Source organism: Kordiimonas sp., from assembly GCF_048260245.1.
GTDB lineage: Bacteria > Pseudomonadota > Alphaproteobacteria > Sphingomonadales > Kordiimonadaceae > Kordiimonas.
On sequence record NZ_JBLXGZ010000032.1, the window covers coordinates 1 to 45,469 of the forward strand.

At 54.0% G+C, this 45,469-nt stretch carries 36 protein-coding genes; 20 read left to right on the plus strand and 16 right to left on the minus strand.

Going from position 1 to position 45,469, the window contains the following annotated elements; genetic code table 11:
• The 3 genes from ACN0VM_RS14220 to ACN0VM_RS14230 form a co-directional block, all read right to left on the minus strand.
• Window positions 1-224: TRAP transporter large permease subunit (locus ACN0VM_RS14220; protein WP_417451558.1), on the minus strand; the 224-nt coding region annotated here is incomplete at its 3' end.
• Window positions 224-754: a TRAP transporter small permease gene (locus ACN0VM_RS14225; RefSeq protein WP_417451559.1), complete on the minus strand. Its 531-nt coding sequence runs from the start codon at window positions 752-754 to the stop codon at window positions 224-226. The genes ACN0VM_RS14225 and ACN0VM_RS14220, both read right to left, overlap by 1 nt.
• Window positions 751-1,752, minus strand: coding sequence for a TRAP transporter substrate-binding protein (locus tag ACN0VM_RS14230; protein ID WP_417451593.1), 1,002 nt, complete (start codon window positions 1,750-1,752; stop codon window positions 751-753). Before ACN0VM_RS14230 ends, ACN0VM_RS14225 begins: the two co-directional genes overlap by 4 nt.
• Before the next feature lie 444 nt (window positions 1,753-2,196).
• Between ACN0VM_RS14230 and ACN0VM_RS14235 the strand changes: the two genes are divergently transcribed.
• From ACN0VM_RS14235 to ACN0VM_RS14270, 8 genes are all read left to right on the plus strand, one after another.
• Complete coding sequence (locus ACN0VM_RS14235; protein ID WP_417451560.1) at window positions 2,197-3,237, plus strand: LacI family DNA-binding transcriptional regulator; 1,041 nt, start codon at window positions 2,197-2,199, stop codon at window positions 3,235-3,237.
• Window positions 3,238-3,415: 178 nt separating this feature from the next.
• Entirely contained in the window at window positions 3,416-4,837 is a 1,422-nt protein-coding gene (gene uxaC / locus ACN0VM_RS14240; protein WP_417451561.1) for a glucuronate isomerase, read from the plus strand.
• Window positions 4,834-6,357, plus strand: a complete 1,524-nt coding sequence (locus ACN0VM_RS14245) for a mannitol dehydrogenase family protein (protein WP_417451562.1) — start codon at window positions 4,834-4,836, stop codon at window positions 6,355-6,357. The genes uxaC and ACN0VM_RS14245 overlap by 4 nt, the downstream gene beginning before the upstream one ends.
• Window positions 6,354-7,289 (plus strand): sugar kinase, encoded by a 936-nt coding sequence (locus tag ACN0VM_RS14250; RefSeq protein ID WP_417451563.1) that lies wholly within the window; start codon window positions 6,354-6,356, stop codon window positions 7,287-7,289. Before ACN0VM_RS14245 ends, ACN0VM_RS14250 begins: the two co-directional genes overlap by 4 nt.
• A gap of 298 nt (window positions 7,290-7,587) precedes the next feature.
• Entirely contained in the window at window positions 7,588-8,796 is a 1,209-nt protein-coding gene (manD, locus tag ACN0VM_RS14255) for a D-mannonate dehydratase ManD (RefSeq protein ID WP_417451564.1), read from the plus strand.
• A 29-nt stretch (window positions 8,797-8,825) separates the two neighbouring features.
• Window positions 8,826-9,971, plus strand: a complete 1,146-nt coding sequence (locus tag ACN0VM_RS14260; protein WP_417451565.1) for a mandelate racemase/muconate lactonizing enzyme family protein — start codon at window positions 8,826-8,828, stop codon at window positions 9,969-9,971.
• An 8-nt stretch (window positions 9,972-9,979) separates the two neighbouring features.
• Complete coding sequence (locus tag ACN0VM_RS14265) at window positions 9,980-10,849, plus strand: RidA family protein (RefSeq protein WP_417451566.1); 870 nt, start codon at window positions 9,980-9,982, stop codon at window positions 10,847-10,849.
• Window positions 10,846-11,622 (plus strand): creatininase family protein, encoded by a 777-nt coding sequence (locus tag ACN0VM_RS14270; protein ID WP_417451567.1) that lies wholly within the window; start codon window positions 10,846-10,848, stop codon window positions 11,620-11,622. The genes ACN0VM_RS14265 and ACN0VM_RS14270 overlap by 4 nt, the downstream gene beginning before the upstream one ends.
• 166 nt (window positions 11,623-11,788) lie before the next feature.
• Here the strand turns inward: ACN0VM_RS14270 and ACN0VM_RS14275 are convergent, their stop codons facing one another.
• From ACN0VM_RS14275 to ACN0VM_RS14290, 4 genes are all read right to left on the minus strand, one after another.
• Entirely contained in the window at window positions 11,789-12,694 is a 906-nt protein-coding gene (locus ACN0VM_RS14275; protein ID WP_417451568.1) for a sugar phosphate isomerase/epimerase family protein, read from the minus strand.
• Between the two features lie 3 nt (window positions 12,695-12,697).
• Complete coding sequence (locus ACN0VM_RS14280; RefSeq protein WP_417451569.1) at window positions 12,698-13,945, minus strand: Nramp family divalent metal transporter; 1,248 nt, start codon at window positions 13,943-13,945, stop codon at window positions 12,698-12,700.
• A gap of 187 nt (window positions 13,946-14,132) precedes the next feature.
• Complete coding sequence (locus ACN0VM_RS14285; protein ID WP_417451570.1) at window positions 14,133-14,897, minus strand: FadR/GntR family transcriptional regulator; 765 nt, start codon at window positions 14,895-14,897, stop codon at window positions 14,133-14,135.
• Between the two features lie 51 nt (window positions 14,898-14,948).
• On the minus strand, window positions 14,949-16,823 hold the full coding sequence (locus tag ACN0VM_RS14290; RefSeq protein ID WP_417451571.1) for a glycoside hydrolase family 88/105 protein: 1,875 nt from the start codon (window positions 16,821-16,823) through the stop codon (window positions 14,949-14,951).
• Window positions 16,824-17,069: 246 nt separating this feature from the next.
• Here ACN0VM_RS14290 and uidA point away from each other — a divergent pair, with 246 nt between their 5' ends.
• From uidA to ACN0VM_RS14330, 8 genes are all read left to right on the plus strand, one after another.
• Entirely contained in the window at window positions 17,070-18,869 is a 1,800-nt protein-coding gene (uidA, locus tag ACN0VM_RS14295; RefSeq protein WP_417451572.1) for a beta-glucuronidase, read from the plus strand.
• 4 nt (window positions 18,870-18,873) lie between these two features.
• Window positions 18,874-20,574, plus strand: coding sequence for a sodium:solute symporter family protein (locus tag ACN0VM_RS14300; RefSeq protein WP_417451573.1), 1,701 nt, complete (start codon window positions 18,874-18,876; stop codon window positions 20,572-20,574).
• Window positions 20,575-20,588: 14 nt separating this feature from the next.
• Window positions 20,589-23,159 carry a glycoside hydrolase family 20 zincin-like fold domain-containing protein gene (locus tag ACN0VM_RS14305; protein ID WP_417451574.1) on the plus strand — a complete coding sequence of 857 codons (2,571 nt, stop codon included), beginning with the start codon at window positions 20,589-20,591 and terminating at the stop codon, window positions 23,157-23,159.
• Between the two features lie 105 nt (window positions 23,160-23,264).
• Window positions 23,265-24,044: an SDR family NAD(P)-dependent oxidoreductase gene (locus ACN0VM_RS14310; RefSeq protein ID WP_417451575.1), complete on the plus strand. Its 780-nt coding sequence runs from the start codon at window positions 23,265-23,267 to the stop codon at window positions 24,042-24,044.
• 13 nt (window positions 24,045-24,057) lie between these two features.
• Window positions 24,058-24,846: an SDR family oxidoreductase gene (locus tag ACN0VM_RS14315; protein WP_417451576.1), complete on the plus strand. Its 789-nt coding sequence runs from the start codon at window positions 24,058-24,060 to the stop codon at window positions 24,844-24,846.
• 11 nt (window positions 24,847-24,857) lie between these two features.
• Entirely contained in the window at window positions 24,858-25,709 is an 852-nt protein-coding gene (locus tag ACN0VM_RS14320; RefSeq protein WP_417451577.1) for a fumarylacetoacetate hydrolase family protein, read from the plus strand.
• Window positions 25,706-27,013 (plus strand): phosphopyruvate hydratase, encoded by a 1,308-nt coding sequence (gene eno / locus ACN0VM_RS14325; RefSeq protein WP_417451578.1) that lies wholly within the window; start codon window positions 25,706-25,708, stop codon window positions 27,011-27,013. The genes ACN0VM_RS14320 and eno overlap by 4 nt, the downstream gene beginning before the upstream one ends.
• 21 nt (window positions 27,014-27,034) lie before the next feature.
• Window positions 27,035-28,081: a phosphotransferase family protein gene (locus ACN0VM_RS14330; protein ID WP_417451579.1), complete on the plus strand. Its 1,047-nt coding sequence runs from the start codon at window positions 27,035-27,037 to the stop codon at window positions 28,079-28,081.
• 75 nt (window positions 28,082-28,156) lie between these two features.
• Here ACN0VM_RS14330 and ACN0VM_RS14335 read toward each other — a convergent pair whose 3' ends face one another.
• Window positions 28,157-30,763 (minus strand): hypothetical protein, encoded by a 2,607-nt coding sequence (locus ACN0VM_RS14335; protein ID WP_417451580.1) that lies wholly within the window; start codon window positions 30,761-30,763, stop codon window positions 28,157-28,159.
• Window positions 30,764-31,023: 260 nt separating this feature from the next.
• Between ACN0VM_RS14335 and ACN0VM_RS14340 the strand changes: the two genes are divergently transcribed.
• A complete protein-coding gene (locus ACN0VM_RS14340) occupies window positions 31,024-31,773 on the plus strand; it encodes a glucosamine-6-phosphate deaminase (RefSeq protein ID WP_417451581.1) in 750 nt (249 codons plus the stop codon).
• Window positions 31,774-31,939: 166 nt separating this feature from the next.
• Complete coding sequence (locus ACN0VM_RS14345) at window positions 31,940-34,654, plus strand: TonB-dependent receptor (RefSeq protein ID WP_417451582.1); 2,715 nt, start codon at window positions 31,940-31,942, stop codon at window positions 34,652-34,654.
• A 167-nt stretch (window positions 34,655-34,821) separates the two neighbouring features.
• Here ACN0VM_RS14345 and ACN0VM_RS14350 read toward each other — a convergent pair whose 3' ends face one another.
• From ACN0VM_RS14350 to ACN0VM_RS14375, 6 genes are all read right to left on the minus strand, one after another.
• The gene (locus tag ACN0VM_RS14350) at window positions 34,822-35,286 is read right to left on the minus strand and encodes a DUF1348 family protein (protein WP_417451583.1); all 465 of its coding nucleotides are present in this window, start codon (window positions 35,284-35,286) and stop codon (window positions 34,822-34,824) included.
• Window positions 35,286-35,774 (minus strand): DoxX family protein, encoded by a 489-nt coding sequence (locus ACN0VM_RS14355; RefSeq protein ID WP_417451584.1) that lies wholly within the window; start codon window positions 35,772-35,774, stop codon window positions 35,286-35,288. Before ACN0VM_RS14355 ends, ACN0VM_RS14350 begins: the two co-directional genes overlap by 1 nt.
• Window positions 35,758-36,507: a putative DNA-binding domain-containing protein gene (locus ACN0VM_RS14360; RefSeq protein ID WP_417451585.1), complete on the minus strand. Its 750-nt coding sequence runs from the start codon at window positions 36,505-36,507 to the stop codon at window positions 35,758-35,760. The genes ACN0VM_RS14355 and ACN0VM_RS14360 overlap by 17 nt, the downstream gene beginning before the upstream one ends.
• Window positions 36,504-37,397, minus strand: a complete 894-nt coding sequence (locus tag ACN0VM_RS14365; RefSeq protein ID WP_417451586.1) for a DUF692 domain-containing protein — start codon at window positions 37,395-37,397, stop codon at window positions 36,504-36,506. Before ACN0VM_RS14365 ends, ACN0VM_RS14360 begins: the two co-directional genes overlap by 4 nt.
• Before the next feature lie 2 nt (window positions 37,398-37,399).
• Window positions 37,400-37,696, minus strand: coding sequence for a DUF2282 domain-containing protein (locus tag ACN0VM_RS14370; protein WP_417451587.1), 297 nt, complete (start codon window positions 37,694-37,696; stop codon window positions 37,400-37,402).
• Between the two features lie 80 nt (window positions 37,697-37,776).
• The gene (locus ACN0VM_RS14375; protein WP_417451588.1) at window positions 37,777-38,280 is read right to left on the minus strand and encodes a YHS domain-containing (seleno)protein; all 504 of its coding nucleotides are present in this window, start codon (window positions 38,278-38,280) and stop codon (window positions 37,777-37,779) included.
• A gap of 368 nt (window positions 38,281-38,648) precedes the next feature.
• Between ACN0VM_RS14375 and ACN0VM_RS14380 the strand changes: the two genes are divergently transcribed.
• Entirely contained in the window at window positions 38,649-39,218 is a 570-nt protein-coding gene (locus ACN0VM_RS14380) for a TetR/AcrR family transcriptional regulator (RefSeq protein ID WP_417451589.1), read from the plus strand.
• 384 nt (window positions 39,219-39,602) lie between these two features.
• Here ACN0VM_RS14380 and ACN0VM_RS14385 read toward each other — a convergent pair whose 3' ends face one another.
• Window positions 39,603-42,083 carry an ABC transporter permease gene (locus ACN0VM_RS14385; protein ID WP_417451590.1) on the minus strand — a complete coding sequence of 827 codons (2,481 nt, stop codon included), beginning with the start codon at window positions 42,081-42,083 and terminating at the stop codon, window positions 39,603-39,605.
• 137 nt (window positions 42,084-42,220) lie between these two features.
• On the minus strand, window positions 42,221-44,209 hold the full coding sequence (locus ACN0VM_RS14390) for a serine hydrolase domain-containing protein (protein WP_417451591.1): 1,989 nt from the start codon (window positions 44,207-44,209) through the stop codon (window positions 42,221-42,223).
• 92 nt (window positions 44,210-44,301) lie between these two features.
• Between ACN0VM_RS14390 and ACN0VM_RS14395 the strand changes: the two genes are divergently transcribed.
• On the plus strand, window positions 44,302-44,910 hold the full coding sequence (locus tag ACN0VM_RS14395) for a TetR/AcrR family transcriptional regulator C-terminal domain-containing protein (RefSeq protein WP_417451592.1): 609 nt from the start codon (window positions 44,302-44,304) through the stop codon (window positions 44,908-44,910).
• Window positions 44,911-45,469: the final 559 nt, after the last annotated feature.

Here is a 45,469-nt window from a genome sequence, read left to right on the forward strand (position 1 = left end):
CCTCCTTGCCCCATCAGGTGTCCAGACAGAATGAAAAGCGGCACAGCAAGCAGGGAAAAGCTGTCGAGCCCGCCAGCCATGCGCTGGGCGACCGTAGTAAGCGCGGGAATGAAGTCGATTGTCACAACCATGGTGAACAGGGTTGAAAGCCCGATAGCAAAGGCGATCGGTAACCCGAGAATGAGAAATACCGCGAAAGTGACAATCAGGATAAATATGGTCATTACACAACTCCGCCGATTGTGGGGTGGTCGCCAGAATTGTCCTGCTTTGCATTGACAGGGTTTGACCGTGCGTTGATGAAAATATCCTCAAGGCTGAACATCAGGATAAACAGGCCGCTCAGGGGCAGCGCGGCATATACAAAAGCCATCGGGAGAGCCATCGCCGCTGAGGTTTGCCTAAGCTCCCACGTCAGTTGCACCAGTGACGCCCCTCCGCCGATCAAGACAAAGAGCGCAAAGAGCGCAGCCAGCGCGTCACAGGCAATAATCATGCGGTGCCTGCCCGCGGGGCTTGCCTTCTCCTGAAAGATATCAAGCCCCAGATGCCCTCGTTCCCGGTAGAGCAGCGCGGCGCCAAACAGGCCGACCCATATAAGAAGGTAGCGCGCCAATTCTTCGGTCCAGCTGCTGGGGCTACCCAGAAAGTAGCGAGACAGAATTTGCCAAAGCACGACGAGAACCATGATGCCAAGAAGCGTGGTTGTCAGCAGGGCGAGGAATTTACCAATGATGGTATTCAGCCGTGTCATAGCGGTGTGCCTCCCTCGTCGGTTGCGGGCCGTGTTGCCGGGCCAGCGTTTGGCTGCCCGATAGCATCTATGGCATTGAGGAGGTCACCGATGTCTGTGCCCTGATAGGCAGCTTTCATATCTTTTACGGCGGCTGCGAAGGGCGCTTTATCGGGCGTGATGATTTCAACGCCTGCGGCAGCGACAGCGGTTAGTGCCTCTTCCGTGGCCTGACGCCAGAGTTCGCGCTGAAACGCGATACTGTCTTGCATGGCGGCATTGAGCCAGGCTTGCTGCTCTTCGCTCAGCGTGCTCCAGATATGCTCGCTCATGAGCAGTATGTCGGGCACGGAACTGTGCTCATCCAGCACAAAATATTTGCTGATCTCATAGTGGCGGGAACGAAAGAAGGTCGGTGGATTATTTTCGGCTCCGTCGACCACGCCTTGTTGAAGGGCGGTATATAGCTCGCCCCAGCTGATGGGGGTGGCGGCCGCACCCAGCGAGTTGACAAGGTCAACGGCCGTCTGGCTCTTCATTACCCGAATCTTGAGGCCCTTCAGGTCATCGGGCGAGAGGGCGGGCCGGTCATTGGTGTAAAAACTCCGGCTGCCGGCATCATAATAACCCAGGCCCCGCAGCCGGGCGTGCTTGGGTGAGGTGAGAAGCTTCTGGCCAATTTCGCTGTTCAGGACCTGCCAGTAATGCTCATTGTCACGAAAGACATAAGGTAAACTGAAGATCTTCATTTCCGGGACAAAGCTCTCAAGTGGGCTGGCGGATACCTTGGTCATGGCAAGGCTGCCAATTTGCAACAGTTCTACCAGCTCCCGCTCGGTCCCCAATTGGGCATTGGGGTAAAGCTCCAGCCGCATGGTGCCATCTGAATAGTGTTCCAGCCGCTCGGACATATATTGCATCGATTTGTGGACCGCATGCTCTGTATCCAGCGTATGGCCAAGCTTCAAAACGGTGGTCTGCTCAGAGTAATCCTTGCAGTTGCTCAAACATATTGCCATCGGTAGCAATATAAGTTTAAGCAGGTTTTGCTTGCGATAGAACACGAGAGACTTCCCAGATTTATGTATTATATACATGGCCTTAGAATGATATCGCTTGCTTAGTGGCGAGATTCTCATTCACGGGGCTCACTTCCCTTAATGATGGACGGTATCAGCGAAGCAACACGGTGGCAAGACCCTTCACGGTGAGTTGTCTGATGTATTATCATGACCGGGCAGGACGGTTTTCCGCCCATACCATTCCAGTAAGCAATTAAAATCTTTTGATATTAAAGCATTATAGGGAAAGCGGCCAAGACGGTGAGCCAAGAGGGCGTGAAGATTTTTGGTCACGCCTGCGGCCACATATTATGAAGGCTGGACACCCAAGTTTGCCACCAGTAGCATAAAGGCGTCGGAGCCCTTAAGTTGGGCACTGCCTCCATTTTAGGAAAGCTGTTGATGATTGACCAGAATAAAAAGCCAACAATCTCGGATGTTGCGCGTTTGGCAGGTACCTCAAAACGTACGGTGTCCCGTGTATTGAACGGTTCTGCGCTGGTGAACGAAGAAACGCGGGAAAAGGTTCAGGCGGTCATTCAGGAACTGCATTACGAGCCCAATCGTTACGCGAGGGGGCTTGCTGCAAAGCGCTCGTATCTGGTGGGTCTCGTCTATGATAACCCCGACCCGCTTTTTATCGATCAGGTGTTGCGGGGTTTGCTGTCAAAGCTCGGTGAGGCAGGCTTCGAACTTGTGGTGCACCCCTGCACCTACGGTAGCAGCGATCTCGTGCAGGATGTCATGCAGTTTATTCAGCGCGTACAGCTTGACGGTGTTGTCATTATGCCGCCGGTGTCTGAATTGAATTATCTGGCCGGTGCGCTGAAAGATGTCGGTTGTCCTTACGTGCGCATCGAATCCGTTGAACAGGACCGGGCAGAGAATACTGTGGTCTCTGATGACCGCAGCGCTATCCGCGAACTCACGGCTTCGCTGGCGGCTCAGGGGCACCAGCGCATTGGTTTTGTGCCTGGGCCGACACAGTATCTCTCGGCTCGTGAACGTCTGGCTGGTTATGAGGCCGGACTTCGTGACTCCGGCCTGAACCTTGTCGCGCGTTATGTTGCGCAGCAGGGCGACTACAGCTTTGAAAGCGGCATGAAGGCGGCAGAATACCTGCTGAAGCAATCGCCCGCGCCGACAGCGATTATTGCAAGTAACGATCATATGGCAGTGGGTGTCATGAACCAGGCGTCCCTTATGGGCTTTAAGGTGCCAGACGATCTTTCGGTGACAGGGTTTGATGACAGTATTCTGGCTGCGCGGGTTCTGCCGGCGCTCACCACTGTGCGGCGCCCCATTCGGCAGATGGCGGCGTTGGCGGCGGGCAAGCTTTTGGCCCTGATAAGTGGCGATGAAGCGGCTAGCCGCAGGGTACAGACTCATGTCCAGCCAGAGATTGTCGTGCGTTCCTCCAGTGCAAGCCCCGGCCAGCAATAGAGCGACAGCATCATGGTTGCGCGGGTTAAAATTCTATAAGTATATGTTATTAAACAGATAATTAATTTATTTCTTTCGGTGTTGTGATTATATGCCACCGATGGCAATACTTTTAAGACAAAGCGAGACGGGCCTGTGCATGGTGGCAGGTGTTTAGTTTATTGATGGGATTGATAACGTGACGAGCGATTTGGCAGCTTATTTACACCCGGACCGGCTATTTCCGGCTGACAAAGGTATCCGTGATAAAGCGCGGCGCCTCTATGAGCAGGTGAAGGATCTGCCGATCCTTAGCCCACATGGGCACGCTGACCCCAGTTGGTTCGCGGAAAACCGGCCTTTTGATAATGCCACCAATCTGTTTGTCACGCCGGATCATTACCTGATCAGGATGCTGTACAGCCAGGGTATTCCACTTGAAGACATAGGCATCCCGCGTCTGGATGGGAAACCTGTTGAAACCGACATGCGCAAGATCTGGCGTATGTTTGCCGCACATTATCATCTGTTCCTTGGCACACCGACGGCTTTTTGGCTATCCCATGTGTTTTTCGATATCTTTGGATTTGATCGTCCGCTGACTCCAGAAAGTGCGGATTATTATTACGATACGATAGAGGGTAAGCTGCGGAGCGAGGCTTTCCGGCCTCGGGCGCTGATGGACAAGTTCAATATTGAAGTGATTGCCACCACCGAAGGCGCGACGGATACGCTTGAGCACCACGCGGCGCTTCAGGGAACGGCTTGGGCCAAACGGGTGATCACGACGTTCCGACCTGACGATGTTGTTGACCCTGACCGGCCGGGATTCCAACAAAACCTGCTCAAATTTGCCGAGATCAGCGGGCGGGATGTGAGAACGTGGCCAGAGTATCTTGCGGCCCTCCGGGAGCGACGGCAGGTTTTCCGTGATCATGGCGCTACTGCAAGTGATCATGGCGTACCTTCAGCCATGACGGCCGACCTGTCACAAGCGGACGCTGAGGCTCTCTTTGCCCGAATCGTCTCTGATGAATTCACACCCGCTGATGCAGAACTGTTCCGGGCACAAATGCTTACTGAATTTGCTGGCATGGCCATAGAGGATGGTCTGGTCATGCAGTTGCATGCAGGACCGCGCCGAAACTACAACCGGCCGCTTCTGGACCGGTTCGGCTTTGATGTCGGGGCGGATTTGCCATCAGCCACCAACTACATTGATGGCCTTGAGGCGCTGCTCAATAAATACGGCAATGAAACGGCCTTGAGGCTGATCGTATTTACGCTGGATGAAAGCACCTACTCGCGCGAGTTAGCGCCGCTTGCCGGGCATTTTCCCTGTATGAAGCTAGGTCCGCCGTGGTGGTTTCACGACAGTGTGGAAGGTATGGTTCGTTTCCGTCAGCAAGTGACCGAAACAGCGGGCTTTTATAATACTGTCGGTTTTAACGATGATACGCGCGCTTTTCTATCGTTGCCGGCCCGCCATGATGTGGCACGCCGGATGGACTGCCGTTTCCTGGCCACACTGGTAAGTGAACACCGTATGCACATGGATGACGCGGAAACCTTGATACAAGACCTAAGCTACAGGTTGGCGAAGGAGGCCTATAAATTATGATGCGTCTTAACAAACACACACTTGCTGAATTGCCTCGGGATGTCGCGCGCCCGGCGTATGACATAGAGGCTCATGCCGTCGGTATTGTACATCTGGGAATCGGCGCGTTCCACCGGGGTCATCAGGCAGTTTTTTTCGACGATATATTGGCCCGGCATGGCGGCGACTGCCGGGCCGTCGGGGTGTCGCTGCGTAGCCCGGCGGTGCGCGAGCAGCTATCCCCGCAGGACGGACTTTATACACTTGCCGTCATGACGGATAACCGTGTGCAATACCGTGTGGTGGGCAGCGTGGCGGGGGTTTTGACCGCGCCAGAGGATCCCGAGGCTGTTTTGTCGCTTATGGCGGATGAAAGCATCGGCCTGATTACTATGACAGTGACGGAAAAGGGCTACTGTCATGACCCGGCGACCGGAACCCTTCAGGAGAAAAGTGAGGCGGTCCAGCACGATCTCGCGCATCCCGGTGCGCCTACCACTGCAATAGGCTATCTTGTTTGGGCTTTAAAACGTCGGTATGAGGCGCAGCGTGAGGCCGTAACGGTCATGTCGTGTGACAACCTTCCCCATAACGGCCAGCTGGCGCGTGCAGTTGTCCTGCAATTCGCCGGGTTGGTAGACGCCGGGCTCAGGGACTGGATCGCAAAGGCCGTGGCTTTTCCGTGTACAATGGTGGACCGAATCGTGCCGGCAACCACAGACGCTGACCGGGAAGCTTTTGCGTCCTCTACCGGGGTTGAAGACCGGGGGCTGGTGAAATCTGAACCATTTTCACAGTGGGTGATCGAGGATAACTTTGCCTCCGCTGTGCCACCGTTCGAGGTGGCTGGCGCCATGCTGGTTCCCGACGTGGCACCCTATGAAGATGCGAAGCTCAGGATGCTTAACGGTAGTCATTCTGCGCTCGCCTATACAGGTTTTCTTGGCGGATATACATACATCCATGAAGTGGTGGGGAACCCGCATTTTTACGCGTTTGCTGAAAGGCTGATGCAGGATGAGGCAGCCCCATCGCTGAGCTCTGCCGTTAACTTTGATATGGATGTGTATAGAGAGACGGTGCTTGGCCGCTATTGTAACCGGGCGCTCAATCACAGTACCTACCAGATAGCGATGGATGGTTCGCAAAAGTTGCCGCAGCGTATACTGGCACCTTTACGGGCGAACCTGAAAGCTGGGAGACCGCTTGACGCTTATGCGCTCACGATTGCGGCCTGGATCCGTTTCGTGATGGGGTATGACGAGAGCGGAAAGCGTTACGAGGTTCAGGACCCGCTTGCGCCCCGTTTGAAACAGATTGCGGTTGATGCCGGTGAGGATCCTGAAGCCCTGACACGGGCGTTCCTCTCGGTTAAAGAAATCTTTGCGACAGACCTGATTCAAAACGATAGGGTGCGGACGTGTGTAAACAATTGGCTGCATTCTTTTCTTACGCACGGAGTGCATGCGACGCTTGAGGCTTTCGCTGACGCCGGTGATGGACACGAATCTCCCACATATGCGGCCGGGAGGCTGGTGTGACCAAGGCGGTCTTCATAGGCGAATGTATGGTTGAATTTAGCCCGGTTGCGGATGCCACCTATCGCCGCAGCTTTGCCGGGGACACGTATAACGCGGCTGTCTACATGAAACGGTGCCTGCAAGGGCAAGCGCATATCAGCTATATGACCGCAGTGGGGGATGATACAGTCTCCGACGCCATGATCAGCAGTTTCATGAGTGAAGGGCTGGACTGCGGAGACGTATATCGGCTGACAAGGGGCACCCCTGGTGCTTATATGATCAGCACGGACAATGAAGGCGAGCGTTCCTTTTCCTATTGGCGGCGAGATGCTGCGGCGAAAGAAATGGTGCGCCTGATGCGAGCGCAAAACCGGTCGTTGTCGAAATCTGGTGCTGATCTCATTTTCTTCTCTGGCATTAGCCTTGCCATCTTGGACGATGACAGTCGGGCTGGGTTGCTTGATGACATCGCCGAGGCACGCGATGGTGGCGCAACGATTGCTTTTGACCCTAATTACCGTCCTCGTTTATGGGAGTCTGCCGATGAAGCACGCCATTGGCTGGACCGCGCCTACCGGCTTACGGATATCGCCTTTCCCGGTATGGAAGAAGAAGGTGCGTTATATAGCACTGCTGATCCCTACGACGCGCTTGAGCGCATGCAGGTCTATGGGTGCAAGGAAATCGTCCTCAAAGCCGGCGACGCCGGTATGTTTGTGCGCGATGACAGCATGACAGTTCACTTGCCGTTTACCCCTGCGCGCCAAGTTGTGGATACAACCGCTGCAGGCGATTCGTTCGATGGCGCCTACCTGGCCGCATGGCTGGAGGGAGCCGATGCTGGTGCGGCTTTGCGCCAGGCTGCGGAAATCGCGGCGGTTGTTGTCGGCCTTCCGGGGGCAATTGCGCCCCGCGCGGAATTTGATCAGGCGCGCGACAATTTAACATAGGCGTCCCTCTCGCCACCCCCCATTTTCAGCAGAAAACCCTGAAAAGCGTCTTCGGGCGAAAAAAAGGGTCGACTGTTGTTCTATTCTAAATATAATACATCATACAACATACTTGATTACATCTGATTTGATGTGTTCAGGCGTCGTCGTTGTTGGCGCCTCGAGGGATTGAAAAGCCGCAACTTATTAGCTGGCTGGGGTGGATTTACTGCGGGTGAATATGCGCGCCGAGGGAAGTTCAGGACGCACAGCAAAAAAACCGGCTTGGTACCAAACTGTTTTAGGGGTTTAGAGCGCTATGAAGATTGTTGACGCAAAAGTCATTGTAACCTGTCCGGGACGTAACTTTGTCACGATCAAGATTATAACTGAAGATGGCATATATGGGATTGGTGATGCGACCCTGAACGGTCGCGAACTGGCGGTTGCCTCGTATCTTGCCGACCATTTGATCCCTTGTCTGATTGGCCGTGATGCGGGTCAGATCGAAGATATCTGGCAATTCTTTTATCGGGGCGCATACTGGCGTGGTGGCCCTGTGGGTATGACGGCGCTTGCGGCAATTGACGTGGCGCTTTGGGACATCAAAGCCAAAGCCGCGAACATGCCACTTTATCAGTTGCTGGGTGGTCGCAGCCGCAGTGGCGTCATGGTTTATGGCCATGCCAACGGCAACACGGTTGAAGAAACCGTGGAGGAAGTCGGCCGTTATATTGACATGGGCTATAAGGCCATTCGGGCGCAAACAGGCGTGCCTGGCCTCGCGTCAACCTATGGGGTTTCCAAGGACAAGTTGTTCTACGAGCCAGCTGACGCTGATCTGCCGACCGAGAACGAGTGGGACACAGCGCGGTATCTGGAGCACGTACCAACACTATTTCGCACGCTGCGAGACACTTATGGCTATGACCGCCATCTGCTTCACGACGTGCATCACCGTTTGACGCCGATCGAAGCTGGCAGGCTTGGCAAAGACCTTGAGCCTTTCCGTCTGTTCTGGCTGGAAGACGCGGTGTCGGCCGAACTTCAGGAAGGTTTCCGCCTGATCCGGCAGCACACGACAACGCCTCTTGCCGTGGGCGAGGTGTTTGCCAGCATCCATAACTGTCATCAACTCATCACTGAACAGTTGATTGATTATATCCGCACCACGATTGTGCATGGCGGTGGCATTTCGCACATCCGCCGGATCGCACATCTGGCCGAATTATATCATGTAAGAACCGGTTTCCACGGGGCCACGGACCTGAGCCCAATCACTATGGGCGCGGCTCTGCATTTTGATACTTGGGTGCCAAACTTCGGCATTCAGGAGTATATGCGGCACACACCTGAAACCGACGAAGTCTTTCCGCACGATTACACGTTCGAGGACGGCTACCTCATTGTTGGCGACACGCCAGGCCACGGTGTGGACATCAACGAAGAGCTGGCCGCCAAATATGAATATGAACGCGCCTACTTACCGGTAAACCGCCTATCGGACGGCACGATGTTTAATTGGTAATCGCTGAAATCCACGGGAAGACATGAGCAATGAGTACGGCTGTCACTATTCGGCGTTTCCACTTTAGCGAGGTTATTGTCCCTGCCAAGGAAGGGGTGATTGATTCAGCCGAAGTGCGTAAACCGCTCCACATGCTGCCTGTGGGCGGCAAGCGTGAATGGAGCACGCAATTTGACGAACTGCCGAAACTTATTCTGCGGCTTGAACTGAGTGACGGCACCGTTGGGATTGGTGAATTCTACCGGGACCACAACTGGCAACTGGTCAAGGAAGTGTCGGAAAGCCTTATAGGGCAGGACATTCACCGTATTTGCCTGCAGGATCTGCCGATCCCGCTTTGCCGGGAATATGACGGCTTTGAGTGCGCGATCTGGGATGCCTACGCCAAGCTGCTTGGCGTGCCGCTTTATATGTTGTTGGGCGGTGCAGTGCGCGACCGTGTTTATGTCGGTGCATGGTCCAGCCACCGCACGGTCGATGAAGCCGGCCTTGTGGCGAAAAAATATGCGGAGCAGGGGTACGACTGTATCAAGTTCAAGTGTGATCTTGAGGACGATATCGTCTCCTGGTGTGAGCAGATCAAAAAGCATGCTCCTGACATGAAGGTCATTTTTGACCCAAATCAGCGGTGGGAAAACGCTGGCCAGGCACGCCGCCGGCTCAAGGGGCTTGAAGAGGTAGGCAACGTGCTGCTTCTGGAAGACCCCATCTGCAAGTGGATGCTCAAGGATTACGCCGAACTGCGGACGTTTACCTCCATCCCGATCGTGCAACATGTCTCGCTGCCATACGTATATCAGGGCCAGCGGGTGCATGATGCTATCAATGTGATCGAGCACAATGCGGTTGACGGCTTTAACTTCAACGCGGGTCTGGCAAAATTCCGCCAGCTTGACGGTATCGCATCGGCCGCACGGAAATATTGCTGGCATGGCTCGGAAGTTGATCTGGGTGTGCTTGAGGCGATGTATCTGCACCAGTCGATCGCAGCAAAAAGTTGTGTCTGGCCCGGTGATGTTTTTGGCCGGATGTTGCGGTCTCATTGTTTGCTCAAACAACCCATCCGGTTTGAACCGCCATACGCCTTTGTGCCCGACCGGGGGCCTGGTCTTGGTATTGAGCTTGATGAAGAAGCGCTTGCGATGCACCAGGTGTCGGCGGCTACGGTAGAATAGGAAAGACAATGAGTGTTTTTGATAATCCGTTCGTAAGAGATACAGACCGTGCGGAAATATGGGAAATACTGGTACACCGCGACCTCGAAGCGTTCCTGAGGGTCGATTGGGATGCCACCAAGGATGATTTCATTGAAGACGGCTTCTTCGGCATCGATGGTAAGGGCAGAGACAATCCCGATGATTGGGCGATGACGTTTCCCGATCTCGCATCCTATAAATTTCTGTGGCTTGAAGCCGCGCAGCAGAACGCAGACGAGACTGATCTGGAAGCGGTGCGGGAACCCATGTATGCGGCTTCCCGCCTGACATCCATTGACATCAACGGTACAACAGCAATTGCACACAAGGAAATCAAGGGCGCGATACCGAAGCGTGACGGTAGCAAGGAAATCCTCGACTGGCAGAGCCTGTATGTTATGCGCAAGGTTGGCAAGAGCTGGAAAATCAGCTCCTTTGTTGGCTATCTGCCGTCGGTCATGGGCGGCGTTGGCAAGAGCCCGATCACGGCACCGCCCGCCGAGCAACATGTTACAGCCGGGCCATACTCGCCGGTTCTGAGCGTGAAAACTGACGAGATTGTCGTGATTTCAGGCCAGGTGGCGGTTGATCTGGCAGGCGATATCACGAGTGAAAATCTTGAAGAACAGTCCCGCCAGACGCTTGAAAACTGTAAGCGACAATTGGCGAATGCAGGCTGTGACCTCTCAGATGTGTTCAAGGCGAACATATATCTGACAGATCTGGATGGGTGGGACCGGTTTAACAAGGTTTATCGGCAAGTCATGCCGGAGCCCTACCCGGCACGTACCGCGATACAGGCGGTATTGCTACCGGGCCTGCTGGTTGAAATAGAGATGTGGGCAGCAAAGAAATGAGGTGGGAAAACCTCACCAGTCCAGCGCTTGACGCCTTTGACCGCAATACGCCGGTTGTGCTCAATATAGGGGCCATAGAACAACATGGTGCGCATCTGCCGCTTGTGACTGACGCGCTTATCGGGCGTCATTTTACCGGTCTGGTAGATGATGTGTTGGGCGATGATCTTCTTATTCTGCCCCAGGTCTCGGTCTGCTGTTCCGAGCATCATATGAGCTTTGCGGGTAGCCTGACACTTACGCATGAAACCATGTTGGCGTATGTGTCTGATGTTCTGTCGTCTGTTATCGCGCACGGCTTTACCAACATCATACTGTTTAACAGCCATGGCGGAAACCTGGCCATTGGGCAAGTGATCATGGAAAAACTGGGGCACAGGTATCCGGATGTAGACTTTTTCATGCTGACCTGGTGGAAGCTGGCGCCGGAAGCGCTCAAGGCGTTGCAGGAAAGCGAATTTGGTGGCGTTGGCCACGCTTGCGAGTTTGAGACCTCCATGCTTTTGCATATTGCTCCTGAGCTTGTTGACCTTGACGCCGCGCGAGACACACCCTTGCAGACCAGTTTCACTTGGTCGGACGCAGATCTGCTGACCGGCAGCAGGGGCTCACACCAGCGCTCCATGGCAGAACTGACGGCCCACACCGGTGTTTTTGGTGCGCCGAGTTATGCCACAGCCGATAAGGGTAAGAAGATCATCGATATCGTGACGGACGAGTTTGTTATGATGCTGCGAGAAATTTTCGCACGCAAAACCCACCCCCAAGGTTGATCGCGACGGGTTTATTTACCCGACCTGTCCTGGTTCCCACCAATCAACCTGAAAAGGCAACCCCCCGTCCGGAAGGGCGGGGGGTTGTTTAATGGGCCAGGGAAGATAACGGGGGGAGGCCTGGCCCGGGAAGACTGTTCCTTGTGAATTTTGTGCTGCGCTCGTGCTAGTCGAGATAGTCCCGTTCAAGCCATTCAGCGGCATCCCTGTAGGCGCGGTCCAGATCTGGCACGGCTGACTCGTCGCCGCCTATATCAAGCCCAAGATGGCCTTTAAAGTCGACGCGCTGGAGTGTTTCAAGGAAGATGTCCCAACGGATTTTACCGTCTCCGACCGCAAGGTGTTCAAATTTTTTGCCACCATTGTCAGAAATGTGAATGTAGTCGACATGGTCTTTCAGTCGTATCATGGAAAGCGCCAGGTTATCATGCACGGCAAACTGGTTGGCGGTATCGAGCGTGAAACGCAGGTTGTCCCGCTTCATTGCATCGTGAAAATAGAGGTAGGCATCGGTGTTGGACGCGAGCAAGCCTTCCGCCGGATGCATATGATAGGTTAGCCCGTAGCGCGCGGCGATATCACAGGCGATTCTGTATGTTTCAATCAGTGTCGACCAAACGTGGTCCCAGCTTACGTCATGTGGCAGAAAGGCTGATGCAATGACATCTTCGCCATAATGCCTGACAACGGGAATGTCGGCGGGGAACTGATAAGGAGGCAGGGGTGCATTATCAAGCACGCCCTTTGCTCCATACAGTTTGGCTATTTCGCAACCCTTTTCAAACAGGGCAAGTTGTTTTTCGCGCTCTTGGTCGTCAAGGCTGGAAAGTCCGGGTAGTACGACGCAGAAATACGGGACGCTAAGTTCCAGAGACTTCAGTTTCTCGGCAAATGTGTGGCGGTTCTCATAAACCGCCATCAGATGCTCTTCGCGGATGCCTTCCAGTTCCACCGATGTAAACCCAAGGGCTTTCATTTCCTCAAGGTGTTTTGTGGTCATCTCGGCTTGTGGCGGGTAGCCATATTTTGAGATGATATAGAGAAAGGCACAGACAATTCTTTGATCAAACATAAGCTATCCTTTAAAAACATCCAGGATTCCGAGGGTACCAATCACAGCCATAAAGATGGTGAACAGGGTGATGGTCACGAGCAGGAGGTTGGCGGCGGGTGTTGCTTTTTTCTCGCCCATGATCGCTTTTCTGTTTTGCAGGATGGTCATGAGTATGAGGATAAGCGGCGTAACGAACAGTGCGAAAACCTGCGTTATGATCATCACCATGACCGGGCGGCCGCCAAATATCGGCACCACAAGACCCAAGGCCGCGTAGAAAATGATGATGGCCTTGCTCTCAAGTGATTTCAGGTTCATTTGTTGGCCGCGATAATCAGCCAGAAGAAGCGGCACCAGCATATAATGTGGGAAGAGCGACGACAGACCTGCACAAACGATGCCCGCGACAAAAATGGAGATCGCAAACCGGCCAGCCAACGGCTCAAGCAGCTTGATCATGTCTATCGCATTTTCAACGTGCAGGCCCTTGGGGTGCAAGGTGCCAGCCGCAGCGGCCATGATGGAGAGGCTGAGGAAAAACATCAGGAATGAAGAAACGAACGCGTCCCTTTTCTCCAGCTTCAGGTCTGTGGCGGTCCATTTTTTCTCCCGCACGGTGATGGAGCGAGCCACGTAAAGCACACCGCCCATGGTGGTGCCGATCATGCCAGCAACAATCAGGCCTGCGTTGGCCTCTGCCGGAATGCTGGGCACCAGGCCGCGAATGACCAGCGATGCATCGGGAATTACCATGACTGCGGTCATCAGGAAGCTCAGGCCCATAAGCGCCACAAACAGCGCGAGCAGTTTCTCGATGAAGCCGTATTTACCGTTAAACAGCAGAAAGACCAGCATGGCCCCGAACAGGATGGCCAGAATGATGGTGCTGAAGCCCTCGCCATCGGCAGTCAGAGGTTTCGACCATTCGTTCACCACATCCGTGACAATCGCCATAACCCCGATGCTTGAGATCATCTCGGTGAAGACAAGGATCAGCAATACCGTCATTGCTATGGGTTTGCCAAAATGCTTGCGAAAGGTCTGCAGCGCACTTTCACCGGTGATTAGGGTGTAGCGGCCAAAAAAAACGATGAGAAAATACGTACATATACATGACAGCAGCACGGCCCAGGAAAGGATCATGCCGTGTGAAGCCCCGGCTGATGCCATGGTTGTTATGCTGCCGGTACCGATATTGTAGCCGACCAGAAAAAGCCCCGGCCCGATTGTCGATAGAAAGAGAGCAGCTCTTTTCCAGAGTGATGTCACGGTTTGTCTCCCCCCGCTGTCACATATTTCGACCAAAGGTATATAGATGTCTGACATATGACAAGTTATATTTCATGTCTATGCAGATGGCACCCCATAGGCGCGGGGACAGCGGCAGGCAGTCGCGCAAAAGCCAAACACACACGGCCCATGCGGGCGGCGTGTTTTCATAAAAAGGTCTTTTGGTTCAGTCTGTTACGGCTTGTCGCATGTCGTAAGCGGCGCGGTGGCGTTCGATGCTGTTCGCGAGATGCCGACGTGTAGCCTCCCGCGCTGCCGTGGCATCCTGCTTCTCGATAGCTTCAACCATGGCCCGGTGCTCAGACTGCATTTGGTTCAGGCGCTTGAGATGAGGCGCTGGCTCGTCTTTACCAGCCATGGCGAAGTCGTGTTTCATCAGCAGGTCGTGCGGCGGGATCAGATGCGTACCCAGAAAGTTCAGAAAACGCACAAACTGCGGGTTGCTGGCGGCAAGCGCGATGGCATTGTGCAGGTCGTAATCTGATTCAGAGGCGTCTACATCATTTCTGATATTGGCTTCTATCTTTTCAAGCGCCTCGTACATCTTGTCAATTTGTTCAGGCTTCCGCCTGAGCGCGGCGGCACCAGCCATTTCGATTTCGACAGCCATGCGTAGTTCAAGGACATTCATGACCTCCTCAAGGGTGGCCATTTCCTCCGGGCGTATGCGAAATGTTTCGGTGCCTGCTTTTTCGGCAACAAAAGCACCAACGCCCTGCCGGGTAATAACAAGGCCATCAGCTTTCAGTGCGGCTACCGCTTCGCGTACGACAGTACGGCTGACCCCGCCAGAGTTGACCAGGGCCTGTTCGGTTGGAAGCCGTGCACCCGGCGCAAGCTTGCCACTGAGAATTTGAGACCGAAGCTGTTCGATCAACTCAGCGGTCAAGGACATGCGCTTACCCAGAGGTTTGATTAAATTGTCAGCCATATGCTTGACTTTCGCTATTCTTGTTCGTTTTCAAAGGTGGTTGCGTTAACTCTACTCAGTCGTTTCGTTTGCTTCAACAAGTTCTATATATTTTAGTAGCTTATGCATCGAGCTTGTCATGTAAAGGAATGCGCCCAACCCGCGTGGGTCGTTGAGGCGGGTCGGCTGATCCTCATACTGCTGATCGTTGAAGAAGATGGGCGTACCCTTGACGATACCGTGGACGCGGCCATTGTCGTCCACCTGAGCGGCGACGCTTCTCCACCCTTTTAGGGTGGCGTCCAGAAAACTGTCTCTGTCCAGCCAGCCATTGCGGATACCTTCAGCGAAAGCGCGCACAAACATGCTGCTGGCTGATGTTTCCAGATAGGTGTCCGGGTTGTCCAGAACCTGATGCCAACGCCCCTCGTCGCTTTGTAATTTCAGCAGGCCGTTTGCATGTTTCCGAAAAGCAGTGAGCAGTTGGTTATAGTCTGGGTGCGATGGGTCGAGCGCCAGCAGCGCATCAGTTTTTGCCATGATGGTCCAGCCGTTGGCGCGCCCCCACTTGCTTGAGGAGTGTTCGTTGCTGTGCCCAAAATATCCGTGCCAATAGACGCCTGTCGTATCATCGGACAGATACTGGTCAATTTGCAGAATCTGTTTAATAGCCTCTGCCTCATAGCGCGGTGACGCTTCCGCCCGGGCCATTCGCATTAGAATGCCTGCGCCCATGAACATGTCATCCGCCCAGATGGTCAGGGGCACAGGGTTTACCCGTCCGATGGTGCCGTCATCCAGCCGAGGGATATCATTCATAATGTGCTCGGCTGCGCGCTTAGCCAGACGATAGTCCTCACTATCCAGCCCCTTGCCGCTGCCAGCACCATAGGTGCGGATATAACGCTCAGCAAAAGGCAAGGATGTTACGCCTGTATCGTCAAGCAGCGCATAGCGGAAAAAGTGCCCGAAAGGACTGTGCAACAGGCCGCGTTCCTGCCGTTCGCGCGCGATGAGTTCACGCTTTTCGATAAAGAAGTCCATGTGTTGGTTGATGAAAGGCCTGTAGTCAAGTTTTTCGATCGTATCGCTGACCGTATAAAGAGAATCAAGGATCGTACCGGTGAAATAGCGCCAATCGGCATATTCAAGTTTATCGCTGTGTTTGCGCTGTAGATGGATACGCGGCAGGTCCCAGCGAACTGCCTTTCCTTCTGCGCCGTCATAATCGCGGGTGAAATCGAGCGGGCCGGTTTCAAGGTCGCTGCGTTCGGAAAAGGGGTAGCTCTCGGTGGCCAGCGGACCGGCAATGAGGAAATGCATATAGTCCGGTGCGTCTTTAACGCGGGGCGGGCTCAGGGCTATCCGGTGGCCAAGCGACGCGCCGCTCTGAGAGAAAAAGCCAAGCCAGACACGGGCCTCTCCACCCTCTTCCGGGCGCATTTTTACCGAAAGCTTATGCTTGCTGCCCGGCTCCAGTGATACTTTGACGTAAGAAGCGGCGACGTAGCGATCATAATCTATACCCTTTGGTATATGGGCCTCAGTCGTAGCTTCGTCATAAATCACTTCACCGTCGAGCAAAACAGTCACTGCCCCCGCAGAATGGGAGATGCCGAAGCTGGCGGTGGCAAGAGCATCAAGTGGCAATACGTGATCTGGCACGTTGGTGTTGACGGTAACATCGGCGCGCGCCACATAAACGCCGCCCGCGACAGCGCTCAGGGAATCATGAAAATCCAGATACTGGTACCCCTCATCACGTGCCGTGGGCAGCGTGGGTTTGAAGGCAAAGGTGGTATCCTTTACCAGCCGGTCGGCAACTTTTTGTGCGACGGCCTCAGGTTGGGGAAGAGTGCCCTCGGCATAGGCTGTTTGAACGATACCTTGAGCGCCAAGGCTGATAACAGCGCAGACTGCAAATGTCGCTTTGGTCCAGTTTTTCACGTAACTCCCCCTCTTCTTGGAACACATAACTCATTGCTGTGCATGAATTTTTCCACGTTCTTGGTGAATGATTTTTTACACATGCAATGGGAATAGAGCGGCAAACTTACCCTGTTATAATATGTATGACAAGAAGCTAGTTTCGGGCTTGTGCGGCGAATATTTGTATGTCATCCTACAACATGAATGCCAGATATCAGGTCGCTGGTGTACAAGGTTCTGGTTATATTTTCTAAGGGGGAAGGTTTGTTGTATCCGCAGAGTAACGCGTTCAGGGAGGTTGTTGATTGTTCCGGTATCTGGGGTTTCAGGCCAGACGCCGAAGGCACCGGTTTCCGAGAGAACTGGGCTGCAGGATTTACCCCTACCCATGAGTGCGCCGTTCCGGGAAGCTGGAACGAACAGCTTCAGGAATATGGCCTGATGAACTACGTGGGGGGTGCGTGGTATCAGCGAGATGTCCATGTGCCGAACCACTTTGGCGGCAAAAACATATTTGTGCGTGTCGGCTCGGCTGATTTTGAAAGCAAGCTGTGGGTTAATGGCCATCTTGTGGCTGAAAATGATATTCTATGCCTGCCCTATGATGGTATGGCGACGGATTTCCTAAAGCCCGGGGCGAAGGCGCGAATCGTGCTGTGGGTCAGCAACGAGCAGCGCTATGACGCGATTACGCCCGGGGTAGCGATCGAGGATTATGCCAGAGAAGAACGTATCCGCGAGGAACAGTATCCCGCGACGCGGCCAGACTTTTTCCCCTATGGCGGAATACAGCGACCAGTCCTTCTTTGCGCAGTACCTAAGCACCACATCACCGACACCACGGTGACGACACATCTTGATAGTGATGCTGGCCTTGTTAGGGTTTCGGCATGCGTGGATGCGCCCGATGGTCATCAGGTGACATTTACGGTCGCGGGCGCCGGTGGTGAAGACCGTGTTTTAAACGTTGCGATCAACGACGGTGTTGCTGAGGGTGAAATCCGCATCGAGGATTGCCGCTTTTGGTCAACAACGGACCCGTACCTGCACTCGCTTTCTGTTGTGTTGCTGGCAGACGGTGAAGCAGTGGACAGTTACGAGATATCTGTGGGTGTGCGTGAAGTTAAGGTTCGGGGCAACCGATTGTACCTTAATGGCGAGGCTATCTTTCTTCGAGGTTTTGGCAAGCATGAAGACTTTCCGGTGCATGGCCGCGGTCTGAACTTGCCCCTTATGGTCAAAGATTTTGGCCTTATGCGTTGGATTGGCGCCAATTCGTTTCGAACCTCGCACTATCCGTATGCGGAAGAGATACTCGATTATGCAGACAGCAAAGGTGTGTTGGTGATCAGCGAGCTAGCCTCGGTTAATCTTGACTTTCGACTGGTCGGTGATCAGACGCTCGCAAACCATAAACGCACGCTTGAACGGCAAATTGCGCGGGACAAGAACCACCCCAGTGTCATCATGTGGTCTGTTGCCAACGAGCCGGGCTATCAAGGTGAGGCAGAATACAAAAGCCAGGCATGTTATGACTATTGGGAAGAGGTTTGTGGCTACACAAGAAAGCTGGACGCCACCCGCCCGTTGACAGTGGCCAATGTCGGACGAGTTGGTGTTGATGATCCATGCTTTCATCATGTGGATATCATTTCCATCAACCGATACTACGGTTGGTATGACATGCCAGCGCAATTGGACAGGGCTGCGATCCGGCTTCAGGAAGAGCTGGACGAAATTGCACGTCGGCATAACAAGCCTTTGTTGGTTCTGGAGTTTGGGGCGGACACCATTGCAGGCGCGCACAGCACGACCGACCAACTGTTTACCGAGGAATACCAGGCCAAATTCCTCGAGGTCTATTGTGATATCATTGAAAATCATCCCAATGCCATTGGCACCCACGTCTGGAACTTCGCAGACTTTCGTACAGCGCAAAACCATCGCCGCGTGATTCTCAACCTAAAGGGGGTCTTTACACGAACGCGCGAACCAAAGCGAGCGGCCTTCACGCTTAAGGACCGTTGGTCAAAACCATTCACCTATAAAAACCAGACGGGGTAGCGCGATGTTTGGACTCAGTTATCTGGACCTTGGGGTCATTGTTATCTATTTCCTCGGGCTGACATGGATCGGGCTTAGAACTTATAGTTCTATTAAAAACACCGGTGATTATTTCATGGGAGGGCGCCGTTTCAACAAGCTCCTTATGATTGGTCATGCCATGGGTACAGGGACCCATACCGATCAGCCCGTTGCTGTTGCGGGCGCCTGCTACCAGCACGGCCTTGCGGGCATTTGGTATCAGTGGATGTGGATGTTCAGCACACCCTTTTACTGGTTGTTGTCGCCCGTGTATCGTCGGCTTCGTTATATCACGACGGGTGATTTCTTCGAGCGCCGGTACGGCAAGACCTTGGGTGCATGGTATGCCGCAATGGGGCTTTTGTACTTCACCACCAATTGCGGGCTTATGCTCAAAGGAACCGCAACAACGATCGATGTGATCACAGACGGGCAAGTGCCTAGCAACTATGCCGTTGTGATCATGACTATATTGTTTGTGAGTTACAGCATGGTCGGGGGCCTTGTGGCCGCCGTTATCACAGATTTCATTCAGGGAATCTTTATCCTTGTGCTGTCCTTTCTGCTTATCCCGTTTGCACTGAATGCGGCTGGGGGTATCGGCGCTATTCATGACGGTTTGCCCGCCGACATGTTCAGTTTTATCGCACCGGGAGAAATTACCCTCTTTTTCATCGTTGCCGTGATCATAAACGGGCTGGTGAGCATCGTGGTACAGCCACACCACATGGCCGTTGGCGGCGCTGGCAAGGAAGAAATTTCATGCCGGGTTGGCTGGACATACGGCAGCTTCGTCAAGAGGTTCATGACCCTGGGTTGGGCGTTCATTGGCGTGTTTGCCGCGTTCCTCTATCCGGGTCTGGGAGAAGAGAACCGGGAGATGGCGTTTGGTCTCGCCGTCAACAATCTTTTGCCCGCAGGGCTTGTCGGTTTGATGCTGGCTTCGATGGCTGCGGCGGTGATGTCGACATGCGACAGCTTTATGGTTGGTGGTTCGGCTCTCTTCACGCGGAACTTTTATGCGAAATATTTTAATCGCGATGCTTCTGAAAAACATTACCTCGGTGTCGCACGCTTAGCGTCGCTGGTCGTTGTTGTCGGGGGCGTGGCCTACGCCTTCTGGCTCGACAGCGTTATACAGGGTGTGCTTCTTCTGTGGAAATTTACCGCTTTCTTCGGTGTAGCGTTCTGGATGGCATTGATATGGCGCAGGGCAAATCGCTTTGGTGTTTTTGCCAGCGTAATTTCAATGATCATATGCGTTGTGCTGACCAGTGATCTCACCAGCTTTGGCGCAAATTGGGATATCGAATATCAGATCGCCCTGTATTTGCCGGTTGGTATCCTTACTTTTGTTGTTGCAAGCCTGCTGACGCAGCCAGAAGACGACAAACAGCTGGATGACTTTTACGCGCTGTTGAACACGCCTGTTGGTGAAGAAGCCAAGCTGAAGGCAGCAGGGGTCGACATCATGCTTGAGGGCGATAACATCGAACCGCGTAAAGCGGGGGCAGAATCGCTTCTCGAGCGCGGACACAGCCTCGTGCTGGTGGACCTTTTGTCGCTGCATAAAAAATTCAGCTTCAAGCGCTACCGGATTGACCTTCTGGGGTTTGTTGCCGCTTGCCTTGCGGTGGCGGGGATCATTCTGATTGGTATTCTTTTGGCCGGTATCGGTAGCTAACGGGGAGTAATAAAGTGTTTTCGATCAAAAAAAGAGCTCGTCGGCTACGGTGTTTTTTCGCTGCATTTTGTTTGATGTGGGCTGCAGGCCCCGCAGCGACAGCGCAAGACAATGTTATTGTGCCCGCACCCATGGAAATAGGATTTTCCGAGGGCGTCTTTCCGATCAGTGGCTCTGTCCTTGGTTTTGCGGTTGACGGTGTTTCTGAAGAATCCCTTATGCTGGAAAAGGGGCAGATTGCCAAAGAGTGGCAACGTGCCGGCGGTGCGGTTGCATCTGCCGGATCCAGCGCCACGCATACAATCAAGCTCACCTTGGACAAAAGTTTTTCAGTGCCTGGTAATGAAGCGCCTGATGACGAAGCCTACGAGCTGCGTGTTGGCAAAAGCCATGTCAGCATTCGCGCAGGGACTGAGGCAGGGCTGTTTTATGGTGTGCAAAGCTTGAAGCAACTCATTCGGGCGTACGGAAATTCCGGTGCAATTCCATCTCAGGAAATCAAGGACTGGCCCGATCTGGCCTTTCGCGGTGTGCTGGATGACATAAGTCGGGGCCCGGTGCCCACGGTGGCGTTTGTTCGCCACCAGATCGACCGTTTGTCCGAATTGAAGTTCAACCGGCTCTCCTACTATTCCGAGCATATCATCCAGACAGAAAGTCATCCTGAAATAGCACCACCGGCCGGGTCTATCAGTATCCCTGAGTGGAGAGCGCTTGGCGCCTACGCGCGAGAACGCCACGTAATGCTGGTTGGTAACTTCCAGTCATTCGGGCATTTTGAGAAGTCTTTGGCGCACCCGGGCGTTCGTGCCCTTGGTGAGGCGGACAGGATGATCTCCCCGGTGTTGCCGGAAGCGCAGGATTTTCTTGCCGATATCCTTGATGAGGTCATACCGGCCTTTGATGCCCCTTATTTTTGTATCAATAGCGACGAAACCTTTGATCTGGGCAAGGGCTACTCCAAGCTTGCCGTGGATGAAAAAGGGTTGGGCAATGTCTATGCCGACCACATCAACTGGCTGCATGAGCAGACCACCCGCCACGGTGTGCGCATGATGCTCTGGGCAGACATTGTTGCCAAGCACCCGGAAATAGCCCATCGCATACCGCAAGATACGATCATGATGCCTTGGGACTATAGCGCCGAGCAGGACTTTAAGGGCATGATCGCACCCTTGAAGGACGCGGGCTACGATGTCATCGCCACTGCCGGAATTCTGAATTCCTACCGTATCATCCCCAACTTCGAGGAGGTGCGGCACAACCTGCGCAACTTTATTGGTGCCGCAGTGGAAACAGACATCATGGGCTCGTGGACGACGGTTTGGGACGATGGGGGCATGGCGCTCTTTACCCATGACTGGTACGGGCTGGCCTATGCGGCAGAACAAAACTGGCATTCGACTGAAACGATCGAAAAACAGGACTTTGAGCGCCGGCTGGGCGCAGGGGTCTACGGTGCCTCGGGTGATGGTTTTGTTCGTGCACTGGATACGCTGTATGAGCTCAATGATTTGAAGCCTACACAGGGCTTTAAAGACCGAATTTTGTGGCGCAGTGCCATACCTTCCCGTGGTGAGACGAGCCGTATCGATGCCGCAGGGTGGGACGATGTGCTGCAGCGCGCGGTGAGCGCCCGGGCCTTGCTGGAAGATGCACAGCTCGGGGTCTATCCCGAGGACGCCGACGTTTTCGCCTTCTCGTCACTGTTGTTCGAGACATTGGCCAAGACACGGCTGAACGCACTTGATGCGGCGGCCCAATATTCGCTGGCGTCCCGCAACCAGTTCCAGGACCCGGTTCTGGCGCGCGGCCATCTGTTGCAAACGCTTGACTTGCTGAGTGAGGTCGCGGGTTCATGGCGCCAATTGCATGACAGGTACGAAAGTCTGTGGCTGTACGAAAACCATTCCTATTGGCTGGACCATGTACTTGAAAAATATCAAGGCCATATAGCGGCGTGGTCAGATGCCCATGCGCGGGTCAGGGTTAGCCTGCGTGACCTTGACATGGGGCGTGCTATTGCAGCGCCCATGAATGTGCGTTTGTCGGTTGAGCCACTCTCCGGTCAATATTTCATGGGCTGGCTTGAACTGGATGCCTTTCCTGTTGGCGACACCGCCTCTGCGCTGGATACGGACTATCTGACAGACAGTGGTGGTGAGTTGGCCTCCCGACCGAAGGTGACGGAAACGATTGTCTTTGGTGGGCGCAAGTATCGCTGGCACCGCGTACTGGCCAACGCGCCAGATATTGTAGACCTGATTGACCTGAACCCCAGCGCACCGGATGAAACCGTTATCTATGAATTCGCTGAATTGACCAGCCCAGATGAACGCATCGCAAAGGCTGCTGTCGGGTCAAGTGGCGCGATGGAGATTTTCGTCAATGGTGTGAGTGTGTACCGGCATGATGATGAGCGGTCGCTGGTCATCGATGAGGACACAATCCGGCTGCCCCTGAAGGCGGGGAAAAACTATGTGATGGTGAAGCTGGTGCGGCACGGTGGAGATATGAAGTTCTCCTTTAATTTGCCAGACAACAAAATCTCCGCACACAAGAACAGATATCGCATCCTCGATTGACCTGCGTGAACAGGGGCAGGGCTCTGCATGGCTGTGCCCGTACATGCGGCAGGCGCATTAAACGATGTGTTTTGAAGGTTTAGTTCAGGAAAGGGCGTTAGCCTGATGGAACGATTTAGAGACAAAGCAGTTGTCATTACTGGTGGCTCCAAGGGAATCGGTAAAGCCATTGCTGAGCGGTTTCTGTGCGAGAAAGCCAGGGTGGGCATCATCGATATGGATGAGGCCGCCGGCGAGGAAGCGGTACAGGCGTTCAGTGATATGGGGCACACCGTTTCTTTTGCGGAGGCCGACATCAGTGACTGCTCAGCGGTTTCGAGCGCCGTCAAGCATGTAGCCGAGAAGCTGGGAGAGTTCAGCATCCTGATCAATTGCGCCGGGGCTGTCCGGGGTGAAAGCCTTGATGACACCGATGACAGTATCTGGCGTTGGAACATCGATGTGAACCTAAACGGAACATTCTCGGTGACAAAGGCGGCACTGCCGCACCTTTTGAAACATTCAAATAGCGCTGTCGTGAATGTTTCCTCAGTCAATGCGCTTATGACAATCGGTGTGCCTGCCTACAGTGCCGCCAAGGCTGGCATGATGGCTATGACCCGAAGTTTTGCGACCGAGTATGCGTCACACGGGCTGCGGTCCAACGCCGTTCTGCCGGGTACTATCCGTACATCGGCGTGGGATGACCGTGCCGCAAAGTACCCGGACGTTATGGACAAGGTTAAATCCTGGTATCCAGGCGGTGAGGTTGGGACTCCTGACGATGTCGCGGCCGCGGTCGCGTTTCTTGCGTCTGACGACGCGCGTTTCATTAACGGTGCCGGGCTGGTGGTGGATGGCGGTTTGACCATTGGCCATCACCGCATGATCAACGATTTCGTATGAGCAACAGAGTTCTATGCAAACACTACATATAGAAAACCAAAGCCAACCATCCGAAGGCTCAGTACAACAAAAACTGTCAGGTAAAACAGCTGTGGTGACGGGTGCCGGACAGGGTATCGGCAAGGCGATTGCGACCAGATTTGGTCTGGAAGGAGCGACGGTTGTCGCTGTTGATCGTAATGAAGAGACCCTCGCGGGGCTTGATGGATTGCCAGGTATTGTCCCGCATTGCATGGATGTGAGTAAGCCACAGGATATTGCACAGTGCGGGGACCTTTACCCGGACGCTGATATTTTGGTGAATTGCGTGGGTGTTGTGCATCATGGCCCACTACTTGATTGCAGCCCGGAAGATTTCAGCCAGGCCATGCGGATCAATGTGGAATCCATCTTTCACATGACCCGGACCTATATGCCGGGAATGCTTGAACGTGAAGATGGTCTGATCGTCAATATTGCTTCGGCTGCCGCCGCGTCAAAAAGTGCGGAGAATCGCTTTGCTTATGCGACCAGCAAGGGCGCTGTCGTGGCGCTCACCAAGTCAATAGCGATTGACTATATCGGACGCGGTGTTCGCTGCAATTCCATCAGCCCGGGAACGATTTATACGCCGTCGTTGCAGGAACGCATTGCCGCTGCAGGCAATAGTGAACAGGCTTACCGGGATTTTGTTGCGAGGCAACCCATGGGGCGCTTGGGGCAACCTGAAGAAGTTGCGGCCGTGGCACTGATGATGGCATCGGGCGAAGCCAATTTTATGTCGGGTTCGGACGTCGTAATTGACGGCGGGTTCAGTTTGTAAGGGAGTAGAATATGAAGCTGGTAAGATTTGGAGAAGTCGGGCAGGAAAAACCGGGCCTGATAGACGACGATGGTAATTTGCGCGATATTTCATCTTTCGTAAGCGACATCACGCCCGAATTTCTAGCTGGGGATCTTTTTGATCAACTGAAGGACGCGAGCGCGACGACCTTTCCTGCAGTCGAGGGTACGCCGCCCATGGCGGTACCGGTGTCGCATGTGGGTAAGTTTGTTTGTGTGGGGCTCAATTATGCTGATCACGCCCGCGAGGCTGGCCTGCCTGTACCGGAAGAGCCAATTCTGTTTATGAAAGCGACGTCGGCGGTGCAGGGCGCAAATGATGTCGTCAAGTTGCCGATTGGCCATAGTAAAGCGGATTGGGAAGTCGAGCTGGGTATTATCATCGGTAAACCGGCTAAAAACGTTGCTGTTGGTGAAAGCCATCACCATATCGCAGGGCTTTGTGTGATCAATGACCTGTCGGAACGGGCGTTTCAGATGGAACGCGGCGGCCAGTGGGTGAAAGGCAAGAGCTGCGATACATTCGGCCCGGTCGGCCCGTGGCTTGTGACCATGGATGAAATTGGCGACCCGCACGACCTGGACATATGGCTGGAACTGAATGGGGAACGGGTTCAGAACAGCAATACAGACCAGATGATCTTCAAAATCGAAGAATTGGTATCTTATATCAGCCAGTTTATGTCGCTGCAGCCGGGCGATATCATCTCGACAGGCACACCACCTGGCGTGGCGGCCGGCATGGAAACGCCGCGATGGCTGCAAAATGGTGATGAAATGCGCTTGGGCATTGAAAAGCTGGGCGTTCAGCATCAGCGCGTTGAAGAAGAATCAGGCGCATGACGGATAGTAACATCCGGGCCATAGTGGGGCGCCAGGTTTGGGATAGCCGGGGGCGCCCGACGGTGGAGGCAGAAGTCCATCTGGCGGGTGGAGCACTGGGTCGGGCTATTGCACCAGCCGGCGCTTCGACCGGCGGCGGCGAGGCGCTTGACCTAAGGGACGGCGGTAACGCATTTGGCGGTTGGGGCGTATCGAAAGCTGTCGCCAATATCAATGAGAGTATCGCGAGCGCGTTATCCGGTTTGGACGCTGCTGATCAGGAACTGGTCGACCAACGTTTGTGCGATCTTGACGGCACGAACACCTGCAGCACCTTGGGCGGTAACGCGATGGTGGCAGTGTCGATGGCAACGGCGCATGCCGCGGCGCAGGCGCGTGGTCTTCCCCTTTGGCGCCATCTGGCGGGCGACAAAGTGAATATGATTCCGTTGCCCGAGGTACAGATTTTTGGTGGCGGTGCGCATGCGCGGGGCTCAATGGATCTGCAAGATTTCATGGCCGTCCCCTTTGGCGCCAGAAGTTTCGCCGAGGCGATGGAATGGATAGCTGAAATATATAGGGAAGCGGGTCATTTCATGGCGCGCGCGGGCAAAAGCGCTGGTGTGGCAGATGAAGGCGGTTACTGGCCCTTGTTCGCGGACAACGAAGCGGCCATTGTGGCACTCAAGGAAGTCATAGAGGCTGCTGGGTTCGATACCGAAACACAGGTGGGAATTTCGCTCGATATTGCTGCCAATCAGGTTCACGATGGAGCGGGCTATTACCTGAAAGCCGAAAAACGACACCTGACCGACATCGAGTGGTTTGACATAATGCTCCGTTGGGTGAGCCAGTATCCAATTGTTTCCATCGAAGACCCCTTCATCGAGACGGACCTTGAAAGCCATAAGGCATTTACTGCTTTGGTCGGCGACCGTGTGCAGGTAATTGGCGACGACCTTTTGGTCACCAACGCGTCGCGCGTGCGAGAGGCAGCGGACAAGCAAGCGTGCAATACCTTGTTGTGCAAACCAAATCAGGCTGGCACCTTAAGCGCTGCTCGTCGTGCGCTTGAGGCAGCCCATGAAGAAGGTTGGAATGTAGTCGTCTCCGCCCGGTCTGGCGAGACGGAAGATACGACCATCGTTGATCTTGCATATGGTTGGGGTGCGTCTCAGTTCAAAGTCGGGTCATTCGCCCGATCCGAACGTATGGCGAAGTGGAATGCGATGATCAGGCTTGAAGAGAGCCTTGGCTCTGCCGCTCGTTATGCCGGGGCATTGCCTTTGCCGGGCAAAGCCATGTACCACCAAACCACACCTTGAGAAATGTGCGACCAGATTATCATGCCAAAAAACAGTAGCGATATTTCATCCGTGAGCGTGCCCGGTTTTATCAGTCAGGGGCTTGTCAATATGGGTCTGTCCCGTGAGGGAGAGGCGCTGGCAGCACACCCCCTTACGGGCGGGGTCTCTTCTGACATCTGGAAGGTAACGGTTGGTGAAGACATTGGTCGTACCTACTGTATAAAACGAGCCTTGGCACAGTTGAAGGTGGCTGAAAACTGGGAGGCCCCAGTCGAGCGGGTGAAGGCGGAAATCGACTGGCTTAAGACAGCCCACAGTATTACGCCCGGCAATATTCTGAAGGTCGTTGGCGAGGATGACGCTGAGGGCTGCTTCGCCATGGAGTATCTGTCGCAGACGGCCTATGAGAGCTGGAAACAGGCTTTGGCGGCGGGCAAGGTGGATATTGGCGTCGCCCGGTCGGTTGCCCGTGCCATTGTGGCCGTCCACCGGTCGACAGCCGGTGACAGTGATGTCGCTGAAGTCTTCGCGAATGACAGCCAGTTCATGGCCTTGCGACCAGACCCCTATTTCATCACGGCAGGGCGAAAAAACCCTGATGTAGCGGATATTATCAACAGGTTGACCGCAGACCTGATGGCCACGAAAAAGGTGCTGGTGCACGGTGACCTGAGCCCGAAGAATATCCTGATAGGGCCAAAAGGCCCGTATATTGTCGATGCAGAAACCGCATGGTACGGCGATCCGGCGTTTGACTTGGCTTTTTGCTTGAACCACCTCTTACTTAAATGCGTGTGGCATCCGGGTGTGGCAAGTTTATACCTCACGGCCTACTCGGCGTTTACCGAGACCTACATGATTGGTGTCGACTGGGAGCCGCATGATGAACTGGAGCGCCGGGCGATCACCTTGCTGTATGCGATGCTGTTGGCGCGGGTGGATGGAAAGTCGCCTGCGGAATATATCACGACAGCGCATCAAAAATCGGTGGTGCGGGATTTTGCGAAAGCTGGTTTGAAATCGCCTGCGGGCTCACTTGGTAATATTGCCCGTCAGTGGCGAACTGAACTGCAAACCACCTTCTAAATTTTAGCAACAGCAATCAATTTAGCTTAGGGGAGCAGGTGGCCAGCAAGGCCACCTGCTTTTACTGTTCTGCCGTTACCGGGCGGCTTTGCGTGAAATGCTGATCTTATACAAGCCCTCTGCTTCAGCAGGGATGGAGACCAACTGTCCCGCAGTTTCAATGGAGAGTGGAAGGGTGACAGTGCCGCCGCTGCCCTCTTGAACATGCACGTCATAGAGGCCAGTATCCAGTTGCCACAGGCGGAAATTCAGGCTGCCATTCGCAGTGGCTGACAGATAGGCGTCCACCACCAGCCGGTCCTTGCCGTTATCCCTGACAAGAGCAGAAAAGCCTGCCGGCGTGTTTTGCCAGGTAATGGCCGCATAAGGAGCGGAAGTTCTAAGGCTACCAGTCAGCATGCCCAGAATTTCCGGTGTGGCATTTGTTTTGCTGATATAGACCCGGTCGGTAAAGAGCGCTTCGTCAGTACGCATCGGGAAATTATATCGTATTTCGTCCAGAATGGGAGTGGCGGCCTCTGCGAGATGTTTTTCATCGCCGGTAAGGCGGAACTTGATATAGGCACCGCCATGCGATTTCAGCAAATCGTCATATCGCGGTTTATCGTATAACAGGCGCCACTGTGACAATACGCTCCAGAAACCACCGGCTTTGGCCAGATGGCTCGCGGCCCATGCTTCCGAGCCGGGTGCGGGTGTCTGCGATGAGTTTCCGCTTTGCTTCAGGTGTTTTTCCACAAGGTCTGCGCTGGCATAAAGCGGTGCCAGCAGTGTCTCATCTCCGGTTAGCTGCGCCGCAAAAAGCAGCAAGTCATATATTTGCTGCCCGGATTCATGGGACCAGTTGAAATACTCCCAGAACATATTGGCGTCATACCAATTCGGTTCGTCGCCGTTTATGCTTTGGTCAGACGCGCGCAGACTTGCGGGGACGACGCCTTTCGGCTTGCCCTTGTCGGTGCTCATGGCGGCGTCTGCCCAAGCGCGCGCCCATTCGTGCAGTGCAGTGTGCAGTGCGGGGTCGTCGACGTTCCAGGCGTAAAATTTGACCGCTTTGGCTGCCCGCCCATTCATTGGCACATCGCGGTTCCTTGGAGGGCGTTCGTCGATGGTGTGGGCACCAAACCATGCGGAGCGGAAATACCGTTTTCCGTCTGGTGTGCGTACGGTCCAGCGCTCGAGGAAGTGCCGTGCAGAATTGGAAAGCCGGGCGGTATATTCTGGTTCGTTCAAATAACTCAGAAGTGGTGCGGTGTCCGATATGGGTTCGGCAGCGTGTTCGACATCGCTGGCATTTTTATAGTAGCCGTCTTCAAGACGGTCGCTGCTCCAGACACCCGTTGCCAGCGTCTTCCAGCCGAGGGAGGTAACCGCGTCACCAGCCAGAAAAGGAATGGACCACCAGCGTAGCATTTCCACATCATCACCGTATTTTCCACCAAGCTCTCCGTTCGGGTTTTGACGTTCGGTGACCCACCAATTGCTCAACAGTTTGGTGCGGCACAATACCTCGCTTTGCCCAAGGCTCCAGTTCGGCGCTGTCTCCGGCGCTATGACAAAATCGCATGCATCCGGAGTGTCAATCTTGGCGCCCGTATACATGGCAAGCAGGTTGTCGTTGGGGTGGCGTTGCGCAAGATAACGGAGGTCTTCGGGCAGCCATCCGTCGTAATGTTGACCATGGCCCTCCCGGTCCAGCCAGTAAAGTATCCTGCCGCGCTGGTACCGGACGCGCTCATAAAGCAGGTGGTTGCTGTCAGCGCTGGCAAGCAAACCATCAAGGAGCATTATGGCCTGATTATAGCGGCCAAACATGCTGAGGCCTGTTTTTTTGCGCGCCCACTCCCACCCACGCAGGCCTTCAAAATACTCTTCCGCGCGGGCGAGAGTTTCAACCTGTGGCAACCAATAGGCTGCGACCAGGTTGTTGGGGTCTGTTGCCAGTGTTTTTTCAAGATCGCGGACGATAGCGTCCAGTGAAACCGTGCTGTTGTAGCGGCCCGCTTCCTTCACGCGCAGCAGTATCTGGATTTTGGTATCTTTGATATCGGCCAGATCCACCTCACTTTCAGGCGCCGGGATAAATTGCAGGCCGTTTAGCCGGACCTTATCCTTGCCGCCTTGCCAGTTGAGGACGAGGCCATCATTCCCGACCTTCACCACTTTCTGGTACAATCTATACCCGCGGCGCAACTGGGTGGATGGTTCTGACGGTTCGGCAAACTCATACCAGTTCAGGGGGTGTTCGATACCGTTGGCCTTGAAGGTTGCTGTGTTTATATACTCAAGTCCTGCCTCTGCCCAGAAGCGAACCAGCCAGTCGCCCACGGGAAGGTCAATACGGAAATCCAGTGATGATGCTTCGATGCTATCGATCGTAAAAGCGTCGCGGCTGCGTTCCATGCCGTCACGGGTTACAAAAACCCTCTCTTTGTCCGGATCAAGCCAGCCGTAGCCGCGTTCTGCCGAGTAAATGGTGGTTGTTTCAAGCGGCAGACCGTCTTTCGTCAGCGTGTCAGGAGGGCCTGCATCCAACACAATATTCTGTGCCGTAGCGTCTAAGAAGGGGGGACTTGCGGCATGAATACCACCTGATGCCGAGATAAGGGCTGTGCATGACAGAAGTGCAGCAATTCCTGCTCTTAGCGTGCGTTTCTTAACCTTTTTTCTACATGAAAGCATGCTCACTTATCCCCTCTTTCTATAAACGATGCGCGTGCTCAATTGTCTGGCAAGCGAATTTCACGTGGTGGCGTCCGGCACTGGCAGTAATGTCCTCCCACTTGAACCATTCACAGTTGACAGCCCGCTGTTGCTCTATCATAAAACCAAGTTATATGATGTATTACATCTTTATGGACTAGCGGTAAATATTGTCAAGTCATCACCGCCCGGCGCCTTAAAAACAGTCGCCGGTAACCCCGAGATCAAGGAAGTACCTTATGCGTGTTCATATTCATGATACTACCGAGGCAATGTCGGTGGCAGCAGCTAAACATGCTGCGGATTCTATCCGGCAGGCAATTGCAGACCGCGGTCATGCAGCGATCGTACTTGCGACTGGCGCAAGCCAGTTTGGTATGCTGGAAAATTTGACAGCAGCGCCAGACATTGACTGGTCTGCGGTCACCGCATATCACCTTGATGAATATTGCGGGGTTGATCGCGAACATCCGGTGAGCTTTCGTCGCTACATGCGGGAGCGGTTTACTGATCAGGTACCTACTTTAAAACGTTTTATCTGGATCAATGCGGATGAAGAGGACCTTGGTGCGGAAATTAACCGGTTAAATGCGGATATCGCAGCGAACCGGATTGATGTTGCCTGCATCGGTATTGGTGAAAATGGCCACCTCGCCTTCAATGAGCCGCCGGCAGATTTTGAAGCCACCTCGCCTTACCTCCTGGTGAAGCTTGATGATGTCTCCCGTCAGCAACAGGTTGGCGAAGGCTGGTTCAGTAGCCTGGACGATGTGCCGGAAACAGCCATTTCAATGAGCCTTCAACAGATCCTCAAGTCCAAACGATTGATTGTCACGGTGCCTGACTCGCGTAAGGCCGCGGCAGTGGGTGCGGCCCTTGAGGGCGCGATTGACCGTGCGTGCCCGGCCTCAGTCCTGCGGGTTCATCAGGACGTTTCAGTTTATCTGGATGCACCTGCTGCCTCGAAGCTACGGTATTTTTCTACCTGATGTTCATGGGTAGTAAGATATCATACAACATTATTGACACCTTTAGTTTTCTGTGACAGCCTTTTGATGAAGTGTCGTATGATGACTGATAATAAGACCAGTTCTGAAAATTCCATGAGTCCGACGCTAAACAAGGCAATCAAGTCTTTCATCCTGGGGAGGATATATGTCGATTAAATCGCGTTTGTTGAATTCAGTTTCGGTGGGAAGTGTTCTCGCGCTTTCGCTCGCTTGTGGCGCGCAAGCCCAAGAAACGGAAGACACGTCAGATGACGAAATGATGTTTGAAGAAGTAATCGTGGTTGGCACACGTGTCAGCCTTGAGCGTGCCAGAGATATAGAGCGCAATTCAGATGTTTGGAAAAACGTCGTGGCAGCGGACGATATTGGTAACTTTCCAGACCAGAACGTTGCGGAATCACTCCAGCGACTTCCGGGCCTGACGGTTACCCGCGACGAAGGTGAAGGTCGTTTCGTGAGCGTACGCGGCTTGTCCCCGGCCTTTAACAATGTCACCATCAATGGCGTGCGCATGGGGGCGACGGGTGAAGAATCCCGCGACAATGTAGTCTCACTTGATACAGTCCCTTCTGATCTGCTGAACGGCATTGAGGTATCGAAGGCGTCGACACCTGATATGGATGGCGACGCCATTGGCGGTACTATCAACCTGAAAACGCTTACGGCTTTTGACCGCAAGGGCAATACGCTCTCCTTGCGTGGTGAGGCAGGTTACAGTGGGCGTTCCGAAAAGGTTTCGCCCAAGTTTTCCGGTAGCATGACGCGGCTTTTTGATACGGCGGCGGGTGAAAATACGCTGGGTATCGCACTGACAGCAAGTTGGTCCCAGCGTAATATTCAGTTGGATGACCTGCGGGTGGCACGTTCAGAAGGTGCGGACCTGCGCGCATTTGATACCGGTGACGGTGAGTACTACCGTCCTGAAGAGATTGACCAGAGGCTCGAAGTTGGTAAGCGGACCCGCATCGGCGGCACCGCGAATATCGCTTACAAGCCAAATGAAAATCACGAAATTTACCTCAACCTGACCGGTTCGCGCCTGCGCGATGAGGACATCCGTATTCAGCAGGAATGGGAAACTCGTCGCTCAAGCGGTGGCGAGGTCAAGGTTATCGGTGCCAACACAGGTGTATTTGACGACGTAGATCTTGAGAAGCAGATTTTCTTCAAGGACACGACGAGCAAAAACTATTCGGCCAGCTTTGGCGGTGAGCATACCTTTGAACAATTCGAGCTGAACTATCAGGCTAACTACGCTAAAAGCACGTATCGGAACCCGCTGGGTACACGTGGACGTTTCCGCGAACGTGACGAGCTTGTGAAGTATACGGCAACAGATGACGGTGTATTGATTGATGCCACACCTGACACAGACGAATACAGTCGCGCCAAGTCCGGGGTGGACATCATGGACCCGACAAAATTCGCCTTCGACAATATCCTGATCGACGATGTGACGTCGCGTGACGAAATATACGGCGGTAACATTGACGGGAAATGGCATTTTAACATGGGTGACATGCCGGCTTCCATCAAGGGCGGTCTCAAGCTTCGTGACCGCAGCCGGTTGCAGGACAAAGAGCAGTTGGACAAGAACCCGGGTGACTTTGGTTTCACCGAAACAATGGCTGATGTCGGTACCTATAATCCTGAGAATACCAACCTCGACAACTTTGTCCTCATTCCGAATTTAGATGCCTCCCACGACCTGTTTTTTGCTGTACGCGACCAGATGGTTGCAGAAGGTTTCAACACCAGTACGCCAAACGATGACTTCTCGATTGATGAGCGGGTCATGGCCGGTTACCTGATGGGTGAAGTGGAAATCACGCCAAACTTCTCCATTATTGGTGGTGCACGACTTGAGCAGACCAAGCTTGAATCCGCCGGGAACGTGACCGAGACAATTCGCACCTGTGACGACGCGGAATGCAGCACCTTAACAAGCGTTCAGGTGGGGCAGAGAGACATTCTGCGTTCAAACAAATACACCGATGTGCTGCCGAGCTTGCACTTCCGGTATGAGCCGGTGGAAAACCTGATCATGCGTCTGGCACTGACCAAAGCTGTCAAACGGCCAGCGTTTGATGAGACACGTCCGAATGCGTCCATCGTGAGCGAAGAACAGGAAGACGGCACATATACGCGTGGTTATGTCGGCGGCAATCCTGATCTGGAAACATTGCGTGCCAATCAGGTCGACTTCCTGGTCTCTTGGTACCCCAACCGCAACGTCGCTATCAGCGGCGGTGTTTTCTACAAAGATATCAAGAACTTCATTGTAGAAGCCTCACTTTCCGGGCAGGCAGTAACACAACTGGGTTTTGAAGTGGGTGACGGTACTCCCACGGGTGGTTTTGACAACGTCATCACCTTCGTGAACGGCGAAACGGCCACCGTGAAGGGGGTAGAATTCAACTACTATCAGGCGTTTGAAGCCGTCCCGGGTGTATTCGTAGATGCCAACATTACATTCGCTGATAGCACAAGCCGCATCGAAAGCGTGCGTCCAGGCGAAGAGTTCCGCCTGCCGGATCAGCCTAAAATGGTTGGTAACTTCTCCGTCGGGTATGAGAACGAAAAAGTATCGTTGCGGGTGTCTGGCAACTATGTCGGAGAGAAACTCGAAACCATCGCGTCTGATTCCGCTATGGATGAAATCCGGCAGGAGCGTTTCTCACTCGATATTGGTGCGCGTTACTATCTGAGTGAGGGCGTACAAATTTACGCTGACGCCATCAACGTCAATAACGCCAAGGATGTGCGGGTATTCCAGAATGGCGCCAATGCGCCGCGCATGTTCGAAAGCGTGCAGGACTATGGTCGCTCATTTCAGCTAGGTATCCGGGCTAATTTCTAGGCCATAGCGCGTGTAAAGGCTGAAAGCTTTGTACAGAGTAGAGGGCCCCTCCATTACGTGGCGGGGCCCTTTTTCCTATCCTGAAAAGTGCTGGTGCCGTTGCAGAGTATTAACAACAAGGTGTTGCAAGGGCCGGACCGACCCGGTGGGTAGCGCCTCGGCCTTTCCTAAAAGCCCATCTCGCTTAGTCCAGGGTGGTCATCTGGTCGGCGGCCAAGTGTCCAGTGGAACTTTCGGTCCTGATCGTGGATGGTATGTTCATTGATGCTTGCAATACGTCGCTGCATCAGACCCTCGTCATTAAACTCCCAGTTTTCATTGCCGTAAGCGCGGAACCAGTTGCCACTATCGTCCCGATACTCGTAGGCAAACCTAACGGCGATCCGGTTGTCGGTGTAGGCCCACAGTTCCTTGATCAACCGGTATTCATGCTCGCGGTGCCACTTGTGGGACAGGAAGGCCTCGATTGCGGGTCGCCCAGTGATGAAGTCTGCGCGGTTCCGCCATTGGCTATCTAGGGTGTATGCTTGCGCCACGCGCGCAGGGTCCCTGCTGTTCCAGGCGTCTTCCGCCAGTCGTATCTTTTCCGTCGCTGACATGACGGTGAAGGGAGGTAAAGGGGGGCGTGACATTAGTTCACTCCTTCAGGTGTGGGGTGGGAGGCTTGGCGTTTAGCAATCAGGTGGTCTAGTGACCAACGCCCGGGTCCGAAGCTCATGACTGCCAGTGCTATCGCAAACCAGCCAAGGTGGGTGGATAGAAACGCTGATGGATAGACAAATATCTGAATGACCAATGTCATCACAAAAATCCCCAGCGCTGAGAGGCGGGTAGCAAACCCGACAAACAGCAGGAGAGGCAGGACGTGTTCAGCGTAGGTTGTTAGCGGGACCGCGATGTCCACCGGCAGGATTGGAATCTGATATTCCTCTTCAAACAGGAAGTAGGTACTTTCGCTTATGGTTAGCGCTCCCGTTACCTTCGTGCGCGCAGACGCCCAGAAGACGCCAGCAAGACCAAGACGCAGTGTCAGTTGAACAACGTCGGCTGGAATTCGGGCCAACTGTCTCGACGCAGTTAAAGCCGCCTTGCCAATGCTGGATTTAAGTTTCATTTTCATGTTGCTCCGTGCTTTCTTCAAGGGGGACCAAAAGCCCCGCATGTGCAAATGATGTGAAACTGCCAATCATTTGGATGGCCTGTTTTTCATCATCGGCGTCGTTTAAGATTTTCAGGAAGGGTATGCCGCCTGCCAGCCTTGTCAGGATGGGGGCTGCGTCTGCAGGGATCGTCTTTTGACGAAGGCTTCCTCCGGACCACCAAACGGCGACCACCTCTGAAGTCCACCGGGAAATCGGTTCCAGCAGTTCAGCTTGATGGTATTCCCATATAGTGCCAACCGGATAGGGCGACCGGATCAGCGTGGCACCTGGCGTAAGCTGGAACGGCAATTTAATTGCAGCTTCAAGATCTTCTCTGCTCGCCAATTTTATAGCTGGTTGATGCGCGACCAACGGGGCGGTGCATCGGGCCCACTCAAGGCTCGCCACGCCTGAGAGGTATGGTGGAGAGTTCGGCGGCGCGATTTTCTCGAGAAAATCCGGGAAGTCTGCCCCGTAGAGGTCAAGGAGTGGGGAATCAGGTGGAGTCTCAATGACATATTGATGTGCGACAGCTTCGAAATATTCCGTGCCAACCAATTGGCTGGTCACGGGAAACTTCGCGCTTAATGCGCCGATCAATCCAGTGAGGTGGTTATTCCGATATATGTTGAACCGGTTGCCAACGTTGATGATATCAGATGGTGCGGCCGTGGCCGTGTCTATCAGAGCGACTGCAAATGCCCTATTCATTCCACTTTCCCCATGTCTGACTGCATAAGGAATCTTGCGAGCGCCACTTCCTCCAACATGTCTTCAATCGCCGGTACATTATTGTCACGCTCGATTAAGGTGGGGCGAGGTCCCGCAGCGGAGAGAAACTCACTATACAAGAACCATACAGCGCCAGATATCTCCTCTCCGTGCGTGTCGATCAGTACCTGATGTCCAATGTCATCATCACTTAGTTCATGGCCGGCCAGATGGACTTCTCCGACGGCATCAAGCTGAATGCGGGAGAGCCAGTCCCCCGTGTCCCATCCATGGTTCTGCGCAGAAACATAAAGATTGTTGAGATCAAGAAGAATGCCACAGCCCGTGCGGTGAACCAGCTCCGCAACAAAGTCTGCTTCATGCATTGTGTCGGATTGAAAGCGAACATAACTTGAGGGGTTTTCAAGTAGTATTTGCCTGCCAAGATATTGTTGGACCTCGTAAACGCGGTCACAAAGACGGTTTAAGGTTTGCCTGTTGTATGGAACGGGCAGGAGATCGTTAAAATACGTGCCATCATGCCGACACCAGGCAATATGCTCAGAGAAGATTGCTGGTTTTGCGATATCGACAAGGTCTTTCAGGCGCGAAAGGTGAGCCCCGTCCAGAGGGTCATTGCCGCCAAGTGACAAGGCGACACCGTGAATGGACAATGGCCACTGTTTTGATGCTTCCAGAAGAAGCTCGCGAGCAGCGCCAGGCGTCATGAAGTTTTCAGCATGGATCTCTACAAAATCTACCCTCGTGGGGTTGGCCATCAGCCCAGATAAATACTGATGCTTCAGGCCAACCCCGACACCGGGGGTAAGCTCGAGCCGGGAGTTGGGGGGCAAAGAGGGGAGATCGGCTATGTCAAGCTTACCAACCACGGTTAACCTCTCGCTTCCCTATAGGCTTCAAGTTGACCAAAACCAGTTGACGAAGAAGGTGTTTCAATCGTTGTACAGGTACCTTTGGGTACAAGTTTCCAGGCGTTGCCCTGGTAATCTCTTTTGGAGCTACCAGCGCAGGACGTGCCGGGGCCTGCCGCGCAATCATTGTAGCCTGCCTTTGAAATGCCGTAGCATTTCTCCTGTGGTTCACGTGCTTCAGAAGGTGTGGCAATCACCATGTTTGCTACTACTGTGGCCACCGCCGCAGAAATATATGCTGACTTTTTGATGTCCATTTGGGGTCCCTTTTGATTGAGGAATAAGGGGTGAGGCGGGTGGCCTTTAGCGCAGCCGCCCGACCGCCCGTCGCTGTTTCCTAGTTCAAAGATGCCGGGGTGCTGTATTTGATCTCTGGCCAATACTCATTGGCCTTATAAAGGTTTCCTGGGATGTCCCGGTTCCACGCAACGGACACGTCCTCGTTGACATTCAGGTAGAGTTTATCGTTGACGATCTTCCAGACCGTGGGGTCGCCGTCCAACTTCTTGCCTAGTGCAACACCCATGGCACAGAAGCCGCCATACTGCGGGAGGTAGTGGTCCGGGTTTGCCATGAAAGCGGCTTTGTTCTTGGCGCTTGCAAAATAGTATGTCCCGCCGGTGTGCCGGACAGCGTATTTCTTGTCGCCTTTCATTGGTCCGCCTGATGTGAAGTAGGCAACCGGGTCATATCCCTGCATGGCAAGGCCTTGCACATCCGTGTTGACCTCGGAGGTCGCTGTTTCAACGACCGCATAACTTGGTGTGCTGATGGTGAGCGTAGTGGCGGCAAGCGCGAGGCCGACTGCTGCGACTACGGAGCGTTTAGTCAATTGTTTCATTACCAGTTCTCCTGTCTGACTCGGGTGCATTTTGGAAATCCCGAGGGGTTTATTTGTGAAGTGCGTCGCCGCCCTTTCAAAAACGCCTCACCAGTCGCATGAGATGCCTTCTTACGGATTTAAGGCATTAACTTGCTCCGGTGTGCTTTTGTTGGCCTGCTAACATTAACAGGTCGGTTAAGGTATATATCGAAGGGTAACTGATCTGTCAATGTTATAAATGATAATTTAAGGAAATTTGGTGAACGATCTGTTGAGGGGCTTCATACAATCATTGATTCACAATGACCTTGATTAGGCGCCTAAGGGTGATATATCATGTACAGATAGGTTAATGTAATGAGGGACTTCGAAGGGATTGTTTTGCTATGAGTGCGTCGAAGCGTGATGAATTGGTCCAGAGAGCTCTCAAGACTTTTTATCGAGGCGGTTTCCACGCTATCGGTATGGACAAGTTGGCGAAAGAAACCGGTGTTTCAAAAACTGCTATTTATAAACACTTCCGCACAAAAGAAGATCTGATCCTTGCGACCTTGCGGTTGCGTGACGAGCAGTTTCGGAATTGGTTGATGCGCCGGGTAGGGGCTCTTGCAACGGATCCCAAGGCGCAGTTGATCGCAATTTTCGATGCCTTGGGTGAGTGGTTTGATGAGCCAGACTTTAGAAGTTGCATGTTTGTCAAAGCGTCGTCTGAGTATCAGGATCGTACTCATCCTATCCATGTGACCGCTGCGGAACATAAGCGATTGCTGCTTATCTATTTTACAGAACTCGCGAGGAATGCAGGGGCGCAAGATCCCGAATCGTTGGCGCGGGAACTTCTCATTGTCAAGGAAGGGGCGATCGTGCTCGCACATCTTTTTGAGCCGGGCGAAGTCGCAAGCGATGCCCGACGGGCAGCCCTGCGAATTGTCAATCTGGAATTGCCTACTGGATGATTGTCCCGCCCCTCGGACGTTGAGTTCAATTCGGGTGTTTGCAGAGTCCATGCATGAGCTTTGGTCTCCAATTCGAAGCCTGTTCCTAGCGGACACTCTCCGCGATCAACATTGTCGGGTGCTGAGTTTTCCGCGATATTGAGATCGCCTCGGAGATGCTCGCTACCACTTCCTCAGGAACGCCCTCCGGAATTCTTGATATGGCAAGTTCGGTCGCACCATCAGCCGTTTCTTGCCGGCCGGAGTATAACTCCTCAATCTAGCAGGAATCCATCGCTACCGCCTTGCCACTTTGCATAAAGTGCCGTGGATAGAAGGTATCGGTCGGGTCATGGCGTCTATTCCCGGGCGCATGATGCGCTGCGTTCCGACATATTGACAATATTATTCATAGCGTAATGCCCTGATCGGATTGGTGCGGGCCACCCTTGTGGATTGTATGCACACTGTGGCCCAGGCAATTGCGAGAGAAAGGGCCCCGGCCCCAAGGCAGAAAAGCCATAGGAACCAGGTCTCGATCCGATAGGGAAAGGTCTCAAGCCAGCGAGACATCACCCAGACAGCAAGGGGCCATGCAAGCAGGTTAGCCATCAGGACCGGTTTGGAAAACTGCCAGACAAGAAGACGCACAATATCGAACACCCGCGCCCCCATAACCTTGCGAATGCCGATTTCCCTTGTGCGTCGCTCCGCCGTAAAGGCAGCAAGGCCATATAAGCCAAGGCAGGCGATAACCACTGTAATGACGGAGAAGATTGCCAGCACCCTGGATATGGTGCTTTCCCGCTCGAACTCTGCCGCAATCGTATCCTCGACAAATTCATACTGGAACGGCACTTCCCGACTGAAGGAATTCCAGACGGTTTCCAACCGCGAGACAACGGCTTGTCCCGCGCCGTCATATTTTACGGCGAGTGTGTTGTAGCGCGCGGGTGCGAGCAAATAGACCTCAGCCCGGATAGCCCTTTTAGGTGATTGGAAATAGAAATCGGGCGTGACGCCAATAATCTCAAGCTCGCCGTATACCGGCCCTTCCGCATTCACGCCTGTTACGGCAGTGACACGCTGGCCAATCGCTTCTTGCGGCGCTGCGAAACCCAGCTTGCGTGCACTTGTTTCGTTCATGACAACGGACCCTAGGGCCCCCTCTGCCGGCATACCGTCAGACGGAAAGTCCCGGCTGTAGAACCGCCCTGCGAGCATAGGGATCTTGTAGGTGTCGAGATAGTCATGATCGACCGACTGCGTACTGATCAGCACCGTTTGGTCGGATTTGGCACCAATTAGCTCGAAGGGGCTAAGCCTTTCATGGATGTCAATCGGGCTATAGTCCGTATAGCCGGCGGCGCTGACACCCGGTACACTGAGGACCGCTTGCTTCAGCGCTTCCCGGCTGCCCGCAATCTTTTCGTTCCCTGTGTTGTTGAGCACCAGTACGTTGTCCTTGCTGTATCCTGGGTCTTTGTTGGTGGCAAACCATGTTTGCATATAAACAGTGGCTGTTGCCACGATAAGCGCGGTGGATATGGTGAATTGAAGGACGACAAGCGCGCTGCGCAACAGGCGCGACCCGCTTCCCTCGGTCGAACGGTTGGCGCGCAGTAGCTGTGCGGGCTTGAAGCCTGAGACAATAAGGGCGGGATATACGCCGGCGATCAAACCGGCCGTGAGCAGTAAGCCCGCGATCAGCACAAGTGTTGTGGCGTCGCTGTAGGCAAGCGTGAGGTCAAGGTTCAGGAAGCGGTTGAAGCTGGGCAGGGAAACCTCCACGAACAAGAGGCCGAACAGCAGACCGAGCCCAGCCAGCAAAATCGTCTCACCAGCAAACTGGGCAACCACTTGTGACCGGCTTGCCCCCAGCACTTTCCGCAGCACAACCTCACGGGCCCGCTGGGCCGACTTGGCGGTCACAAGGTTGATAAAATTGATGCAGGCTATAAGGAGAACCGCAAGGGCTATACCCACAAGTATGCGCACGGCGTCCATATCACCCGCGGGTTTCATCTCGCCAATCCCGACAGGGTTCAAGTGGATATCGGTGATGGGCTGTACGCTCTGAATATAAAAATCTGAGACCTCGGCCTCGGGTCCCGACTTCAGTGAATCAAGCCCGACCACATGGGTGTTGACCAGGTCTGGCAGACGGTCGCTGATGGTTTTAAAATCATTTGCACTGATCGCCTCGATATATACCTGATGTTCGCCAAGGTTTCCCCACGTGTCGTAGAAGCCTCGGGTTTGCGGAAAATCGGTCAGGTCGAATTTCGCGAGGCCGTTGATGGCGAGCGCTGTATTGTCCGGCAGGTCCCTGAAAACTGCTCCTACGCGGTAGTCCCTGTCAATTTCCGACAGTTTGATGCGTAGTACCTGTCCGATTGGATCGGTGTTCCCGAAATACTTTTCTGCCATTGTTTCGCTGATCGCAAGGCTGGCCTTGTCGTTCAGCGTTGCCTGCATATCCCCGCGAAGCACAGGTATGTCAAACATCTGTGCAGTCTCGGGATCCGTCAGGTGGATGTCCTCTGCAAAGGCCTCACCACCACGGATGACGACGGGATGCACCGGAATGAAACGGGTGGCCCGAACTATCTTGTCGGGGAAGTAGGTTTCAATAACCTCCTTCATCGGGGTGGATGCGGAAGCCGCATCATAAGGCGCACGGCCGGGCAACAGAACCGTTGTATTTATCCGGCCAATGCGCTCCGCCTTGTCCCAAAATTTATCGTAGGAAAGCTCATGCCGCACATAAAGCATAATAAGGATGCATGCGGCAAAACCGGTGGCGAGCCCGATGGTATTTATTGCACTGTATAATTTGTTCCGGATCAGGTTTCTGATCGCGATCTTCATGTAGTTCCTGAACATTGACTACCCTTCCCGATGGGTTTTGAGCCGGTACACTACAGGGCTTGCAGGCGGGATGCGCGCCACCGGGCCTGACAATCAGGGCCGGGGCGACACATGCATAAGGTCATGGCCGGGCGATCAGGCCCGGCGCAGGTTTAGTATTCCAGGGTGAAGCTCATGAGGCCGCCGATAAAGGCAACCCAGGCCACACCGCACAGGGCAGCAGCAAACAGCACGCTACCGGCCTTGGCCATGACATGCCGGTCGGAGCGGACGGTCAGCCACGCGTTCCAGAGGCCCACGCCCACGCCAATGAGGGGCACAAGAGCGCCAGCCTGAAGCGTGAATAGCAAAGGATCAAGCGCCGTGCCAAAACCGTCAAACTGCATCTGAAAGAGCGGCTGCAGTGCCATATACCAGCCAAGGAGATAGATCATATCGCCAACCATCAGCAGACGGGAAAGCCGGTACGCAACCAAATCTCTCCCTGTGAGGCCGAGTGTCTGGCCGTATAGCCGGCGGCACCACCAACTAAGCGGCCAGGCGACAAGAGCCAGTAAGATCACGGCGATGGACCCAAAGAGTATGAAGCTGTTCAGGCCTGCACTCTCTGCCAAAGGAACCCTCTGCATATCAGAGACCGGGTTCTTGCTGTTGGTAATAGTGAGTTGGCCGTCAACGGTTGAGACGTGAAGCGCACCTTCGCTATTTGGATCGCGCCACATGCCGGGGGCGGTCTCCCTGTATTTTGTGCCAGGCTCGGAGGCGAAGCTGATCGTGCCATCCTCGTTGGCAATTACGGTGCTTTGCTGCAGCGTGTATATTAACTTGAGGAACGCGGTGTCGATGCGGCGGGAGCTCCGATATTTCCCTGCAAGCGCCTGGGCGTCTGCCTGAGCGCTCTGGATGGCGGGTGGGAGCGGCTCATTGCCCTTGTCGGGGAAATAGCGATCCATGAAGCCCTCAACAAAGCGCTCACGCATGCCGTAGACCGCTTCGTTTTTGCCCCGGCTGTTGAAGCTTACAAAAAAGCCAACACCTTCTTCCGGGATCAGGTTCATGTCGGTGTGAAACCAGATGGTATCGCCCCCGTGGCCGATCAGGCGTTTGCCGTTGATGGGGCCACTGAAAAAACCGTGCGCCATGGTAGTGAAGCCGGGTTCGTGGGGTGCTGAGGGCTGGTACATCAGTCGGGCTGTCTCCGCCTTCAGGATGCGTGCATCGCCAAACCGGCCCTGTTGCAGGTGGGCAATCATGAAATTGGCCATGTCGTCCGCAGTGGCGCTCATGCTGCCGGCCGGCGCAGATGTGATCATTTCAAAGGCCTGCGGCGGCTGGGACGCGCTCATGTAACCAAGCGATACGTTATCCTGGAATTTCTCGGGCAGGGGTTGCCGGAACGTAGAGCGTTCCATATGAAGTGGGCCAAGAATATGCCGCTCGATATAATCGTCGAAGGGCTCTCCGGAAAGTCGCTCAACGATGTAGCCCGCGAGCGCAGTACCATAGTTTGAATAGGCCGGCACTTTCCCTACGGGAAATATCCGCGGCCTCATGTGGTCTTTCAGATATTTTTCCGTGGTAATGAATTTGGCGGGGTCCGTGATCAGTATCTCTTTAAGCCCCTCCTCAAAACCGCCCCGGTGGGTCATCAGGTCATTCATGGTGACTGGCCCGCCATCCCGTTCGGGGATTGTGAAATCGAGATAGGTGTTCACATCGGCATCAAGGTCCAGCTTACCCTGTTCAACCAGCTGCATCACGGCTGTCCATGTAAACAGCTTTGAGGTCGAGCCGATCCTGACAAGGGTTTGCGCCGCATCCATCGGCAGTTTGCTTGCGACATCCCTGTAACCATACCCTTTAGCGAAGAGCGGCCTGCCGTCCTTCACCACGCTGACCACAGCGCCCGCCACATCACCTTGCTCAAGTGCACCGGACATATAACCATCAAGCCAGGCTTCAAGGTCGGCGGCATCAAGCTGCGGGGTGCCGGGCGACTTCACGTCGGGTGCTGAAACTGCGGGCTGTGCCTGCGCCTGTGCGTGCTGCGGCTGGGGCTCAGTCGGGTTTTCCTGCGCCAGCAACGGCCAGCCAAGCCCGAAAGCCATTATTGGAATAGCTATCCAGAATCTTTTCTTCACTTCACTCTCCCTGTCGAATAGGCTTATACCTACACTGTATGTTTTTCCGAAACCTACAGTGTATGTTTTAAAGAGTCAAGGAGCCCGAAAAGGTGCCCAAACCGCAACTGAGCAAAGAAAAGATAATCGATACCGCCATAGAAATTGCCGATGAGAAAGGACATGAAGCTGTCACGCTGCGCGGCATTGCCAAACGACTGAAGGTGCACGTAACCTCATTATATAATCACGTCCCCACCAAGGACGCTGTCTTCATTGAAATGATGAAAAAGATGTTTGCGGACTCTGATATGCCTGTCGGGTCCTTCACATGGCAGGACTGGATCAGAGGCTATGCAGAAGCTTTTCGGAAAATGGCGTGCCGGCATCCAGGCGCGTTCCAGGTATTCCAGCGCGGTTTAGCCCAAGGCGACGAGGCCATGGAAACCGTAGAGTCAGCAATCGCCGCTTTTCGAGCGGACGGCTTTGATATTGAGGCTACCTTCTGTGCGATGCGTGCTGTCAACGTCGTCGTATTTGGTCTGGGTCTCGAGGATGTGGCGCGGGAGACCAATGCGGTCCCTCAGCTTAACCCGGAGCTGGTACCGGTCGAGCGGTTCCCCCAAATTCATGAGGTCATGGCCATATCTGAGCGGCCGGACACATTTCACTTTCTGGTGGAGGTGCTGATCGCGGGCATAGCAGCGAGACGTCCAGTATAGAGATGACCAACTGATGGCAACCTAATTTAAAAATTGGTTGATACCACATGTGTCATTTCTGCCGCAAACGCTGGATCATGAATTCCGTAGGTCGGGAGAAACTGTGGTGGGTTTAGCCTTCTCAGTCTGGGGCTGTTCGGCGTATCCATAAGAGCTTTCAGTTCATCATCGAAAAAAGTCGGTGGCGCTGTCTCGGTGCTCCATTCATCTCGTGCCGAACCAGAAGCCGTTGTCTTGATAAGGTCAGCGCCGCGACCGATTTGCTCACGAACTGCTTTCCGGCAGCTTTCAACACCATCGCACGAAAGCGAGTCGTGAGCTGCATGCGCGAAAGTTTCATTTAGCATCGTTGCTGTGCCGTGGCCGCCGGATCGTGTCACTATATTGTCAGCTGTATAAATCCGCGGGCCGGGGACAATATCTTTGTTGATGGCATCTGTCCGTCGTCAGAACATTTGTCTCAGTTTGAGCGCTTTATGATGTGAGTGTTTGGCTCATCATTTTTGGATATTATGCGGCTTGCTGCTTGTGAAGCAAGCGGCGTTGTTTGATCGTGTTA

Excerpts from the sequence above, each read along its gene's own strand:
- ACN0VM_RS14225 (WP_417451559.1), bottom strand. The coding sequence starts at position 754 with ATGACACGGCTGAATACCATCATTGGTAAATTCCTCGCCCTGCTGACA.
- ACN0VM_RS14230 (WP_417451593.1), bottom strand. The coding sequence starts at position 1,752 with ATGGCAATATGTTTGAGCAACTGCAAGGATTACTCTGAGCAGACCACC.
- ACN0VM_RS14235 (WP_417451560.1), top strand. The coding sequence starts at position 2,197 with ATGATTGACCAGAATAAAAAGCCAACAATCTCGGATGTTGCGCGTTTG.
- ACN0VM_RS14245 (WP_417451562.1), top strand. The coding sequence starts at position 4,834 with ATGATGCGTCTTAACAAACACACACTTGCTGAATTGCCTCGGGATGTC.
- manD (WP_417451564.1), top strand. The coding sequence starts at position 7,588 with ATGAAGATTGTTGACGCAAAAGTCATTGTAACCTGTCCGGGACGTAAC.
- ACN0VM_RS14260 (WP_417451565.1), top strand. The coding sequence starts at position 8,826 with ATGAGTACGGCTGTCACTATTCGGCGTTTCCACTTTAGCGAGGTTATT.
- ACN0VM_RS14265 (WP_417451566.1), top strand. The coding sequence starts at position 9,980 with ATGAGTGTTTTTGATAATCCGTTCGTAAGAGATACAGACCGTGCGGAA.
- ACN0VM_RS14270 (WP_417451567.1), top strand. The coding sequence starts at position 10,846 with ATGAGGTGGGAAAACCTCACCAGTCCAGCGCTTGACGCCTTTGACCGC.
- ACN0VM_RS14275 (WP_417451568.1), bottom strand. The coding sequence starts at position 12,694 with ATGTTTGATCAAAGAATTGTCTGTGCCTTTCTCTATATCATCTCAAAA.
- ACN0VM_RS14285 (WP_417451570.1), bottom strand. The coding sequence starts at position 14,897 with ATGGCTGACAATTTAATCAAACCTCTGGGTAAGCGCATGTCCTTGACC.
- ACN0VM_RS14300 (WP_417451573.1), top strand. The coding sequence starts at position 18,874 with ATGTTTGGACTCAGTTATCTGGACCTTGGGGTCATTGTTATCTATTTC.
- ACN0VM_RS14310 (WP_417451575.1), top strand. The coding sequence starts at position 23,265 with ATGGAACGATTTAGAGACAAAGCAGTTGTCATTACTGGTGGCTCCAAG.
- ACN0VM_RS14315 (WP_417451576.1), top strand. The coding sequence starts at position 24,058 with ATGCAAACACTACATATAGAAAACCAAAGCCAACCATCCGAAGGCTCA.
- ACN0VM_RS14320 (WP_417451577.1), top strand. The coding sequence starts at position 24,858 with ATGAAGCTGGTAAGATTTGGAGAAGTCGGGCAGGAAAAACCGGGCCTG.
- eno (WP_417451578.1), top strand. The coding sequence starts at position 25,706 with ATGACGGATAGTAACATCCGGGCCATAGTGGGGCGCCAGGTTTGGGAT.
- ACN0VM_RS14330 (WP_417451579.1), top strand. The coding sequence starts at position 27,035 with ATGCCAAAAAACAGTAGCGATATTTCATCCGTGAGCGTGCCCGGTTTT.
- ACN0VM_RS14335 (WP_417451580.1), bottom strand. The coding sequence starts at position 30,763 with ATGCTTTCATGTAGAAAAAAGGTTAAGAAACGCACGCTAAGAGCAGGA.
- ACN0VM_RS14340 (WP_417451581.1), top strand. The coding sequence starts at position 31,024 with ATGCGTGTTCATATTCATGATACTACCGAGGCAATGTCGGTGGCAGCA.
- ACN0VM_RS14345 (WP_417451582.1), top strand. The coding sequence starts at position 31,940 with ATGTCGATTAAATCGCGTTTGTTGAATTCAGTTTCGGTGGGAAGTGTT.
- ACN0VM_RS14350 (WP_417451583.1), bottom strand. The coding sequence starts at position 35,286 with ATGTCACGCCCCCCTTTACCTCCCTTCACCGTCATGTCAGCGACGGAA.
- ACN0VM_RS14355 (WP_417451584.1), bottom strand. The coding sequence starts at position 35,774 with ATGAAAATGAAACTTAAATCCAGCATTGGCAAGGCGGCTTTAACTGCG.
- ACN0VM_RS14360 (WP_417451585.1), bottom strand. The coding sequence starts at position 36,507 with ATGAATAGGGCATTTGCAGTCGCTCTGATAGACACGGCCACGGCCGCA.
- ACN0VM_RS14370 (WP_417451587.1), bottom strand. The coding sequence starts at position 37,696 with ATGGACATCAAAAAGTCAGCATATATTTCTGCGGCGGTGGCCACAGTA.
- ACN0VM_RS14375 (WP_417451588.1), bottom strand. The coding sequence starts at position 38,280 with ATGAAACAATTGACTAAACGCTCCGTAGTCGCAGCAGTCGGCCTCGCG.
- ACN0VM_RS14380 (WP_417451589.1), top strand. The coding sequence starts at position 38,649 with ATGAGTGCGTCGAAGCGTGATGAATTGGTCCAGAGAGCTCTCAAGACT.
- ACN0VM_RS14385 (WP_417451590.1), bottom strand. The coding sequence starts at position 42,083 with ATGTTCAGGAACTACATGAAGATCGCGATCAGAAACCTGATCCGGAAC.